The sequence below is a fragment of the Anabaena sp. FACHB-83 genome (genome assembly GCF_014697485.1).
Classification (GTDB): domain Bacteria; phylum Cyanobacteriota; class Cyanobacteriia; order Cyanobacteriales; family Nostocaceae; genus Nostoc_B.
In genome coordinates this window covers 115343-173013 of the sequence record NZ_JACJRY010000002.1, presented here as the reverse complement: position 1 = coordinate 173013, position 57671 = coordinate 115343, and the positions used below count along the sequence as shown (strand labels likewise).

50 protein-coding genes and 1 pseudogene (2 of these 51 running past the window's edge) are annotated in these 57671 nt (G+C 41.4%); 25 read left to right on the top strand and 26 right to left on the bottom strand.

Annotated features, from left to right (window positions below):
* On the top strand, positions 1 to 1145 hold the 3' portion of the coding sequence (gene ilvB, locus H6G79_RS02940) for a biosynthetic-type acetolactate synthase large subunit (RefSeq protein WP_190592160.1). The gene continues 751 nt to the left of window position 1, outside the view; 1145 of the gene's 1896 nt are visible here — the last part of the coding sequence; the start codon falls outside the window, past its left edge; it ends in the stop codon at positions 1143 to 1145.
* A gap of 240 nt (positions 1146 to 1385) precedes the next feature.
* Here ilvB and H6G79_RS02935 read toward each other — a convergent pair whose 3' ends face one another.
* The 3 genes from H6G79_RS02935 to lepA form a co-directional block, all read right to left on the bottom strand.
* Complete coding sequence (locus tag H6G79_RS02935; protein ID WP_190592161.1) at positions 1386 to 2423, bottom strand: cyanophycinase; 1038 nt, start codon at positions 2421 to 2423, stop codon at positions 1386 to 1388.
* A gap of 163 nt (positions 2424 to 2586) precedes the next feature.
* Positions 2587 to 3774, bottom strand: coding sequence for a glycosyltransferase family 4 protein (locus H6G79_RS02930; protein WP_190592162.1), 1188 nt, complete (start codon positions 3772 to 3774; stop codon positions 2587 to 2589).
* A gap of 720 nt (positions 3775 to 4494) precedes the next feature.
* Positions 4495 to 6306: a translation elongation factor 4 gene (gene lepA, locus H6G79_RS02925; RefSeq protein ID WP_190592163.1), complete on the bottom strand. Its 1812-nt coding sequence runs from the start codon at positions 6304 to 6306 to the stop codon at positions 4495 to 4497.
* Between the two features lie 577 nt (positions 6307 to 6883).
* On the opposite strand from lepA, the gene H6G79_RS02920 reads away from it, so the two are divergent.
* Both H6G79_RS02920 and H6G79_RS02915 read left to right on the top strand, forming a co-directional pair.
* Positions 6884 to 7120, top strand: a complete 237-nt coding sequence (locus H6G79_RS02920; protein WP_015113554.1) for a hypothetical protein — start codon at positions 6884 to 6886, stop codon at positions 7118 to 7120.
* A 145-nt stretch (positions 7121 to 7265) separates the two neighbouring features.
* Entirely contained in the window at positions 7266 to 9020 is a 1755-nt protein-coding gene (locus tag H6G79_RS02915; protein ID WP_190592164.1) for an ATP-binding protein, read from the top strand.
* Between the two features lie 172 nt (positions 9021 to 9192).
* Here H6G79_RS02915 and H6G79_RS02910 read toward each other — a convergent pair whose 3' ends face one another.
* Positions 9193 to 10497 (bottom strand): glutamate-5-semialdehyde dehydrogenase, encoded by a 1305-nt coding sequence (locus tag H6G79_RS02910; RefSeq protein ID WP_190592165.1) that lies wholly within the window; start codon positions 10495 to 10497, stop codon positions 9193 to 9195.
* A gap of 174 nt (positions 10498 to 10671) precedes the next feature.
* Positions 10672 to 11595 (bottom strand): nucleoside hydrolase, encoded by a 924-nt coding sequence (locus H6G79_RS02905; RefSeq protein ID WP_190592166.1) that lies wholly within the window; start codon positions 11593 to 11595, stop codon positions 10672 to 10674.
* A 16-nt stretch (positions 11596 to 11611) separates the two neighbouring features.
* Here H6G79_RS02905 and H6G79_RS02900 point away from each other — a divergent pair, with 16 nt between their 5' ends.
* Positions 11612 to 12043: a nucleoside deaminase gene (locus tag H6G79_RS02900; protein WP_190592167.1), complete on the top strand. Its 432-nt coding sequence runs from the start codon at positions 11612 to 11614 to the stop codon at positions 12041 to 12043.
* A 51-nt stretch (positions 12044 to 12094) separates the two neighbouring features.
* Here the strand turns inward: H6G79_RS02900 and rbsK are convergent, their stop codons facing one another.
* From rbsK to H6G79_RS02875, 5 genes and pseudogenes are all read right to left on the bottom strand, one after another.
* Positions 12095 to 13030, bottom strand: coding sequence for a ribokinase (gene rbsK / locus H6G79_RS02895; protein WP_190592168.1), 936 nt, complete (start codon positions 13028 to 13030; stop codon positions 12095 to 12097).
* A gap of 110 nt (positions 13031 to 13140) precedes the next feature.
* Positions 13141 to 13797: a hypothetical protein gene (locus H6G79_RS02890; RefSeq protein WP_190592169.1), complete on the bottom strand. Its 657-nt coding sequence runs from the start codon at positions 13795 to 13797 to the stop codon at positions 13141 to 13143.
* A 167-nt stretch (positions 13798 to 13964) separates the two neighbouring features.
* Positions 13965 to 14906 carry a M48 family peptidase gene (locus H6G79_RS02885; protein ID WP_190592170.1) on the bottom strand — a complete coding sequence of 314 codons (942 nt, stop codon included), beginning with the start codon at positions 14904 to 14906 and terminating at the stop codon, positions 13965 to 13967.
* 124 nt (positions 14907 to 15030) lie between these two features.
* Entirely contained in the window at positions 15031 to 16191 is a 1161-nt protein-coding gene (locus H6G79_RS02880; protein ID WP_190592200.1) for a universal stress protein, read from the bottom strand.
* Between the two features lie 50 nt (positions 16192 to 16241).
* Positions 16242 to 16538: pseudogene (locus H6G79_RS02875) on the bottom strand (DUF4351 domain-containing protein); the annotation flags it as partial.
* A 581-nt stretch (positions 16539 to 17119) separates the two neighbouring features.
* Between H6G79_RS02875 and H6G79_RS02870 the strand changes: the two are divergent.
* From H6G79_RS02870 to H6G79_RS02845, 6 genes are all read left to right on the top strand, one after another.
* Positions 17120 to 19204, top strand: coding sequence for a response regulator (locus H6G79_RS02870; RefSeq protein ID WP_190592172.1), 2085 nt, complete (start codon positions 17120 to 17122; stop codon positions 19202 to 19204).
* A 104-nt stretch (positions 19205 to 19308) separates the two neighbouring features.
* Positions 19309 to 20457, top strand: a complete 1149-nt coding sequence (locus tag H6G79_RS02865; protein ID WP_190592173.1) for a glycoside hydrolase family 10 protein — start codon at positions 19309 to 19311, stop codon at positions 20455 to 20457.
* Positions 20458 to 20469: 12 nt separating this feature from the next.
* Positions 20470 to 20889 (top strand): DUF2358 domain-containing protein, encoded by a 420-nt coding sequence (locus H6G79_RS02860; RefSeq protein ID WP_190592174.1) that lies wholly within the window; start codon positions 20470 to 20472, stop codon positions 20887 to 20889.
* Positions 20890 to 21071: 182 nt separating this feature from the next.
* A complete protein-coding gene (locus H6G79_RS02855) occupies positions 21072 to 21983 on the top strand; it encodes a M48 family metallopeptidase (RefSeq protein ID WP_190592175.1) in 912 nt (303 codons plus the stop codon).
* A 1052-nt stretch (positions 21984 to 23035) separates the two neighbouring features.
* Positions 23036 to 23992, top strand: coding sequence for a GTPase Era (gene era, locus H6G79_RS02850; RefSeq protein ID WP_190592176.1), 957 nt, complete (start codon positions 23036 to 23038; stop codon positions 23990 to 23992).
* Between the two features lie 71 nt (positions 23993 to 24063).
* The gene (locus tag H6G79_RS02845; RefSeq protein WP_190592177.1) at positions 24064 to 24741 is read left to right on the top strand and encodes a response regulator transcription factor; all 678 of its coding nucleotides are present in this window, start codon (positions 24064 to 24066) and stop codon (positions 24739 to 24741) included.
* Positions 24742 to 24824: 83 nt separating this feature from the next.
* Here the strand turns inward: H6G79_RS02845 and H6G79_RS02840 are convergent, their stop codons facing one another.
* From H6G79_RS02840 to H6G79_RS02830, 3 genes are all read right to left on the bottom strand, one after another.
* On the bottom strand, positions 24825 to 26708 hold the full coding sequence (locus H6G79_RS02840) for an ATP-binding protein (protein WP_190592178.1): 1884 nt from the start codon (positions 26706 to 26708) through the stop codon (positions 24825 to 24827).
* Positions 26709 to 26888: 180 nt separating this feature from the next.
* Positions 26889 to 27701 (bottom strand): isopentenyl phosphate kinase, encoded by an 813-nt coding sequence (locus H6G79_RS02835; RefSeq protein WP_190592179.1) that lies wholly within the window; start codon positions 27699 to 27701, stop codon positions 26889 to 26891.
* 192 nt (positions 27702 to 27893) lie between these two features.
* A complete protein-coding gene (locus tag H6G79_RS02830; protein WP_190592180.1) occupies positions 27894 to 28154 on the bottom strand; it encodes a hypothetical protein in 261 nt (86 codons plus the stop codon).
* Between the two features lie 456 nt (positions 28155 to 28610).
* On the opposite strand from H6G79_RS02830, the gene H6G79_RS02825 reads away from it, so the two are divergent.
* Positions 28611 to 29192, top strand: a complete 582-nt coding sequence (locus tag H6G79_RS02825; protein ID WP_242048179.1) for a hypothetical protein — start codon at positions 28611 to 28613, stop codon at positions 29190 to 29192.
* Here the strand turns inward: H6G79_RS02825 and H6G79_RS02820 are convergent.
* Complete coding sequence (locus tag H6G79_RS02820; protein ID WP_190592181.1) at positions 29189 to 30223, bottom strand: L-histidine N(alpha)-methyltransferase; 1035 nt, start codon at positions 30221 to 30223, stop codon at positions 29189 to 29191. The two genes, H6G79_RS02825 and H6G79_RS02820, sit on opposite strands and share 4 nt — an antisense overlap.
* A gap of 234 nt (positions 30224 to 30457) precedes the next feature.
* Here H6G79_RS02820 and H6G79_RS02815 point away from each other — a divergent pair, with 234 nt between their 5' ends.
* Both H6G79_RS02815 and H6G79_RS02810 read left to right on the top strand, forming a co-directional pair.
* Positions 30458 to 31501: a nitrilase-related carbon-nitrogen hydrolase gene (locus tag H6G79_RS02815; RefSeq protein WP_190592182.1), complete on the top strand. Its 1044-nt coding sequence runs from the start codon at positions 30458 to 30460 to the stop codon at positions 31499 to 31501.
* A 46-nt stretch (positions 31502 to 31547) separates the two neighbouring features.
* Positions 31548 to 33047, top strand: coding sequence for an aldehyde dehydrogenase family protein (locus H6G79_RS02810; protein ID WP_242048178.1), 1500 nt, complete (start codon positions 31548 to 31550; stop codon positions 33045 to 33047).
* Positions 33048 to 33157: 110 nt separating this feature from the next.
* On the opposite strand, the gene H6G79_RS02805 is transcribed toward H6G79_RS02810, so the two are convergent.
* A complete protein-coding gene (locus H6G79_RS02805; protein WP_190592183.1) occupies positions 33158 to 33838 on the bottom strand; it encodes a Uma2 family endonuclease in 681 nt (226 codons plus the stop codon).
* 265 nt (positions 33839 to 34103) lie between these two features.
* Between H6G79_RS02805 and H6G79_RS02800 the strand changes: the two genes are divergently transcribed.
* The 3 genes from H6G79_RS02800 to H6G79_RS02790 all read left to right on the top strand — a co-directional run bounded on the left by H6G79_RS02800 (position 34104) and on the right by H6G79_RS02790 (position 38113).
* A complete protein-coding gene (locus tag H6G79_RS02800; RefSeq protein WP_190592184.1) occupies positions 34104 to 35816 on the top strand; it encodes a diflavin flavoprotein in 1713 nt (570 codons plus the stop codon).
* Positions 35817 to 36333: 517 nt separating this feature from the next.
* Entirely contained in the window at positions 36334 to 37236 is a 903-nt protein-coding gene (locus H6G79_RS02795; RefSeq protein WP_190592185.1) for an ABC transporter permease, read from the top strand.
* A gap of 67 nt (positions 37237 to 37303) precedes the next feature.
* Positions 37304 to 38113, top strand: a complete 810-nt coding sequence (locus H6G79_RS02790; RefSeq protein WP_190592186.1) for a DUF3598 family protein — start codon at positions 37304 to 37306, stop codon at positions 38111 to 38113.
* 25 nt (positions 38114 to 38138) lie between these two features.
* Here the strand turns inward: H6G79_RS02790 and H6G79_RS02785 are convergent, their stop codons facing one another.
* The 4 genes from H6G79_RS02785 to aat all read right to left on the bottom strand — a co-directional run bounded on the left by H6G79_RS02785 (position 38139) and on the right by aat (position 40094).
* Positions 38139 to 38294: a hypothetical protein gene (locus H6G79_RS02785; protein WP_190592187.1), complete on the bottom strand. Its 156-nt coding sequence runs from the start codon at positions 38292 to 38294 to the stop codon at positions 38139 to 38141.
* Between the two features lie 38 nt (positions 38295 to 38332).
* Entirely contained in the window at positions 38333 to 38617 is a 285-nt protein-coding gene (locus H6G79_RS02780; protein ID WP_190592188.1) for a hypothetical protein, read from the bottom strand.
* 306 nt (positions 38618 to 38923) lie between these two features.
* Complete coding sequence (locus H6G79_RS02775; RefSeq protein ID WP_190592189.1) at positions 38924 to 39469, bottom strand: hypothetical protein; 546 nt, start codon at positions 39467 to 39469, stop codon at positions 38924 to 38926.
* 49 nt (positions 39470 to 39518) lie between these two features.
* Positions 39519 to 40094: a leucyl/phenylalanyl-tRNA--protein transferase gene (gene aat / locus H6G79_RS02770; protein ID WP_190592190.1), complete on the bottom strand. Its 576-nt coding sequence runs from the start codon at positions 40092 to 40094 to the stop codon at positions 39519 to 39521.
* 107 nt (positions 40095 to 40201) lie between these two features.
* Between aat and H6G79_RS02765 the strand changes: the two genes are divergently transcribed.
* Positions 40202 to 40531, top strand: coding sequence for a hypothetical protein (locus H6G79_RS02765; RefSeq protein WP_190592191.1), 330 nt, complete (start codon positions 40202 to 40204; stop codon positions 40529 to 40531).
* Between the two features lie 122 nt (positions 40532 to 40653).
* Here H6G79_RS02765 and rpsN read toward each other — a convergent pair whose 3' ends face one another.
* The 4 genes from rpsN to rseP form a co-directional block, all read right to left on the bottom strand.
* Complete coding sequence (gene rpsN, locus H6G79_RS02760) at positions 40654 to 40956, bottom strand: 30S ribosomal protein S14 (protein WP_190592192.1); 303 nt, start codon at positions 40954 to 40956, stop codon at positions 40654 to 40656.
* A 201-nt stretch (positions 40957 to 41157) separates the two neighbouring features.
* Positions 41158 to 41778 carry a Uma2 family endonuclease gene (locus H6G79_RS02755; RefSeq protein WP_190592193.1) on the bottom strand — a complete coding sequence of 207 codons (621 nt, stop codon included), beginning with the start codon at positions 41776 to 41778 and terminating at the stop codon, positions 41158 to 41160.
* 50 nt (positions 41779 to 41828) lie between these two features.
* Positions 41829 to 42479 carry an endonuclease III gene (gene nth, locus H6G79_RS02750; RefSeq protein WP_190592194.1) on the bottom strand — a complete coding sequence of 217 codons (651 nt, stop codon included), beginning with the start codon at positions 42477 to 42479 and terminating at the stop codon, positions 41829 to 41831.
* Between the two features lie 317 nt (positions 42480 to 42796).
* Positions 42797 to 43870 carry an RIP metalloprotease RseP gene (rseP, locus tag H6G79_RS02745; RefSeq protein WP_190592195.1) on the bottom strand — a complete coding sequence of 358 codons (1074 nt, stop codon included), beginning with the start codon at positions 43868 to 43870 and terminating at the stop codon, positions 42797 to 42799.
* A gap of 630 nt (positions 43871 to 44500) precedes the next feature.
* On the opposite strand from rseP, the gene kdpA reads away from it, so the two are divergent.
* The 4 genes from kdpA (at position 44501) to kdpC (ending at position 49537) form a co-directional block, all read left to right on the top strand.
* Positions 44501 to 46186: a potassium-transporting ATPase subunit KdpA gene (gene kdpA, locus H6G79_RS02740; RefSeq protein ID WP_190592196.1), complete on the top strand. Its 1686-nt coding sequence runs from the start codon at positions 44501 to 44503 to the stop codon at positions 46184 to 46186.
* A gap of 217 nt (positions 46187 to 46403) precedes the next feature.
* Positions 46404 to 48509 carry a potassium-transporting ATPase subunit KdpB gene (gene kdpB, locus H6G79_RS02735; protein WP_190591878.1) on the top strand — a complete coding sequence of 702 codons (2106 nt, stop codon included), beginning with the start codon at positions 46404 to 46406 and terminating at the stop codon, positions 48507 to 48509.
* A 167-nt stretch (positions 48510 to 48676) separates the two neighbouring features.
* On the top strand, positions 48677 to 48904 hold the full coding sequence (locus H6G79_RS02730) for a potassium-transporting ATPase subunit F (protein ID WP_190591877.1): 228 nt from the start codon (positions 48677 to 48679) through the stop codon (positions 48902 to 48904).
* A 30-nt stretch (positions 48905 to 48934) separates the two neighbouring features.
* Positions 48935 to 49537 (top strand): K(+)-transporting ATPase subunit C, encoded by a 603-nt coding sequence (kdpC, locus tag H6G79_RS02725; RefSeq protein WP_190591876.1) that lies wholly within the window; start codon positions 48935 to 48937, stop codon positions 49535 to 49537.
* 206 nt (positions 49538 to 49743) lie between these two features.
* Here the strand turns inward: kdpC and H6G79_RS02720 are convergent, their stop codons facing one another.
* Entirely contained in the window at positions 49744 to 50862 is a 1119-nt protein-coding gene (locus tag H6G79_RS02720; RefSeq protein ID WP_190591875.1) for an ABC transporter permease, read from the bottom strand.
* A gap of 317 nt (positions 50863 to 51179) precedes the next feature.
* Here H6G79_RS02720 and H6G79_RS02715 point away from each other — a divergent pair, with 317 nt between their 5' ends.
* On the top strand, positions 51180 to 52793 hold the full coding sequence (locus H6G79_RS02715; protein ID WP_190591874.1) for an adenylate/guanylate cyclase domain-containing protein: 1614 nt from the start codon (positions 51180 to 51182) through the stop codon (positions 52791 to 52793).
* Between the two features lie 241 nt (positions 52794 to 53034).
* On the opposite strand, the gene H6G79_RS02710 is transcribed toward H6G79_RS02715, so the two are convergent.
* Positions 53035 to 53439: a four-helix bundle copper-binding protein gene (locus tag H6G79_RS02710; RefSeq protein ID WP_190591873.1), complete on the bottom strand. Its 405-nt coding sequence runs from the start codon at positions 53437 to 53439 to the stop codon at positions 53035 to 53037.
* Positions 53440 to 54281: 842 nt separating this feature from the next.
* Between H6G79_RS02710 and H6G79_RS02705 the strand changes: the two genes are divergently transcribed.
* Complete coding sequence (locus tag H6G79_RS02705) at positions 54282 to 54917, top strand: restriction endonuclease subunit R (RefSeq protein ID WP_190591872.1); 636 nt, start codon at positions 54282 to 54284, stop codon at positions 54915 to 54917.
* A 2-nt stretch (positions 54918 to 54919) separates the two neighbouring features.
* On the opposite strand, the gene H6G79_RS02700 is transcribed toward H6G79_RS02705, so the two are convergent.
* A complete protein-coding gene (locus tag H6G79_RS02700; RefSeq protein WP_190591871.1) occupies positions 54920 to 56473 on the bottom strand; it encodes an NAD(P)/FAD-dependent oxidoreductase in 1554 nt (517 codons plus the stop codon).
* Positions 56474 to 56501: 28 nt separating this feature from the next.
* Here H6G79_RS02700 and H6G79_RS02695 point away from each other — a divergent pair, with 28 nt between their 5' ends.
* Both H6G79_RS02695 and H6G79_RS02690 read left to right on the top strand, forming a co-directional pair.
* The gene (locus tag H6G79_RS02695; RefSeq protein ID WP_190591870.1) at positions 56502 to 57284 is read left to right on the top strand and encodes an ABC transporter ATP-binding protein; all 783 of its coding nucleotides are present in this window, start codon (positions 56502 to 56504) and stop codon (positions 57282 to 57284) included.
* A 16-nt stretch (positions 57285 to 57300) separates the two neighbouring features.
* Positions 57301 to 57671 carry the start of an MlaD family protein gene (locus H6G79_RS02690; RefSeq protein ID WP_190591869.1) on the top strand. 1066 nt of this gene lie beyond the right edge of the window, so 371 of the gene's 1437 nt are visible here — the first part of the coding sequence; the start codon lies at positions 57301 to 57303; its stop codon lies off the right edge, out of view.

Below are 57671 nucleotides of genomic sequence, written 5' to 3'. Positions count from 1 at the left end.
CTAACGCCCATGAAGAAGTTAAACAGTTAGCTGAGTTATTCAATATTCCTGTCACTACCACATTGATGGGAATTGGGGCATTTGATGAACATCATCCTCTGTCTGTGGGGATGTTGGGAATGCACGGCACAGCCTACGCTAACTTTGCTGTGAGTGATTGTGATTTGCTGATTTGCGTGGGTGCGAGATTTGATGACCGCGTAACAGGAAAATTAGATGAATTTGCTTCCCGCGCTAAGGTCATTCACATCGACATCGACCCAGCAGAAGTCGGGAAAAACCGCATTCCCGAAGTACCCATTGTTGGTGATGTCCGCAATGTACTGCTTGATTTGTTGCGGCGCTGCAAGCAATCTGGGGTTAAACCCACACCCAACCAAAACCAAGAATGGTTGAATTTAATTAACCGTTGGCGGGAAGAATACCCCTTGGTAGTTCCCCAACACCCCGACAGCATCTCTCCCCAAGAAGCCATTGTCGAAGTTAGTCACCAAGCACCCCACGCCTTCTATACCACAGATGTGGGTCAGCATCAAATGTGGGCGGCGCAGTTCCTCAAGAATGGGCCACGCCGTTGGATTTCCAGCGCGGGTTTAGGAACGATGGGTTTTGGCTTACCTGCGGCTATTGGTGCGAAAGTCGCCTTCCCCAACGAAGAAGTGATTTGTATCAGTGGTGATGCGAGTTTCCAAATGTGTTTACAAGAATTGGGAACAGCAGCACAATATGGAATTAATGTCAAGACTGTAATCGTCAACAATGGTTGGCAGGGAATGGTGCGCCAGTGGCAACAAGCCTTCCACGGCGAACGTTACTCTTGTTCCAACATGGAAGTCGGGATGCCAGATATTGAGTTGTTAGCGAAAGCTTACGGTATCAAAGGCATTGTAGTTAAAGAACGGGAGCAATTAAAAGATGCGATCGCCGAAATGTTGGCACATAACGGCCCTGTCATCTTAAATGTTCACGTCACCAGAGACGAAAACTGCTATCCAATGGTAGCCCCTGGTAAGAGCAACGCTCAAATGGTCGGTTTACCCAAGCAACCACCAACCAGTTCTGTAGAACCTGTTTGTTGTAGTCACTGCGGTAGCATGAATGCACCGAACCATAACTTCTGTGCTGAGTGTGGGACGAAGTTGTAAGTTAAATAACTTGGGGTGTAGGGGTGTAAGGGTGTAAGGGTGTAAGGAAAGCAGAAGGCAGGAAGAAGGTATTCCTGGTGAAAAAATTTCACAGTCATAGATGAAAGATATCCTTCCCCTACACCCCCATACCCTTAAACCCCTACACCCTCTTTCAAGTCAATTAGAAAGGTTCTCAGACCCTCTACAAAGTACTTCTTTCTCTCACACCCCCTTACACCCTCACACCCACACACCCACTCAATAGGGATCTGAATTAAACCTCCCTCGCTTCACACTTCTAAAGTAATAACCCCGATTTGGTGGGTTTCTCAGGTCGAATGTATCGCCACTGGGAACCCGCCAAATTTTATAGTCATGGTAAGTCAGTGGTGTTCGGGGTTTACATATCTCCGGCGGGTGGTCGCCCAAGACAAAGTAGGCGGCGTTTCTCCCCATCACCTTGGCTAGACCATATTTATCGATGACAAGGGATGTCTCCTCACTAATAGCTATTCCTAAAACGCGGTTAGCTTTGCCATCCTGAATTTGTCGTGCAATAAAAGCCATAATGCGACCCATACGTTTGCGGCTATCAAAGTGGGTATCGATGATGGTTCCGCGCAAATGACCCCATTGAAAAAAATCGTATGTAAAGGTGATATTTCGATAAGGGTCTTCGAGTATTTCTCTGGTTTCTATGCTGTCTTCGCAAGCACAAGAATCGTAGATATACTCACTGTGAATCATTGCACCTGCACTCGTCCCGCCAATTGCACCGCCTCTGGCGTAGACTTCTCGCACAGCGTTTTCTAGTTTGGTGTTTTTCCAACTGCGGATATATTGACATTGGTCTCCCCCAGCAAAGAAAACTACGCCAGCTTTTCTAACTTTGGTGACGATATCTTCGCGGTTGGCATCATTGCGGTTACTGATGATGAGTGTTTTGACTGAGTTCACACCTCTCATACCGTAAATCAGGTGATTGTAATCTTCACTGCCATAGGCGCGGAGAACTACCACATCAACTTTATTGGCGCTGCTACTAGTATCTCCACGAACTTGGTCAATCATCCATTGAATAGCCTTCTCAACATCAGGGCCACCGCCGCCTAAATTTAGTACGGGGCCAGCTAGACGAGGAAGGTGGGAAAGGGGCGGAACAACATCAACAGTGTTGTCAATGAAGTGGCGTTTCAGGTATGCTGTAAGACGGGTTATTAAACTGGCACCCATCCTTAACAACACAGTTCCCAAATTCTTCCAGAACTTTGCTATATCTGGGAATGCCTTCGTCATACTAACTTTATAGAGCAAACTGCATTTACTGTTTACTCTCGCATCAGAAGGCTTGAAATTCCCAGCGTACAGGTCTTGTAATGTTTTTTAACGTCAAATAGTCCAGAGTAATCATTTTTTCTCTGGTTTAGGGGCAGTATGCTCAGTTTTACGCTGTGTTTAATTACCAGATAACTTGCGATCGCTCTTGCACCACTCGCTGATAAACTGACTCTGTTTGCTGGGCTAGTTTTGACCAGCTAAAGCGGCGTTCTAAATCTTCGTAAGCGTTATCTACCAGCCATTGCCGATATCCGGGGTTTTTCAAAACCTCCAAAATTCCCCATGCTAAGGAATCAGGATCATTTACCCCAGTGACGATACCTGTTTTGGTATGCTGAACAACTTCCGGGAAACCACCCGTGTCAGAAACTACTACGGGTACGCGCGATGCAAAGCTTTCTAAAGCCACAATCCCAAAGGGTTCATAAAAACTAGGGAATACAGCACAGTCGGCAATGGTTTGAAATTTATCTAAGTATTCATCAGATAAGAAACCAGTAAAGTAGCATTTCTCCCAAATACCTAAATCTGTGGCTTGGCGTTTAAGATGATCGGTATTACCGCCACCAATAATCACAAATTTGACGTAACCACCCATCTCTGCAAGAACTTTGGGTGCAGCATTTAATAATACTGGTACACCTTTTTCATAAGTCATCCGCCCGACATAGTAAACAATTTTTTCACCATCTGCGGCAAATTGGCGGCGAAAATCTTGCGCGTGAAAATCTTGGTGATGCTGTTTTTTCTCTGGACGGATACCGTTATAAATCACATCGATTTTATCCCAAGGGCTGCTGAGGGCGCGTTCTACCTCTCGGCGCATATAGTCCGTACAAACGATAACGCGCCAAGCATCGAAAGCAAGTAAGTTTTCTTTGCCGTGAATATAGCGTTGAATATCGTTATGAATGCCGTTATAGCGTCCATGTTCTGTGGCGTGAATTGTTGCAATTAAAGGGATTTTAAAAGTATGCTTGAGGGCGATCGCAGCATCACCCACTAACCAATCATGGGCATGGATAATATCAAACGGCCCTTCCTCCAAAATTAACTTACCACCGTGATGACCCATGCTTTGGTTAAGATTGACAATCCAGTGAAAAAAGTCATTACTATGTCCCACTGGTACCCGATGCACATTTATGCCTTCCACTACCTCATACATCGGTGCTTGACCAAATTCCACTGTAATTAAGTGAATTTCATGTCCTAACTTAGCTATTTCTGGATACAACTCAGCTACGTGTCTCGCAATACCGCCGACTATTCTTGGTGGAAATTCCCAACTTAATACAAGTATTTTCATGTACTAAAATCTCCAAATTTTTATAAATTTCTCAAAAAACTAGCTGTATCTCAAAAATACAAGGAGAAGAAATCTATTGAGTCGGTATGTTTACCAAAGTTTTCTAATTTTTTAATAATTTTAGGGATAGATCACAGGTTATCAAGGTTGAGCAAATTAGCAAATACCTTATGAAACTTACTAGATTAATTGATAAATGTTCCTGTGGGGATGAAGTATCTTACCCCTTTGTTGAGTTTTATGTAAGGTGTAAGGGTTTAGGGGTGTAATACCAATTCACAGAATTACTGATACAAATCACTTCCTCTGCTTCCGGTCACCGAGCGACTTGTAGCAAGTGTTCGCGCAGCGTCTCCATCAGGAGAAGTCGAGGCGCTGCTTGCCGATATGTATCATTTTTAAAGTGAAATGGTATAAGGGTTTGAAACACTTAAACAACCCAACCAATACACCTTGATACCCTAAACTAAGTTCTTCTTAATTTCCAGACTTAAGTAAAAACCATCAGGACATAAATAAAGGAATGTCAAGAGAATCTTCCCTTAGACATTCCTGTAGTTGCTGTATGCAGTTAATAACAGTCTTGATTTAATAGGACTTATGCAGTGAGACGAAAAATCAACGTTGTGGGGGAGGGTGAAGGTATTCAAACTTCTTACACCCTCAAGCCCTCACACCTTGCACCCATTCTTAACAGACAACCTTTGTGCGTAGTCCTGTTTAATTTTGATCTAACCGTAAAACAGCCATAAAAGCTTCTTGGGGTACATCTACTGTACCTACAGCCTTCATCCGCTTTTTACCTTTGGCTTGCTTCTGCAAAAGTTTCTTTTTCCGGCTGATGTCACCGCCGTAACACTTGGCGAGTACATCTTTGCGTAAGGCAGGGATATGTTCACTGGCGATGACTTTGCTACCAATGGCGGCTTGAATTGGCACTTTAAATTGATGGCGGGGAATTAATTCTTTGAGTTTCTCAGCCATTGACCGCCCGACGTTATAAGCTTTATCGCGGTGGACAATCATTGCCAAAGAATCCACGGGGTCGCCGTTAATCATGATATCTAGCTTTACCAGGGGATTTTCGCGGTAGCCAATGATATGGTATTCCATACTGGCATAACCGCGCGATCGCGATTTCATTTGGTCAAAAAAGTCGGTGACAACTTCCGCCAAGGGTATTTCATAAGTTAAGGTGGTACGCCCTTGGGTGAGATATTTCATGTCTTTGAAAATACCACGGCGATTTTGTGACAACTCCATCAATGTGCCGACAAAACCTTCCGGTGTAATCATTTCTACCTGTACATAGGGTTCTTCGATTTTCTCGCGATCGTTGGGAGCAGGCAAATGGCTAGGATTATCAATATATAATTCCTCGCCCTTAATAGTAGTGACTTTATAAACCACTGAAGGCGCAGTAATAATTAAATCCAAGTCATACTCGCGTTCTAGCCGTTCCTGCACGATTTCCATGTGCAGCAAGCCTAAGAACCCACACCGGAAACCAAAACCCATCGCGCTCGAAGTTTCTGGTTCATAGTGCAGCGCCGCATCATTGAGTCTGAGCTTTTCTAAAGCTTCCCGCAAGTCTTCAAATTGGTCAGCATCGATGGGAAACATCCCACAAAAGACCATTGGATTAGCTTCGGTGTACCCTGGTAAGGGGTCTACGGCTTTGGCATTAGACAAGGTAATGGTATCGCCTACCCGCGCATCGGCTACGGCTTTAATGGCGGCGGCTAAATAACCTACTTCCCCGGCGTGGAGTTCATCAACTTGCTTTTGGGTGGGAGACAATACACCCAACTCGTCGATTTCGTATTCCTTGCCGGATGCCATTAGATAAACGCGATCGCCTTTTTTCACGCGCCCATCCATCACCCGGAAGTAGACAATTACCCCCCGATAGGGATCGTAATAGCTATCAAAAATTAACGCCCGTAAACGTTCATTAACTCTATCAGGTGCGGGTGGAACCCGTTCCACAATCGTCTCTAAAATCTCATTAATGCCAATTCCTTCTTTGGCTGAGGCGAGAATTGCCCCACTGCAATCAAGACCAATAATTTCTTCAATTTCGCTAATTACCCGGTCTGGTTCGGCACCAGGAAGGTCGATTTTGTTGAGAACGGGAATAATTTCCAAGTTATGCTCTAACGCCAAGTAGACATTCGCCAGAGTTTGCGCTTCCACACCTTGAGACGCATCTACAACCAATAGCGCCCCTTCACAAGCCGCCAAACTGCGCGACACCTCATAAGAAAAGTCTACGTGTCCGGGAGTGTCAATTAAATTTAATACATACTGCTGACCATCTTTAGCAGTGTAATTCATCCGGGCAGCTTGCAGCTTAATGGTAATGCCGCGCTCCCGTTCTAAATCCATATTGTCGAGAAACTGCTCCTTCATCTGTCGTTCATCAACAGTGCCGGTAGCTTGCAACAGGCGATCGGCCAGGGTTGATTTCCCGTGATCAATGTGAGCAATAATACAGAAATTGCGAATGCGAACTGCCGGAACGTCAGTCATATACTATCTTTGCTGAAGCAGCAACCAAGGTTATAAAGAGCGATTTACTTAATGTATTTTAATGCTTTCTTTGCCAAGACGCTGCTATTTAGGAGAGGGAGTGGGGAATGGGGAGTAGGGAGTTGGGGAGCAGGGGGGCGAGGGAGACAAGGGGGACAAGGTAGATAAGTCTGTAACATGGCGAATGACAATAACTAATGACCAATGACAAATGACTATTGACCCTTAAGTATTTTGCAAATCTATATAAAGTCTCTATAATTAAGTCTATTTTTCCTTGCAGGTATTGAACAATCAGCAGCGTACAATAAAGATATATAAGTACATAGTGTAGGGATCGTGGGCAGTTACACCTCGTAAATGCTCGGATCTACTGATTTACTGACAAAACTTCTAGAGCATTGAAAAAGTGAGTTCTATGAAAATGGCCACTTAAAAATCTCAAGCTGTTATTTTTGGTAGGAGTTCGGGGAACTATGTATCTATACCTTTAAGATTTGTCAGTAAACTAACCCGAAACTTGAGTAGAACTACTTTACAAAGCTTTGGAAAAAACAAATTCAGAGTATATAAACCTATGAATATGAAAGAGAGAGCTACCGAAGGGGAGCAAAGACAAGGCGATAAGGTAGAAATTGCTGTCCGCCTAGATTCTGAGTTATTAGAGCAAATTCAGCATCTTACCAATGATCCTAGCAAAGTCATTGAAGTGGCAATTCGCCAATGGTTACGGGGTGAGATTCCTAGAGATGATGAACTGACGCGGACTCCTTATCGCACACCTGTACCACCTAGAGGTGAGTGGAATGATTGACAGCCACAAACAAGCTTTTCATAGACAAGAACACAAAGGTCAATCATCGTGTTCACAACAGCCAAAACACCCAATGTAAGTCTGCAAAAGCATTAGCTGAAGCAAACCTGTATTGAGTTGCCACTTGTCTACCCAACTCGATTAAATGACTATTACTGCCAACTCCCAATTGCCAAACTTATTTTCTCAAAATCTGGAAGACATAGCTAATCAAACAAATGGCTCGTCACCAGCTCTCGGTGCTGAGTTGGTGTATATGCAGGATGGGTCAGGCCGCTACCTGACATTTTATTGGCAGCGTAGTGAAGTTCTGGGATTAAACCCTGAGCAAGTAGTCAGCAGCCATGAAGAGGAAATTTTTGCTCCTGCGGATAAGGTAGCTTATTTGGAACGATTGCACCGAATTTTAACAAGTTTGGTGCCAGAAAAGTTTCAATGTTGGTTTCGCTACCAGCAAGAGTTGTATGAGTTGGAATTAGTAATTTGTCCAATCATACCGCCACTGGGAACTGCCGCCACGACAGTTGTCGTGATGGGGCGGTTATTACAGGCGACAGTAAATCAACAAGAACACAGTACCACACCCAAAGCGCCTACACCAATCGAGTTGGCTTTACGTTCGCAACAACATCAAAAACTAGTAACTAAAATTACTAGAAATATTCGGCGAACTTTGGACTTAGACATTATTTGGCAACAAACGGTAGACAGTTTGGGTAAAGCTCTCAAGCTAGAACGTTGCATTATCTGTCCTTATCAGCCCTCTAGCTCTAAAGTGCGTGTCATAGCAGAGTACCATCAGCCAGAACGCAGTTCGATGCTTGGCTTAGAAATAGATGTCGCTTCTGAGCCAGCATTTGCCCAAGCATTAGCCACTTTAGAACCTGTGGTGATGGAGGTATCACAATACGCACTTTGTCCAAATCAGAAAGTTTTAGTGGTTGCCACCTGCTATCAAGACCAAGCCAATGGTTTGATTGCAGTGGCTGTGCGGGATGAATGCTATCCTCTCACAAATGCTGAACTGGAATTAGCGAAAGAAGTAGCCGATCAGTTAGGAACTGCGATCGCTCATGCTACTTTATATAAAGAATTAGAAGCAGCCAGACAAAAAGCTGAAGAAGCCTCACGCCTCAAAAGTGAATTTTTAGCCAACGTTTCCCACGAAATTCGTACTCCCCTCAATGGAATGATTGGCTTTTTAAAGCTGATTCTAGAGGGGATGGCAGATGACCCAGAAGAACAGCATCAGTTTCTTTTAGAAGCCCATCAATCATCCATTCACCTGCTGAACATCATCAACGATATTTTGGATATTGCCAAAATTGAAGCAGGCAAAATGGAATTAGACTGCGCTCCTGTCAAATTAGATGAGCTATTTTGTGGTGTAGAAAGTTTTATGCGTCCCCAAGCAGAAATGAAAAACCTCAGCTTTCGGATGCAAATTCCCACAACCTGCGATGAAATTGTTGTCCAAGGAAATTATCAACGGCTACTCCAAGTCATGCTGAACTTGGTAAACAATGCCATTAAATTTACTCATGAAGGTGGTATAACCATCACATCCGAAATTGTCCAGAAAAAAGTCAAATTCCAAGAACAGCAGTTTCCCGGTATGGTTAGAGTCCGGGTAGCCGATACTGGTATTGGTGTTTCTTTAGACAAGCAAGATAAATTATTTCAATTATTTTCTCAAGTAGATGGTTCCCGCACTCGCCAATATGGCGGTACAGGTTTGGGGTTGGCAATATCCCAAAAGCTAATTGAAGCGATGGGTGGTGAAGTACATTTTTACAGCTTGGGTGAAGGACTAGGTTCAACTGTCACCTTTACCGTACCTTTGTATCATCAACCAGTAATTGTTTCTTCTAGTGAAGGTAATTTAGATTGTGCTTGTTGATACAGGTTACAGGTTACAGGTTACAGGTGATAGGTTACAGTAAAAATACTAGTCCCTTGCCTCTAGTACAGGCCTGCCTAAATAAACAAACCATAAGAAATTCCTAAAAGGCTTGCGGTATCGTTATTATTTCTTTTTCCTTTTGCCTTATTGTACTAATCCCTAGCCCCTCCTACAAATCGCGGTGAATAAACGCCTTGGCATTTGAGCCGGTGTAACTAGCGACAATGTGGCCATTACCAGTCATTTGATATTTATAAGTTACCAAGCCTTCTAAACCAACAGGGCCACGGGGAGGCATTTGTTGAGTACTAATGCCAACTTCTGCGCCAAAACCATAGCGGAAACCATCAGCAAAACGTGTGGAACAATTGTGAAACACACCAGCAGAATTTACCAAGCCAAAGAAAGATTCTGCGGTGGCGATATCTTCAGTAATAATTGCATCGGTGTGGCGAGAACCGTATTGGTTAATATGAGCGATCGCATCTTCTAAAGAGTCTACAATTTTAACTGACAAAATTAAATCGCTATATTCTGTTTCCCAATCAACTTCGGTAGCTGGGGCAATATTTGGTAATATTTCTAAGGTGCGTTGATCACCTTTTAATTCGACATGATTGGCGGCTAAAGCTGCGGCAACTTTGGGTAAAAATTCTCCGGCAATTGCTTGATGTACTAATAAAGTTTCAATGGCATTACAAGCAGCCGCATATTGAATTTTCGCATCCACAGTAATTTCTACAGCTTTGTTAATATCAGCCGCTTGATCAATATAAGCATGACAAATACCATCAGCATGACCAAGGACAGGAATGCGGGTATTTTCTTGCACAAACCGCACAAAAGAATTAGAACCTCTAGGAATAATTAAATCTACATATTTATCTAATTTTAAAAGTCCTACAGTTTCTTCTCTTGTGGTGAGTAACTGCACTGCATCAGGACTGACAGCAGTTTGAGATAATCCTTGTTTAATTGCTTTGACGATGGCTTCACAAGAACGTACAGCTTCTTTACCACATTTGAGAATGACACCATTACCTGATTTAATCGCCAAAGAAACAATTTGAATGGCGGCTTCGGGACGGGCTTCAAAAATAATGCCTAACACACCCAAAGGACAAGAGATGCGCTTGAGGACTAAGCCAGTATCGAGTTCGCGGTGAATTTGGACTTTACCTATTGGATCAGCTAGTTTACCAACATCTCGGACTCCAGCGATCGCATCTCTTAATTTATGTTCATCTAACTGCAACCGTTTATACAGGGGTTTAGCAATTCCTTCCGCCGCCGCAGCTTGACAGTCCGCCAGATTTGCCTGCAATATTTCTTCTCTGGCTGATTCTAACCCTTGGGCGATCGCAGCGATCGCTTGATTTTTTGCCTCTGTGGACAGAATTGCTAACTTACTTGCAGCCGCGCGAGTTTTTTCGGCAATGCTAACTAGGGATGGTGCAACTTCAACAATGGTCATGAGAAAAAATAACTCTTAATTATGGTAGAAACATATACAGCAGAATCCAGAAGTCAGAAGAGTCTTGCTGCCTAAGTTTGAAAACTAGATTGTGTACTTCATCCACTAAAAATCTGCTGTATTTTCCATCCTATAGCAATCTGATTTCCACTGTTGCCTGTTACCTGTTACCTTTCATCTTGCCCATTGCTGCAAGATATAAGCATAAAAAGCCTCTTTATCAACTGTATCCATTGCATAAATTTTCCGCCCACCGGGAACAACCTTAGTCCGTCCTTGACTTAAGCCAGTGGTAATAATTTCCGTTTCCCACTGTCGCAGTTGATAAAATTCTGGGTGTCCTAAATAAGCCGTCGCCAACACATCCCAAAAATAATAATCTTGGGGAATTACCAGTGCATAACATTGTCCGGCTAAATCAGAGATGGGATAGTGACGTTGTTTGCCCATTTTGTACACAATATCTGATGTCACTGGGACATTGTTAGTTAAATCTAACGGACACATAATAATTTCAATTTGGGTTTGCCAAACTCGCGCGGCGGAAACTGCATCCCAGTAAACATTCCATTCCGCCGAACCATCTTGTCCGGCTTCTAAACTTTTTTCCACATTTCCACCAACATTCAACGCGCCACCCATCCAGACAATTTTTTGAATCTTGGCTTCAATATCTGGTGCTTTATCTAACGCTACTGCAACTGTCGTTAATGGCCCTGTTACCATCAGCGTTACTGGTTGGGGTGCTTCTCGTAACACCCGCACCATAAAATCCTGTCCAGTTTCAGCAACCAAAGGTGTATTAATAGTATCCTGCTGGTTGAGAATGGGGAGATGGTCAACAATAAACGAATCACGTCGATAAAGCTGGGGGAAAGGATTTATCCCGCGTACTGTGCTTTCAGCAACTGGGATGTGAGAAAATCCCATCAAATCAATGATTTTGCGTGTCGCACTAACGGCAGGTTGGACATAACAATCAGCAGGAGTGACGACAACACCAAGCAATTCTATATGATCCATCGTCAACAGCAGCATAGTTGCTAGATAATCATCTACACCACCATCGTGATCCATTAATACCAGTTGTTTTGACATAAAGGAGAATAAGAGAATGGATGAATTTATGCAAGCTGCGATCGCAGAAGCTAGACAAGGTAGACAAGAAGGTGGAATTCCCATCGGTTCCGTTCTCGTCAAGGATGGCGAGATTCTTGGTAGAGGACACAATAAGCGCGTCCAAGATGGCGATCCTGTTACCCATGCCGAAATTGATTGTCTCCGTAACGCTGGCAGAATTGGCAGTTACAGAGGTACCACCCTATATTCAACCTTAATGCCGTGTTATTTGTGTGCCGGGGCAGTTGTGCAGTTTGGTATCAAAAAAGTCATCGCCGGCGAATCTCGCACATTTCCTGGCGCGAAAGAATTTATGGTATCTCACGGCGTAGAAGTAATTGATTTAAATTTAGATGAATGCGAACAAATGATGAGTGACTTTATTCAAACCAACCCCGAACTCTGGAATGAAGACATAGGAAAGTAGTCAATAGTAATCTCCCTTGTCCCCCTTGTCCCCCTTATCTTCCCCCACTCCCTACTCCCCACTCCCCACTTCCCTATATTTAAGAAACGCATCAAAAGTCAACTTATCAGGTAACGAAGTTTGTGCGCCGGATTTTGTCGCGGCTAAAGCACCTGCGGCTGCACCCCAAATCACGGCTTGATGTAAAGACATTCCCGCGTAAAGTGCAGCAGCTAAACCACCATTAAAAGCATCACCAGCCGCCACAGTATCTACAACATCAACTCTAAAAGCTGGTACAAAAAATGTTTCTTCGGCGGTGGCGCAAACTACACCTTTTGCACCTAATTTGACGATCGCAGATTTTACACCTCTTTGCAATAACACTGTCGCGGCTTTGGTGGCTGACTCTTGGCTATCTACTTTAAAACCAACTAATTGTCCGGCTTCTACTTCATTGGGGGTGATAATATCCACCAACGGGTAAAGTTCGGCGGGTAAAGAAGATTGTGCCGGCGCAGGATCAAGAATCACGGTAATCTTTGCATTACGTCCAGCTTGAGCAGCAGCCACAACTGCATTCAAGGGAATTTCTAATTGTAAAAGTAGTGCTTTGGCTGTTGGTAATAAAGGCAATAACCTCTCTACATCTGCCTGATTTACTTCTCCATTTGCACCAGGAACCACCACAATTTGATTTTGTCCAGCATCATCAACAATAATTATGGCAACACCAGAACTGACAGTTTCATCTCGGAAAATATTCTCAGTTTGTACGCCAGCAGTTTGCAAATTATCCAGCAATTCTGCACCAAAACCTTTGGTTCCCACACGTCCTACCATCTGAGTGGGAATTCCCAAACGCGCTAAGGCTACGGCTTGATTTGCCCCTTTACCGCCTGGGACTTGAAAAAAGTTTTTTCCCAATAAAGTTTCGCCGCTAGTTGGTAAATGAGCGGCGGTGGCGACTAAATCTAGATTGATACTGCCGAAAACAATAATACTCATAGTGAGTGGAATGGTGGGTGAAAAAATGAAAATATACTCGCCTTAAAACCCTATCCCTTTATGGGTAGAGCAGAAATTGAGAAATCAACTTTCATCACCTTAATTGAACCTTATTGATTGGCAGTGTGGATGAGTTGCCCTTGTTTATATGCTTGTCGGAGTGCGATCGCTTCTGCCACAATATGCTGGGCGCTTAATCCTTCTTCATCCATCATTCTTTGCAAAGTCATCCCAGTTTGTTCTGACGGTTCATGAATTGGGGGAATTTGGCAGTATCTCCCGCCGTTTTTTGTCCGTCGCCAAATACTAGGTTTTTCATTTTTATACTCAGCAGTTTTGGCTGGACGCTGCTTTTTAATTAAAGAACGCACATTTTCTTGATTAATAATGCTTAAATCTAGTAGCCGATTGATAACTTGCTCGTATTTTTTGCTGTTTTCTGCCAATTGATAAATAGTTCTCGGCTCAACTTGCGCGACATCTTGCGGCGAAAACTTCGCAAACGCTGCTGCTATTTTCAGATATCGCTTTTCTTCGCCTTGCCAACCATGTTCTAAAAGTAGCTGTTTGTAATCTCGCAAAGAAAGCTGTTTTTTTTGTTCCGCCAACCAAAAAGCATGATGCAAAATTACCTGAGTGACATCAGTTAGCCGTTGAAAAGCAATATGTTCGCGCTTAAAGCTTTTTGGGCGATTAGCTTGATGTTCATGATATTGCTCAAACTTCGGGGTTTGGCTTGCAACTATACCCTGTAATGGTGTCATCATAGTATTGATATCGTTTAAACTTCGCGTCGGCAAAGTATCGCTCAGAGGTCTATCACTAGAACAATTGTACTATCAAAATCTCAATAAAAAACCCCAAACATACTTAAATTTGGAGTCAAAGTGTGAAATCTTGATTGGGTAAGGTTTTTGAGCCGAAAGTTCTTTTATCAACTTTGATTGAGTGTTAACTTTTTTAACCATTCATCTGCTTCTGTGTAGAACTTAAACTTTCGTTCATCAGTGCGAAATTGGCTGGTGTGAACCATACGTTTACCATTTACCCACTTTGTGCCGTGGTATTTATGCAGTAATTCGTGGTATAAAACAAACTCAGGCACAAACTTAGGGATATAAGCATTATCCAGAGTTGTGCTAATCACTACCCTATCTCTAGCTGGCTCATAATGTCCAAACTTACGATAGGTTTTGATTTGGCTCCATACAAGCCTGGGTTTAACAAGATTCGCTGCAAAATATTCAAAATTAAGCTGATCAAACAATTCATTTAAATTATAAAAATTACCTTGAGGATTTTCGGCAATTACCTCTGCAATTAAATCTAACTCTAAGAGAACAGCAATATATTCTTCAGAACTCGCAAACCCTCTAATTAATCGAGTACTTTCTGGATTTTTACCAAAGAGAGTGCATTTCACTAATGCTTGTAAAACTTCTTCCTCAGCATTAATAAAACCTTCGTTCATCTTAAGTGCAACAACCTTACTAGACCTTTTACCTTGATATAATCCCGCTAAATTAGTAAATTCAACCATAATTTCTACAGCACTTTGTTGTTCTGTAGAGAGAATTTGTGCAATTATTTGTCGTACACGATAAGTACTGTTTAGGTGAATTTGTAGATTTTGTTCCTCAGAGAGAAACTTCAACCAAGCATAGATTTTACGAGATGAATTAGTCAGGTTTGCGGGTGTGATTTGTTTGGTAGTGCAGATATTTTCAATTGTGGAGACTGTTTGATTGATAGTTTGGGTTAATTGTTGAATTTTATTTGTATAGGAATTAGGCTGAGATGCTAAATTAAAAATATTTTGTAGAATATAGTTTTGTTGTATTTTAATATTTTTAATGCTAATATTCTCGCGTTTCAAAGCCTGCTGAAATCCGAATTTATCTGCGTACCCTCCGGGAAGCCGCTATCGCGTCTACATCTGCGTTCATCCTTTTCAATCTGCGGTTAATTATTTTTTGGTATACCTCACCAAGGGAATATATTTAACTTTTAACCGCAGATTGTTTATCACTAGCGATAATATGAATATCAATATTTTTCAATAAGCGAACTAACTTTTGAGTTAATGAACCTTTCAACAAAATTTGCCAGCGCGATCGCTGACTTTCTCCGATGACAATTTGGGTAATGCGGTATTTCTCTGCAACTTCGGCGATCGCTTGAGCAATGTTACCATTGGTAACGCGAAGAAAAGTACCTGTAAATTCTTGACACAGCTTTTCACAGTTGTGAATGTGTAAACTTTCTTCTTTATTTAAAAAACGCTCAGGATCAGCAACAAACACAACATACAGTGGTGCATTCATATAATTAGCCAGTCTTGCACCACGGCGCAATAATTGTAATGAATTTGGGTAAGTAGATACACAGACTAAAACCCTCTCATGGATGTTACAAAATTGCCCATTAGGACTAGAGGCGATCGCATCTTCTTCGATGTTGTCGGCTACCTCTCGCAAAGCCAATTCTCGTAAAGCAATTAAATTCCGGCGTTGAAAAAAGTTATCTAAAGATTGTTGGATTTTTGACTGCTCGTAAATTTTCCCTTCCAATAATCGCTCTTGCAGAGTTTCTGGTGTCACATCGACTACCACTACTTCGTCTGCTGCTTCTAAAATCCTATCGGGGACTCGTTCTCGTACCACCACACCCGTAATTCTTGCTACCAAATCATTGAGACTTTCTAAATGCTGCACATTCATCGTAGAGTAAACATCAATACCCGCAGCTAAAATCACTTCCACATCTTGGTAGCGTTTCTCCCGTGGGGAACCAGGGACATTTGTATGAGCCAGTTCATCAACTAAAACCAATTGGGATTTAGACGTATAAGAGCTAGTTCCTAAACATCGCTGTAAAATCGCCTCGGTATCCATTTCCGTCAGCGTCAACCCACCTCTAGCAATTTGCTGACGCGGAATAATTTCTAATCCTGCGGCTTTTTCTGCTGTTTCTTTGCGTCCGTGGGTTTCTAACAGTCCAATAACTACATCTATTCCTTCTTGTTTGAGTGCATTTCCTTCCTCTAACATTCGATAAGTTTTACCCACGCCGGGAGCCATCCCAATAAAGATTTTATGTTTGCCTCGACGCGCTGGGTAAGAAGAATTGATAGCTACACCTGAATTAGTTTGGTCTAACATAAGAATGCTATGTGAAGATGCGATCGCCATTGTTACAGCAAACGCCCATCCTAATTTTGAACTGTTTCTAACCAAACTTGCAAATCAGCCAAACTAGTAAAATCAAGCAACGCTTCGCCCAGATTTTCTAATTCTTCTAAACACAGAGTTGCAATAGATTCACACACATCTGGAGGTAATTCTCCCACCCGGTTTTGTAGTAGCCGGAGAATAAGCGAACGCTCTCCCTCAATTCTGCCTTCTTCTCGTCCCTCTTCCTTAATTTCTCGGTAAACTCTCGTTTCCTGAAGCGTTATTCCTAACATTTGTTCTACCTCTGTTCGGCTTAACTGTTCAAACTTGTATAGGAATCATATTTGATTTTTGAAAAAAACTAAGAGATAATACGGAGAGAAGCTAAAAGTATAATAGAAAACTATAATGAACCAGCACTTATAACAGGCGATCGCGGAACTAGAAGAATTTATTCCTATAGTCGTTGTGAAATCACTAATTTTATAAGCTACCACCTTTTTCTTGGCAACACGACAAAACAACGAAGGTCTATTCATACTGACTGGCCTCCGCGACGGCTGTGGGTAGCTTCCGCCTTCACTTGTACACTTTACTGTAGCTGATACTATTGGCAAAAGTGTTACAAACGGATAAACAAAGGCGTGACAACTAAACGCTGCAACCACAGATTGCAGGTTGGAGCTTGCGTAATATTTTAAAATACAAAGATGTATTACAGTCGCCAAAAGTATATTCTACGTCCTACCCCAAAAACATCGATTTGGGTTACAGGGGAAGAATTAACATTCACAAATGACTATTGACCGTTGACAAATGACAAATGACAGAAACTGTGTCGTGTCATAATAATTCAAGCAATCCCCTTTGAAGAGATTGAAACCCCGACCTGAACTGAATTACAGCACGATAAGTCATGCAGCCTGAACCCAAAGTCAACATCCTTTTGGTAGATGACAAATTAGAAAATTTGTTGGCGCTAGAAGCAATTTTAGAAAGACTGGGAGAAAATTTAGTTAAAGCAACCTCTGGTTCTGAGGCTTTGCGGTGTCTGCTGCATCAAGATTTTGCTGTCATTTTGCTGGATGTACAAATGCCGGGAATGGATGGCTTTGAAACTGCTAATCTAATTCGTAGTCGAGACAGGTCGTGTCAAACTCCTATTATTTTTCTCACCGCCTTTAGCACGAGTGACCAAATGTTATTTAAAGGTTATGCAATAGGGGCGGTTGATTATTTGCTTAAGCCTATAGATACGAATATATTAATATCGAAAGTTACAGTATTTGTTGAGCTATTTAAGAAAACTCAAGCCATTAAAGAACATGCAGAGCAACTAGCAGTTGTGAATGCAGAATTACGGCAAAGTGAAGAACGTTTTCGTTCTCTGAGTACTTGTTCGCCGGTGGGGATTTTTGAAACAGATACAGCAGGAAAATGTAAATATACTAATCCTCACTATCAGGCAATTTGTGGTTTAAATGCTGCCGAAAGTTTAGAAAAACAATGGTTGGAATTTGTGCATCCCGATGACCGCGAAAGAGCGATCGCTACTTGGTCAAAATACTTAGATATTGGTTCCCAAAACTACTCGCAAGATTTTCAATTTCTCACAGCTAATCATAGTCAGCGTTGGGTACAGGTGCGCTCATCCCGGATGGTTTCGGCGCAAGGAAAATTATTGGGCTATGTTGGTACGCTCGAAGATATCACCGAACGCAAGCAAGCTGAAGAAGTCCGCGCTCAAATCATCCGAGAACAAACCGCCAGACAAGAAGCAGAAGCCGCCAACCGGATGAAGGATGAGTTTCTGGCTGTGCTTTCTCACGAACTCCGCACACCTTTAACTTCTATGCTGGGCTGGTCAAAAATATTACGTTCTAAAAAACTGGATGATAAAGCAACTACTAAAGCTTTAGAAGCCATTGAACGTAATGCGACATCTCAGGTGCAATTAATTGAAGATATTTTAGATGTATCGCGGATTATTCGTGGTCAGCTAAAACTGAATTTATGTGTAGTTAACTTAGTGGCTGTCATTGAAGCCGCCCTAGAAGCTGTCCGCCCCTTAGCTGATGCTAAACATATTCAAATCAGCACAATTCTTGATTCTGCTATTGGTTCAGTTTGTGGTGATCCAGTACGTTTACAACAAATAATCTGGAATCTATTAAATAATGCCATTAAGTTTACACCACAACATGGTAAAGTTACTGTCAATCTCGAACTCATCCAAGTAACTGAAGCAGAGCCGAAAGAGCTAGTTCCAGCAGGAGAAATCGTCCTGACATCTAGCGTATCTCCCATTCAATTTGTCAGTTCATCTTATGCTCAAATTCAGGTAATTGATACAGGAATTGGGATTGAACCAGACTTTCTCCCCCAAGTATTTGAAAGGTTCCGCCAAGCAGACAGCACCACCACACGATCGCACAATGGTTTAGGATTAGGACTAGCGATCGTCCGTCACTTGGTAGAACTACACCACGGCATCATTATCGCCGACAGCCCAGGTAAAGGAAAAGGCGCAACTTTCACTTTAAGACTTCCCTTAATGCCAAGTCCCAGTCTTGATGGTAAAGCGGACAACTCGATTGCTTGTACAACAGGTAATACACCCTTGGTAGGCTTGAAAGTGTTGGTTGTTGGTGATGAAACTGATAGCCGCAACTTTTTAGCTTTTATGTTTGAAGAGTATGGCGCAAATGCAACCGCCGTCGCATCAATTGAGACTGCACTGGTAATTATTGAAGAGACAAAACCAGATATCTTGATTAGTGACCTCAGTCTCTCAAACCAAGAAAGTTATAACTTAATCCAACAAGTCCGGGCTTTAGCACCAGAAAAGGGTGGTGATATTCCAGCGATCGCTTTAACTGCATTTTCCCACGAAGAAGACAGCTTAAAAATTCTCGCTGCCGGCTTTCAGCATTACTTGACTAAACCTGTTGACCCTGAAAATTTAATTAATCTAGTTACTAGTGCAACAAGGCAAAAGTAAAATGTCAATCTTTACTCCAACAACCAGATTTCATTCGTGGTTGGAAACTGGCGCTTAATCGTAAGTCATTACCCGGACATGATATCAGACTCCTCCTGAAACCTATGAACTCAAAAGAAATTCGCGGTGTCTGGCTGACAACTACCGATAGTAAAGTTTTCCGGTCACAACAACGCATTGCAGCAGCGATGGACTTGTTAGCGGAGACAGGATTTAATGTTGTGTTCCCTGTGGTTTGGAATAAGGGTGTGACTATGTACCCCAGCCAAACTATGCGGCAAAATTTTGGAGTGGAAATTGACCCAATGTCGGTTGGTCGTGACCCGTTAGCGGAGGTAATAGCCGAGGCGCGACGAGTGGGGTTAAAAGTTATCCCTTGGTTTGAATATGGGTTTGCGAGTTCTTACAACTTGAATGGTGGAATGCTGTTACAAAAAAAGCCAGAATGGACGGCGCGTGACAATCAAGGTAATTTGTTGCAGAAAAATGGCTTTGAGTGGATGAATGCTTTTCATCCCCAGGTGCAAGATTTTCTGTTGAATTTGGTTTTGGAAGTGGTGAAAAATTATGATGTGGACGGGATTCAGGGAGACGATCGCTTTCCGGCTTTACCATCAGAAGGAGGGTATGATGCTTTAACAGTTGCCTGTTATCAGCAGCAATTTGGCCGTCGTCCACCCAATAACCACCAAGATAAACAATGGTTACAGTGGCGTGCTGATATTTTGACCGATTTTTTGGCACGTTTATATGGCGAAGTCAAAAGAATTAATCCTAACTTGTTGGTATCGATGTCACCTAATATTTATGATTGGGGATTGCGCGAATATCTCCAAGACTCAGCCACATGGTTGAAGTTGGGCATAGTGGATATGATTCACCCGCAGATATATCGCCGCGATTTTAATAGTTATAAAGCGATCGCTAACCGACTAGCAAGTTGTCAGTTTAGCGATGCAACTCTCCCTAAGTTAGCACCGGGAATTTTGATCAAGTTGGGGAGTTATTCTATCAGCCCAGAATATCTTGTGCAGGCGATCGCTTACAACCGCCGACTCGGAATTTCTGGGGAAGTCTGCTTTTTTTACGAAGGTTTGCGCGAAAATAACAATGCTCTTGCTCAAGTTTTGCGAAATGGCCCCTACTCTCAACCTGCGGCGTTTCCGACTTTGGCTGATTTACAACAACCCAGCAACAGCAATTCTTTGTCATTCTGGCAGAGAATCAAGAGATTCTTAAAAAATCTTTTTTAAAGGATAAAGCGCGTGGCAGATAAATTACAGATAGAACAGGTCATTCAAACTCTCAAACAAGATTTACCCACACTTTTTGAGCAAGATATTACATATAATATTTATACACAGGATATTTATTTTAAAGACCCAGTAAATAAATTTAAATATAAATTCAACTATCGAATTATTTTTTGGACATTACGATTTCACGCCCAATTATTTTTTACTCACATCGCTTTTGATTTACATGAAGTGTATCAATCAGCAGAAGATACTATTTTAGCGAAATGGACAGTGCGTGGTGTTTTGCGTGTGCCTTGGCAAGCTAAGATATTTTTTAATGGTTATTCAACTTACAAATTCAATTCAGATCATTTAATCTATGAACATATTGATACTTGGGATAGAAAGCCAGGAGAGATTTTAAAGCAATTTATTCAGAAAGGGTAACACTTATAGCATTTCTGATGCTAGTGAAGTATAAGCAAGAATAATTAACCGCAGATGGACGCAGCGAAAAGTTGAGCCAGTGCGTTGGGCGGGTTCCCCGACTCCCTCACTGGCGTTGCGTGGGCGGCTCTGCCGACTTGAGCAAACTTTTCAAGACAGATGGACGCAGATAAAACAATATTATGACAAAAAAAATATTGACTGGACTGAATATAGTCAGATTTCAGCATCCCTTTGATCAAAAAGCTTTGGCAGCTTTAAATAAAATGCCTGGTTTACCTTTAGTATTAAAGAAGGTAAATGAATATGGAATTGACCGTTTACTGAGAATGCAAATTATCGGGGGAGAATTTCGCGTGACATCGCAAAATTTTCCCAAATTATCTGATGCGTTTACAGAAAGCTGTCAAATTCTTGACTTGACTCCCCAGCCAGAACTTTATTTATTTCGGGGTACGGGACATATTCAAACCAATGCTGTTGGTGTAGACAAGCCAATGGTGAGTGCAAATTTAGAAGCACTGGAATGGTATACACACGCTGAATTACTATTTGCATTTGGATGTGAAATTGCCCGGATTAAGGGTAAATATATTGCTTATCAACAAATGGCAAATGTGATGCCACTGTTAAAAAATATTGTTAATAGTACAACTTTTGGTTTGGGAAGTTTAGCGGCTGGGGGGATAGAAGTCGCTTTATGTAATTGGATTTTGATGTCAAAATTCACATGCGATCGCGCGGGTTTATTGGCGTGTCAAGATATTAATATCGCCATCACCGCACTCATGAAGTTGGCTGGTTTACCATCGGAATATATAAATGCCGATACCATTGCGGAGTTTCAAGCGCAAGCACGGGAATTTTCACTCATTAGTCTGGATAACTTGGATCAAGTTACTAAAATATTCAGCTTTATGGAGTACAAATTTCCCTGGTCGGTGATGCGAGCTTCCGAATTGTTAAAATGGGTTGATTCAGGAGAATATGAAAAGTTGCTACAGTCAGAAGATGTAGAGCAACCAGCCGATTCAGAAGACAATACAGATACAGAGAAAGATGCTGAAGATTGGCAGTTTATGTCTTCTTGGTAGATTCTCATTTCTCAAGGTATCGCAGTCCTAAATCAATTACAAACAAATCTACTCCCTACTCCCTAATTCAATTTAGAGAAAGAAGCTGATAATTTAGTATCTGGGACTAAACATCAACTTCTGCTTCATCAAGAGGTCGTCCGACAAAATTATCTAACTATAATTTAATTTAATTTAATTTAACTTAGATTAGTAAGTGGACACAATTATTTAGAAGACGCATTTCGACTGCGCTCAATGCTCGATCATCTGGCTAGAAGAGGGTTGAGTTTCGACTTCGCTCAACTCCCGCGAAGCGATGCACTGAGCCTGTCGAAGTGTGGATACTGAGCGCAGTCGAAGTATCGAAACCCGGTCATCTCAAATTAGGTTTAATTTAGTCTTTCTACTTTACAGAAAAAATTAATTTTCATCACAGTTTAACTGACGTTATATTGAGTTAGTGTCAAATTGTCAAATATCAAATTTGATGTAGATTAATGATATGTGATGGCTTTTTTTACTGTCGTTAACAAAAGTCAATATTATGCGATCGCTTGTTACATAGCTCATGAATTTTTCAGTTTTGATGAAAAATCTCTGTTGCATCTAGCTCTGAATATCTATACTACATATAGGACTCATATTTGATTTCTGAAAAAAATCAGTACACCTACAAAATGCTCTTTTCTACTCCCTACTCCCCACTCCCTACTCCCAGCCTTTACGAGTAAATTAATTTGTGAAATTAGGCGAGTTTAAGCGAGAAATTATTTCTCAGTCATAGTAATTACATCATAATTTGGTGGTATTCTCCAGCTAGAATCCAAGAATATTGTCATCAAAATGACTGGCTCTCTTGCAGATAACACAAGTGGATGGAAGAGAGATAACATAATGTTGGTTGGATTTAATATCTATTTTTTGAGATATTTCCACTCAAATATCTCTAGTAGTAGATTAAACTGAAACAATGGCAAACCCCGAAAATTCCAGGGTGAATATATGTTTGTTGTGCGTTTGAACCCAGAACTAACTTATCTCATCTATAAAATATGAAGGTGGAGTAAAAGGTGACTAGTATTGAAAATCACGTCTTCTCTTTTTCAGGAGAAGTATTAATTCCTCAAGCTCCTCCTGAGTATAAATCGGGGTTTATCGGCATTATTGGTCGTCCAAATGTCGGTAAATCTACTCTAATGAATCAATTAGTTGGTCAAAAAATTGCAATAACCTCACCAGTAGCCCAGACTACGCGGAATCGTTTGCGAGGAATTTTGACCACCGAAGCAGCACAATTAATTTTCGTCGATACACCGGGAATTCATAAACCCCATCACCAATTGGGGGAAGTGTTAGTACAAAATGCCAAAATTGCCATTGAATCAGTAGATGTGGTGCTGTTTGTAGTTGATAGTACAGCTGCTTGTGGTGCTGGCGATCGCTACATTGCGGAGTTATTAACCCACAGTCACACCCCTGTAATTTTGGGACTGAACAAAATTGATCAGCAACCAACGGATTCCCAGTTTATCGATGAAAGTTACCAACAACTAGGTGATGCTAACCAATGGCCGTTAGCGAAATTCTCCGCCAAGACTGGTACAGGATTACCAGAACTACAAGAATTACTGACGGAAAATTTAGCAACAGGCCCCTTATACTATCCGCCTGACTTGGTGACAGACCAACCAGAACGGTTTATTATGGGCGAGTTAATTCGGGAACAGATTTTACTGTTAACCCGTGAAGAAGTGCCGCATTCTGTGGCGATCGCCATTGATAAAGTAGAAGAAACACCATCAATTACCCGCGTCCTCGCTACCATCCACGTCGAACGCGATTCCCAAAAAGGTATTTTAATTGGTAAAGGTGGTTCTATGCTCAAAGCCATTGGTAGCGCCGCCCGCGAACAAATCCAAAAACTCATCTCCGGCAAAGTATACCTGGAACTTTTCGTCAAAGTCCAGCCAAAGTGGCGACAGTCTCGGTTAAATTTGGCAGAGTTTGGCTATCGCGTGGAAGAATAGAGAAGTTAGTCAATGGTCAATAGTCAATAGCTATTGGACTATTGGCTATTGACCATTGACTAGATAAAAAAATGTCTACCAATCCTAGCTACTCCTTCAATCTGCCGAATGATCAACCTGTATTGCGCGTTTTGATTGTGGAAGATGATCCGATGATGCAACTAGGACTAGAACAATCACTAATGGCGCAACCCCAGTTGGAAATTGTTGGACAAGCAGAAGATGGTTATTTAGGGGTACAAGCAGCCTTAAAATTAAAACCAGATTTGGTAGTCATGGATATTGGTTTACCGCGCCTGGATGGGATTGCAGCGACACAGCAAATTAAAGCGGCGTTACCAGAAACTCATGTCGTGATGCTGACATCCCACACCACCGAAACAGAAGTAATTGCGGCATTATCCAGTGGTGCAGATGCTTATTGTATCAAAGGTGCGAGTGTAGAAAGACTGTTAAAAGCGATCGCAGCCGCCGTTGATGGCGCGACTTATTTAGATCCGCAAATCGCCAGACGTGTCATTGATAACCTCAAACCTCCCACAACCCAAGGAAACACCGCCAATCTTTCCACCAGAGAGTTAGAAGTTTTAAAACTGATGGTAGAAGGTTTAAGCAACCCCGAAATTGCGGAAAAACTTTATCTGAGTCCCAATACCGTTAAAACCCATGTCCGTGGGATTATGAACAAACTAGCAGTTGATGATCGTGTTCAAGCTGCTGTAGTGGCACTGCGATCGGGTTTAGTATAGTTAATCATATTTGATGGTTGCCAAAAATTTACTCGATTGAATGTCATTTTTCACTCTTATTTACCATTACACCCAGATTTCATTCAATCCTCACCTTGTTTTAACGGAATCATAATTATAAATTCTGTACCTTTACCCGGAGATGAAATACACTCCAGGGTTCCATGATGATTTTCGGTGATAATTTGATAACTAATTGACATTCCCATTCCTGTACCTTTACCAATGGGTTTTGTAGTAAAAAATGGGTCAAAAATCCGTTTTTGAATATCTTCCGGTATACCCAAACCATTATCAGCAATTTTAATAGCAATCTGAGTTTCATTCTCAACTGCTGTATCAATCCGAATTCTACTAGGAGTAGCTTGCATTTCCTTTAGTGTGCGTTGTGCGTCTCGTTCTTCGATAGCATCGATCGCATTAGTCAAAATATTCATAAATACCTGATTGAGTTGACCAGCATAGCACTCAACCAGAGGTAATTTACCATAGTCTTTAATAACTTTAATACCTGGATAATTAGGTTTAGCCTTGAGCCGATTTTCTAAGATTAATAATGTACTATCAATACCTTCGTGCAGATTCACCGCTTTATATTCAGCTTCATCCAGGCGAGAAAAATTACGGAGAGACAGTACAATTTGGCGAATGCGATCGGCTCCTATTTTCAGAGAAGATAATAGCTTGGGTAAATCTGACATTAAAAAATCTAAGTCTATAGAATCGATTTCTTCTCGAATTACCTCCACAGGATAAGGATAGTTTTCCTGATAAAGATTAACTAGCTTGAATAAATCATGAACATAATTAATCGCAGGATTAATATTGCCATAAATAAAGTTAACCGGATTATTGATTTCGTGAGCTACACCCGCTACTAGTTGTCCTAAAGAAGACATTTTTTCACTTTGAATGATTTGGGATTGAGTGCGTTTTAATTCTTTTAGTGTTTGTTCTAGTTGTTGAGTTTGTTGTCTGAGTGCTGCTTCGGCAATTTTGCGATCGCGTGATTCAACCACCAGCCGCACAAAGTCAGTAATTGAGCCAATAAAGCTTTGTTCTTCTAATGTCCACTGGCGTGGGGTGATTAAATGTTCACAACAAACTACACCAATTACTTCCCCTCTCGACCATATCCGCGCATCCAACATCGCAGTAATTCCCAATGGAGTTGTATAAGTTGCCGAAAATTCAGCAGTGCGAGCATCAGTATGCACATCAGTAACTGCGATTATTTGTTCTTCTTTGAGAGCTTGAAAATATTGCGGGAAGTCGTAAACAGATAATTCCAAACCGTGACTGTGGCGATTATATTCTTGTTCATATAAATCCACACATTGAATTTCCGAACGGTTCTCTGTGTATAACCAAACACTAACACGCCCAACCTCAAGACCTAAACTAGCTACTTCAGTTACATATTGAATCGCAATTTGAAAATCATCATGTTGTAGTTTTTCACTCTGCACAAGCTGTTGTAGCGCATTACTATGTCTGCGAAAGCGTTTCTCTGTTTGTTGGCGTTCATTAATTTCTTGTTCTAATTTATTGATTGTCTGAAGTAGCAAAGTAGTTTCAATTTGATCTTGGGGAACAACTAGCCGAATTGAACCTACTAAAAATGAATTACCAGCTTCGTCAGATAATAAGCTTTTTTTAGTAGATATGATTTGGGTTTTACCTTGGTAATCTGTGATTAATTCCTCATTTTCATCAGTCACACCTGTGGTAAAAACCAGTTCATCTCTCGCCCAAAAAACATCGGCTTGGGTTTTGCAGAAAAAATCATAGTCAGATTTACCAATTAGTTTTGTTCGCTCATATCCAATGAACTGACAAAACGCATCATTAACAAACACCCAATTGTGTTGTCTGTCCTTCACAAAAATGGGGTCAGTAATGCTGTTCAGAACACTCCACAGCAAAGTCTGAGAAGATTGTTGCGGTACAAAGTGAGAAAACGCCATCTTGCTGAATCCTGCAAGTTACTGGCTTTCTTTTTGGCAGATCATCCCAAATTCAGAATGATTCCCACAAAAGATGGCCAAAGTTTTCCCTTAGTATGCCCAATATATCTTTAAATGCAATACCCCTCATGCGAATATCTTGCACTTAATGAATTAGCTCTCCCTTTTATCCCTAAATTCTTACCTGCATTCACCAGAGCGGATCACTGTTCCTAAAGTCGCCTGTCCTAACACAGCCTTGACTAAATTTCCGGGAATATTGCCATCAATTATCCAACAATCAATTCCCCAATCAGAAATAGCCAAAAATTCTTCTACCTTCTGAATCATCCCGCCAGTTACATCTATTGACGCACTCTTGCCGATAGCAGCTTTAATTTGAGCATAATTGGCTGGTGTAATCTCAGGTATTACTTGCCCATTGTCGTCATACACACCAGGATAATTCCCCGCATTGATGAGTTTGACTTGGTAGTTATCTTGAATATGAAAGTATTTGGCTAACTCTGCTAATAAAGTTTCAGTAGAAAGAATAGTACCGCCAATGACTTGATCTAAAACAACATCACCGAAAACCAACGGTATTAAGCCAGCTTGTAAACTATTTTCAATTACCGAAAAGTTTGTTTTCACTAGCTGTTTATTCTGAGTCACTACCATCGTGAGAGGTGGTAAGCTCACTACTGGTAAACCTGCTTGTAAAAAATAATGGGCCAGTAATTTATTTAAATCTAAAACGTCTTGATGAACTAGACAAAACCCTAGTTTATCAGCATCACAGACAACACCATTGATAGTATTATATTTATGTGCTGACTGATGCCCAAAAGAACCAGCACCATTGCCAATAATCAGTTTCACACTAGGATTTTGCTGCCTGACTAGACTAATTTCCGTAACTAGTTTTTGCATAGTTTCTAGTCGAGCAGTGTATGGTTGGTTCTTATCAGTGATTAAAGAACCTCCTAATTTGACTAATACTAGCTCTAGCATGAAATCTCAAGATGTGGTAATCACTAGCAAAAAGCTTACCACAAGGAATTTCAAATCATCGAGTGTTCGCTGTCTTAAAAAACAACTAATAAGCAACAGTTATCTTGCTGTTGCTTATTTATGATGAACATATTTTTTGCAGAATTCATAAGTTAAAGATTAGAATTCTGACATATATATATTGGTTATTTATCAATCGTAGAAATTATCTACTCTGATATCCCGTAAGATTTCCGAAACCTGCCATCCTGAATTGGCGATGGATAAAACTACCGGGTTATCCCGCACCGGAATATAGTTAGGTTCTCTAGTTTCTACTATATTGACTACTGGTTTTTCCTCAACGGTAGCTTCTTGGCTTTCAAAATCATCTATTGAAAGATTTTCTTCTTCTATCTGTTTTATCTTTTTCAGGATTAATTTTTCAGATTTTTTGATGAGTCGTATATCCATGATGATTTGTTAAGCCTTAAAGTGTGACAAAGAAATAATCAACAGAAAGTAGATTCTGAGAGAGTTCAAGAACTTCTTCCAGAATCTTGCGTGAAATCCGCAAAAAAGTTTTATGAACTTGGGTGTTGAAAAAATTACCTAAGAAAATCTAGGATACATCAAAATTGATTTAAAATTCCCAGGCTCAACAGAAAAATTTCTGAAATCGTAGATGCAAACTTCAAACCACTGTCAATACTCTCTATCCAGCACAATCAAGTTTCTCTAATCAACTCGATAGATTTTTTCTATGTTTGTAGGAAACTCTCTGCTGCTTAGATGGGCTATTTGCGATCGCATTGTAGGATGGGGGGAGCGATCTCCACATAATTGCAGACATCAATTATCATCAGGGATGTTATATTTGTAGGCTATAAAATAAAAATATACTCCACTGATTTTTTTCCCAAATCAAATATGAGTACAACTAGCAGCCTTTACGCAGAAATTTGGCAAAACAATCAATGGGAACCAATTCCTGAACCGAAGTGGTCAAAAGGTAAAAGAATACCAGTATGTTACATGAATCCCGGTACACCATACGAGTTATACGCTGCTCTTGTTGGTTATCATCATCACTCTCTGAGTTATTATCACTGGCATACTGAAAAAATAGTTCCAGTTTCAGAACCGCGTGGTTTACCAGAAGATATGAATCCTAGTTATCAAGACTATTTTGAAAATAAAGGTCTTGGAATGGGACATCACTTTACTTGGTTCATGGTTCAAGAAATTATTGATTATGATTGGGATAGAATATTCCCAGAATGTAAAGGCTATGTAAATCATCAGTATGCCTATTTATTTTCTGCTTCGGCTCCTTTTCCTGATGATTTACCAGACGATGAGCCTGTTTATAAAATGAAAAAAGACAACACAACTGAAGTTTCATGGGTACAGAGTTATAGAGAATATGTCGGTTGTGTTGATTGGTTTATTCAAGAATTACTAAATTTAGGAAATTCCACAGAAATTAGAATTCTTTTTTGGCTTCATTAGATATTAGCAACCTGACAAATTGCCATAATATGTGATGAATATTTGTTAGTAGTGTAATGAACAAGTTCTAATCCCGCACTTTCTAGTTCTTGGGTAAGTTTAGGCATTTCATATTTATGATGTCTCCAAATTGTAATTTCTTTACCCTTGGGGATTTCAATAGATTTATCTATTCCTTGGAAGCTGAAATCTATAGTGTAATTATGCTGGAATTTGATATTAGCGACGACACTATCTGTTGCTAAGTCATACTTTCTAATTAGTTGACAATCTTGAGATTTAATACCAATTGTATTTTTGATTGTGCGATATATGGCTTCGGCGTGATACTTACAGCCACCTCTGGCTATGCCATCCCATTGAGAGTTAGAACCAATTTCATTGGTAAAGATGAGCAAATCATTTTCATCCATACTATTTCTAAAGTTATGCAGCACCTGATTTCTATTGTGATGGTTGCCCATTGTCACACCCAAATGCAGAATGATTTTGGGTTTGCCTGAGAAATTTGCAGGTATACAGCTATTTTCAATGTCAATTTGTTGGTTGCTATAATCCAGTTTAGGAAACCAACTTGTAAAATTTCTCTTGGATACAGTCAGCAATCCTTCACTAATATCTAAAGCAATATATTTATTAATTTTATTCAATTGATTGAGTCGGAAAACAAATTCTTTGGCTGGGTATGAATTTCCTGCACCCACGTCGATAATATTGACTTGGCTAAATTTTGATATATTTTCATAAATATATGCAAAACTGTTCCTTAATAGGTCAATTTCTACACTTGATTTGCGATACCATTTAGGGCTAATAAATTTCTGATAAAAATCATGCCAAATTTTTGCCCCTTGACCTTTATAAGAATATTTCAGGGGGATTTCCCATCGAGTTTCTAAGGCGTGAATAATTTCTAAAATTTCTGCTGGAGAAAAAACAGTGTAAAACTCAGAACTTGGCTTTGCTATACAAGGGTGCGAAATGGAATTATCTGCGGAAAATTGCGAGTTTTGATGAAAGTTTTTTGCCATTATTCCTAGTTCTGAGGTGGGTTAAGTAGAGAAAGTACATAATTGACCACTTGGCCAGTCTTGTATTTTCTCATACCTTGCTCTCAAACAAGGTCAGGACTTACACATAAAGATTGTGGGAGTGAAAGGGTGTATCTTGCTGTCATATTAAATTATGCTTGATGGCGCGATCGCTAGGCATAGTTAGCATATCCTTGTAAATTAATAGTGAGGCGTTTCTAAACAGCAAACAGCATGGCAGATATTCCCAATTCCATCGCATCATACCGAGCCTTAGCATTGCAAGTCACTTGTCATGCTGTCAATCAAGCACGCGATCGCCACTCAGCCCAAGAAATCATTCATAATACTATCAACCGCTTGGCACAACAAATTGCCGCCAGCATTGCTTTTATTGGGTTTGACTGTCGCTTAATTGTCCTCCCAGAATATTTCCTCACCGGTTTCCCGATGGGTGAATCTCTGGCTGTGTGGCGAGAAAAAGCTTGTATAGAAATGCACGGTGCAGAATATGAAGCCCTCAGTAAAATTGCCCAAAAGCATCAAATCTTTTTAGCTGGAAACGCCTACGAACTCGACCCCAACTTTCCCCATTTATACTTTCAAACTTGCTTTGTTATTGACCCTTCTGGCACGATTGTTTTGCGGTATCGACGGCTAAATTCTTTGTTCGCACCAACACCCCATGATGTTTGGGATCAATATCTTGATTGCTATGGTTTAGAAGGGGTTTTTCCTGTAGCGAAAACTGCTATTGGCAATTTAGCTGCTTTAGCTTCCGAAGAAATTTTGTATCCAGAAGTGGCGCGGTGTTTAGCTATGCGTGGTGCCGAGATTTTTCTGCATTCCACCTCAGAAGTGTATAACAAAAACCTCACACCCAAAGACGCGGCGAAAATTTCTCGTGCTGTGGAAAATATGGCTTATGTTGTTTCTAGCAATACCGCAGGTCTAGCTAATAGTACTATTCCTATTTCTTCTGTTGATGGTGGCTCAAAAATAGTAGATTATCGCGGGATTGTATTAGCAGAAACAGGTGCAGGGGAAAGTATGGCCGCCTTTGCCGAGATAGACTTAGCCGCTTTAAGACGCGATCGCCATCGTCCAGGGTTAAATAATTTACTTTCTCGTCAGCGATTTGAAATCTACGCCCAAAGCTACAGCGAGGCACAATTTTACCCAGCAAACACTATGCTAAATCAAGAAGTAGACCGCAAACACTTCATCCAAACACAGCAACAAACAATAGAACGCCTATCTCAGCTAGGAGTGATTTGAAAGTATGAAATCTGAAGTATAAAGTCTGAAAAATGACCAATGACAAATGAAAAAACCAATCGAAGTCCGTAACCCACGCACCGGCAAATATGATTATGTAATTATCCCACCGCCGCCAAAACTGCTGGCACAGCAATGCAACCGGGCGCGAAGGGCGCAAGTGCGTTGGCAACAACTAGGGGTAGACGGGAGAGTTGCAGCTTTAAAAGAATGGAAGCAAGCAATATTAACTAGACGCGACAAACTCACAGATGCTTTGGTCAATGATACGGGTAGATTGTCTATCTCGGTAATGGAAATTGACTCGTTTCTATCTAGCATTGATCGCTGGTGTGGGTTAGCGCCAGACTTATTACAAGATTCAGCCAAAAATACATCTATCCCCTTTATCGCCCTACAACAAACATCAACCCCTTACCCTGTAGTTGGGGTGATTAGTCCGTGGAATTTTCCACTATTACTATCTACCATCGATACTATTCCGGCACTGCTGGCGGGTTGTGCGGTAGTTGTTAAACCCAGTGAAATTGCACCGCGTTTCATCGCCCCACTCACAGATGCAATTAATGAAGTATCGGCGCTACGTGATGTTTTAAGCTTTGTAGAAGGTGCGGGAGAAACCGGCGCGGCTTTAATTGAAAATGTAGATTTAATCTGCTTTACAGGTAGTGTCGCCACTGGACGCAAAGTTGCAGCCGCCGCAGCTAACAAATTTATCCCCGCTTTTTTAGAATTGGGAGGGAAAGATCCGGCGATCGTTTTAGAATCTGCCAATTTAGAATTAGCCACATCAGCAATTTTATGGGGTTCTGTCGTCAATACCGGACAGTCATGTTTATCAATTGAGCGAATTTACGTTGCTGAATCTATCTTTGACAAGTTTTATCATCAGTTAGTAGCTAAAGCCCATCGCCTACAACTAGCTTATCCCGCCATTGAAAGTGGCGAACTTGGCCCGATTATTGCCGAAACACAAGCGGGTATCATTAACGAACATATCTCCGATGCCGTGGAAAAAGGTGCTGTGATTCATTGCGGCGGCAAAGTTGAGGAGTTGGGCGGCGGTTGGTGGTGTCGTCCCACGGTGTTAACTCAAGTTAACCATACAATGAAAGTTATGACGGAAGAGACATTTGGCCCGATCATGCCCGTCATGGCTTTTGCCAAAGTAGAAGAAGCAGTTAATTTAGCTAATGATTCAATTTATGGACTAAGTGCGGCGGTGTTTGCAGAAACGGAAACTGAAGCATTAACAGTTGCCCAACACATAGATGCAGGTGCTATCAGTATTAATGATGCCGCCCTCACCGCTATTATGCACGAAGGTGAGAAAAACGCCTTTAAATTCTCCGGCTTGGGCGGTTCGCGTATGGGTGCATCTGCCCTCAAACGGTTTTTGCGGAAAAAAGCTTTTTTAATTAAAACTAATTCTCACCAAGATCCTTGGTGGTTCGACATAACAGGAGGACGAAACTTTACCCCAGTCGGGGAACCCGCCCACCCAAGTGTCTCCAGAAGGCAAGAGGACGACACGATAAGCTATTAAGCACTTAGTTTGCAGTTTAGACCGCAGGGGGGCAGAGGGGCAGAGGAGAGAGTTTAAGTCATTTATGTACAATTTCAATAGCGCAGCTTAAATGCTGATTAGCTTATGACTCATATTGTATCGGGATCAATATTTAACTCCCGCAGTTTTGCTGCAAGACGTTCCGTTTGTTGTTGCGCTTGTTGTGCAGTTTCTTCCAGTGTGGGTACTAGTTGATGATCTGGGGTGAAATAACGCAATAATCCCTCATACACGCCCAGATACAATCCTAATTGTTGACTCCACAAATGACCATATTCATTTGCTTGCAGAGGTTGATATTCGCCATCTAATAAATGAAACCCCGCAAATTCTAAGGTGTTAGGGTCAAACCAAAAATAATCCGGTGTGCGGAAGGTGTCTTGATAAATTGTTTTCTTTAAATTTTTGTCTGTCTTTGCTGTGGAGTCAGATAAAATTTCAACGATGACATTGGGATATTTGCCGTGTTCTTCCCATACCACCCAACTTTTTCTGGTTTTACGTTCACATCCCAATACTACAAAAAAGTCTGGGCCTCGGAAAAATTCTGACTTTAGTTGATAGGGACTGTAGTAAATAGTCAAGTTTCCCGCCGCATAGAAATCTTTTCTCTCGCGCCACAGCCATTCTAGGCAAGTTAACAGTAGGATGATTTGTCTGAGGTGTAAATCGCTTTCCAAGGGTGGTTCATCGCTGTATATATCACTAGGAGGAAATATAACATCCTGGCAGATGCCTGTTTGCGGATTTTTTTCTGGAGCGATGGTCATAGGATGGATACGGCAGCGAGTATGGCTTTATTGTAACAGCGTTGTATTTGGCGATCGCTCTCTCCCATCCCAATGACAGGAAAGATGCGCTCAATATCTGCAATTAATTTTGTTATCCTCTTTATAAGAAATACTGAAAATTTAATCCACTAAATTAAGCTTTAATTTAAATGGGTACTCTTTGGCTGCAATTGTGGACTCGTATGTAGCAATTGCTGTTTCAGCCATAATAAATACTTAAAAATAAACAAGTTATTCAAAAATTATGCCAGATACTAAACCGCGTGATGTTCAAGTACTACCAATTGCTACCGATACAACTGTTATGCGATCGCGCAGTTGGGCAAGGTTAAGATTTGAAATCGAATATGCCTTAGCTAAAGGGACTACGGCTAACTCTTATTTAATTCAAGCTGACAAAATCGCTTTAATTGACCCGCCTGGGGAAACCTTCACGCACATTTATTTGGATGCGTTGCAACAGCGTATTGATGTGACAGCAATTGATTATGTAATTCTCGGTCACATCAACCCTAACCGCGCCGCTACTTTAAAGGCTTTACTAGAAATTGCACCCCAAATTACCTTTGTTTGTTCTAATCCTGGGGCGATAAATTTACGTGGTGCTTTAGAAAATCCAGAGTTACCAATTATTGTTATGCGGGGGGAAGAAACCCTAGATTTGGGTAAGGGACATAACCTGCAATTCATTCCTACACCCAACCCCCGCTACGCCGATGAACTCTGCACCTACGACCCCCAAACCGAAATTCTCTACACCGATAAGTTATTTGGGGCGCATATCTGCGGCGACCAAGTATTAGATGAAGGCTGGGAAATTATCAACGAAGACCGCCGTTATTATTATGACTGCCTCATGGCTCCCCACGCGCGGCAGGTGGAAACAGCACTAGAAAAACTCGCAGATTTTCCCGCACGTTTGTATGCGACAGGACACGGGCCTTTAGTACGTTACGGCTTAATTGACCTAACAAAAGCTTATCGCCAATGGAGTCAACAGCAAACCTCGGCTGACTTGACAGTAGCTCTAATTTATGCTTCTGCGTACGGGAATACGGCAACCTTAGCCCAAGCGATCGCTCGTGGCATTACAAAAGCTGGTGTGGCGGTAGAATCAATTAACTGCGAATTTACGGAGCCAGAAGAAATCCGTGCGGCGGTGGAAAAATCTGATGGTTTTGTTATGGGTTCACCCACGTTAGGCGGTCATGCACCCACACCAGTGCAAACAGCTTTAGGGATTGTCCTCTCCACCGGAACTAATAATAAACTGGCGGGTGTGTTTGGTTCCTTTGGTTGGAGTGGTGAAGCCGTCGATTTAATTGAAAGCCGGCTCAAAGATGCTGGTTATCGCTTTGGGTTTGATACCATCCGCGTCAAGTTTAAACCCGATGATGCGACTCTGCAATTGTGCGAAGAAGCCGGAACCGACTTTGCCCAAGCTTTGAAGAAAGCCAAAAAAGTGCGATCGCAAGGTGTCCCCGCGACCAATGTTGAACAAGCCGTAGGACGCATCGTTGGCTCTCTGTGTGTGTTGACAGCCAAACAAGAAGATAGAGCCAGCGCCATGTTAGCCTCATGGGTAGCCCAAGCCAGCTTTAATCCGCCGGGGTTAACTATCGCCGTTGCCAAAGAAAGAGCCGTAGAATCACTAACCCATTCCGGTAACGAATTTGTCCTGAATATTCTTAAAGAAGGCAATCACATCGGCTTGATGAAACATTTCCTCAAACCCTTTGGCCCTGGAGAAGACCGATTTGCAGGTGTCGCCACTGAAGAAGGTGCAAATGGCTCTCCTATTTTGGCTGATGCTTTAGCATATTTGGAATGTAAAGTGCAGCACCGGATGGAATCGGGCGACCATTGGTTAGTTTATGCCACTGTAGAAAACGGTAAGGTGTTGAATCAGGATGGTGTGACGGCGGTGCATCATCGCAAGTCGGCTACGCATTATTAAGTGCTGAGTGCTGAGTGCTGAGTTTTGAGTTTTGAGTGTTGTTCACTGAGCGAAGTCGAAGTGAACAACACTCAGTAATTTTTGGGTGAGAATGATATTGGTATGATTTACGCCAAAAAAGGAAAATTCAGGTTTTAGAGCAGGCTGTAGGTATTCAAAACCCTTACACACCCCTACCGTGTAAACACAAGTCAAAAACTTTCATCCCGCCTAGAACTAAAGTTCCAGGCTAATAGCCAAAGTCCACAAAGCGTGGACTGGAAGACATTTTTGGTTGAGTCATCTTCAGATGACTTGCGCTATGAGACTCGGAATTCATTCCGAGGCGGGACAGATGCACTCAACGAAGATTTCATTTGTGTGTACACGGTAGCCTATACCCTCGCACCCTCACACCCTTACATCCCTAAACCCAGTCTCAACAGACAAAGTTTTTGCGTAAATCCTCATGGGTAAACTTCATCACATCGAGTATAAAGAGTGATTACAAATTACTTTTTAGATGTTGGGGTGGTCTGTGTTCAAATTTCTCACTAAACTCGACTATTTACTCAAAGAAACCTTTTTAGGATTATTGCGTGGCGGCTGGATGAATTGGGCTGCTGTTAGCACTGTGGCGGTATTATTATTTTTGTTCGGCTTGAGTTTGCAAACTTCTTGGCAAGTAGAAAAACTCCTCAATCAATTCGGTAGCCAATTGGAAGTTTCAGTATATTTAGAACCAGGAGTAGAAGCCAAAAGCATTGAACATTTGGTAGTAAAAATGCCGGAAGTGGTTTCGATGCAAAGCATTTCTAAAGAAGAAGCCTGGCCAAAATTAGTGAAGGATTTAGGAATTGCAGATATTGACGGTGCGACTCAGCAGCTAGGGGAAAATCCTTTAGTGGATGAGATGAAAGTTAAAGCACGGAGTTCTCAAGTAGTACCAGTTTTAGCCACAAATTTGGCGAAATTGCGAGGTGTTGATACTGTTGAATATGTGGATGAAGCTGTAAAAAGAATTGCTCAGTTGCATCGAGGGTTGAACTGGTTTACTGTGACAATTACCAGTATTTTGACCTTAACTGCGATCGCTGTTACTACTACCACCATTCGCCTGATTGTACTGGCGCGACGACACGAAATTGAGATTATGCAACTAGTCGGCGCAACTTCCGCCTGGATTTACCTACCGTTTATTTTACAAGGAATTTCCTTTGGTTTAGTTGGCGGTGCGATCGCTTGGAGTTTCATTTCGGTAATCGAACAATTTTTAGGCAAACTCCTAGCTAATCAACCAGAGTTTATTCAATTCCTTGCCAATGGTTTGCAACTTGCACCATCACAAATCTTATTATTACCTTTGATTCTCTTAAGTTTCGGTGCAACGGTAGGATTAATAGGCAGCTTATTTGCAGTACACCGATTTGCTAAGGCTTAGTCTCTTGTCAAAAGTTCTCTATTATATTAATCAAATGACAAATGACCAATGACCAAGGACAAATAACATGACATCTCAATGGGAATATTTATTAAAAAATCTTGGTGAATGGCAAGGTTCATTCACCAGATTTTCACCTCAAGGTGTGCTGTTGAACGATGTTAAAAGCGTAGTTTCTTTAGAAGGGTTGAATGATAATAAAACTATTCACCAAGTTGTCCGCCGTGAAGGACAAGAAGATTTAGTTTTAGAATACAGTTCTTTAGCTAAAACTACACTTTTTTTTGAAAATGGTGCTTTTTCCCAAGGTTCAATACAATTAGCACCATTTACAGAATTTGGTGCAGAACTAAGTTTAATTTATGAAAATCGCCGCGTACGTTTAGTTCAATTATTTGATAAAAACGGTCAACTTGATAAACTAACTTTAATCCGAGAACATTTAGCCGGAACAGCACCAGTAGAAAATCCTCCCTTAACGGTAAATGATTTATTGGGAGAATGGCAAGGTGAGGCGGTTACAATATATCCTGACTGGCGATCGCCTGATACTTTCTCTTCAACGTTAAAATTACATTTAGATGACACTGGACGTTTAGTGCAGAGTTTGACTTTTGGCGAAAGAACCATCACTTCAACAGCCACTATCAAAGGTTCTCTCATTCACTTTGACCAAGACCCACAAAAGCAAGTACAAATTTTATTATTACCTAACGGTGCTTCTGCAACATCGCCCTTGCAAGTAAAATTACGTCAACCCTTATTTTTAGAAGTTGGTTGGCTCATTCAGCCTAACTTACGCCAGCGCATGGTTCGCACCTACAGCGATAAAGGTGAATGGGTTAGTCTTACATTGGTAACTGAAAAAAAGGTGTAAAAGTGGTTGTAAAAGTAAGTCCTGATTAATAATTCCATTGATTAAGAATAATAAATTGATTCTCCAGACAATAGCTTGCGGCTTCTAGATTGGCAATTGCCTTGACAATTGTTTGATAGATCATATTCTTAGATACTACAAAATCTTGATAAACTGCCAAAATGCCTATTGCAAAATACATTCTATTTTGATTCAAAAGAAGAGATAAACTATGAATATCTATTTGTTTCTCTTGAATTTTCGCCAAACCTCTCCTAACCCTGACCTTACTGCTATCCAACCTAATGGTAGATTAGCCAGTTGATTCAAAGAAGGGTCAAGTTCAATAATTCTTCTGAGCGACACAACTTTAGCATCAGAGTCTCTAACTGTCTCATTTGTATGAAATTGCCAAGCACCATCCTCTTCATCATGACTGACATATAATATTGGTTTGCCTTCTATGACTTGAAGAGTCGTAATCACAGCTACATTTGGTGGATCATCAAATAGCCAGTCACTCATAGCTTATATCTGTCTCATCAACAGTTGGTAAGTAGAAATCTAGTAATATAGCAATCCTAAATCATTTGTGAAATTCTCTTTCTTCTCTTTTCGCTCTTTCTTTGTGTCCTACCCTGCGGGAAGCCGCTATCGCGTCTGTGCGTCCTTTGCGGTACCCTACCCTTCGGGAACGCCTGACGGCGAACGGGAAGCCGCTTCGCGTCTACGTTAAAAAGAATATTTTTTACAACTCAGATAGGATTGCTATAACAATAACTCAATTGACAGGAATGCTCCACCTTAAATCAATCTTGTAAATGAATACTATCAATCAAAAGAATAGCCAGCAAAGAAAATTTCACTTGGCTGGTTATCTGCATAAACAATGATGTATCTTGCTGTACCTCTATCAATACTGTCCCAAAATTGATTTCTGCCATTAGGATTTGTGTTACCAAGAAGCACTGACTGAATCATTTCGTGAGTGGGTTTCTCAGTACCAAATAGAGTAATAAGTTCTGCTGGAGGTAGTAAAAAAGCAGTGTTAAAAACTTCGCCAAGTATTTGATAAAATTCTTCTCCTCCTCCTAAAGCCTCTTCAAACTCATCTCTTGAAAGTGGACATGGCCTATCATCAACTCGAAGAATATCAAGAATTGAACGTGTTCCATCAGCCTCTGAAGCTTCTAGTGCTGCTTCAATGGATATATGCTGCGCTCCAGGAGCAGGAGAATTTTCTGTAATCGGAAAATCAAGCAATGGTATTGCAGGATTATATCTACCCGCTTGAAATTCTCTTTGGCGGAGTGTCTGTAATGCTGCATTCAGATCAGGTTGATAATCTGTGTAGTACCAGTAAACTTCTGCACCCATAGAAATTAGTCACTAAATTTAAGAATGAGCCACATCATGCCCTACATTCTTACACCAAAGAACAGCGACGCTGCAACGCTTTCTGAAGTAAAGTTTGATATTCTTCATCGCCAATCCCGTATGCACCGAAGCGTTCTAAATGTGGGTTCATCATTTGAGCGTCAAACAGGACAAATTGTTTTTGGCGCAATCTTTCTACTAACTTAACCATTGCTACTTTTGAGCCTTCGGGAATGCGGTAAAACATCGATTCACCGATGAAAGCACCACCAATGACTATTCCTAAAATACCGCCGGCGAGTTCATCACCTTGCCAAGTTTCAAAACTGTGAGCAAAACCTGTTTTATGCAGTAAAAAGTAAATTTCTTTTAATTCATCTGATATCCAGGTTGTTTCTCGGTTCGCGCAGCCAGCCACAACAGCCGGAAAATCGCGGTTAATCTCTACTGTAAACCGTTCTTGGTTCAAAACACGCTGCAACGACTTAGGATAGCGGAATCGCTGATCTAAAGGAATCAAAGTACGATCGCGGCTACCATACCAACCCAAGCCATGATCGTCATCAGCCATGAGAAAATAACCTTGGGCATATCCTTGAATAATTGCAGCGATATCATATTGCATAGATAGATCAAAATAAAATAAAAAAATTCAGAGGAACGCCATTTGATGCGATCGCCATCCTCTGCGCTCCTCTGGGATATATTTAGCATGACTCTGCATTTACCAAAATGACACAACCAATCCCATCCATTACCTTACCACCAGCTAACAACCCCCTCCTTGAAGGTGAGTGGTTACAAGAGCGTTTGTTGCGGTGGTTAGATGCAGAATTTATCCCTGAAGCAATCAACCAAACGATTGCTCAACGAGCCGCGCAAATTTATGTCCGCCAACGTATGGAAGGAGAAAACGACTTGGGTTCTCTGGTAATTGCCATTGTCACAGAGATGCAAGGGTTTGATTTTTCCAAAAGCTTTTATGGAGAGTTTGCGATCGCTAACGCCGTCAGCGATCTACTCTTAGAAAGTCTGGGTATAGACCATTGCTGCGGTCAATAATTATTGTCATTGTCATTTGTCCTTAGCAATAACCAATGACTAATGACTAATGACCCTTCGGGTTCGCCAGTTGCTCATGGGGGAAACCCCCAAGACCGCACTGACTCACCAATGACCAATGACTACCAACTAGACTTAACAACTCCAGGTAATAAACCTTCGTGCGCCCACTCCCGCAGAACGTTCCGAGACAGTCCAAAGTCACGGTAAACACCTCTAGGACGACCAGTTACCCAACAGCGATTGCGGCGACGGTTGGGCGCACTGTTACGAGGTAGTTGTTGAATTTTACGGTGAGCGTCCAGTTTCTCTTCTAAAGATTCTGCTTGTTTGAACTCTTCCATCAGAGTTTCTCGCTTTTCCGCATACTTTGCGACTAATTTGGCGCGTTTTTTCTCGCGCTCAATCATACTTTTCTTCGCCATACATTCTAAATAAAGACAGCATTTTCCATTCTACAGTGTCCGAATCAATTCTAGGGATAGTTTTGATATTAAAGGGAACAGGGAAAAAGGAATAGGTAACAGTACAAGGGTTTGACGAGGACTGTCATACCATTTCACGTTCAAAATGATACATATCGGCAAGTAGCGCCTCGACTTCGCTCGGCGATCAAATGCAGAGAGCTATGGCGTTATGTTACCTGCTTGAAAAATCTGTTGGGCGGTTAAAATCAGTTCTGGGAAGGTTGGTGACTGAATCAAATCATCCCCTTGAAACTTTTTAACTTGATACTCGCCTTCATCTAACGAGAAAATCAAAATAGTGGCTTGTTTCGGTTTCCCAATAAATTCTCTACCACCCAAAGCAGCGTAATCAACAAGCCAGTATTCTTGTATTCCTATTGCTTCGTACTCGCCACGTTTCTTAAAGTAATCATCCCGCCAATTCGTACTAACGACCTCAACAATTAAAGGCGCTGAGGCTCCGTAGACCACAGTAGATTGCTTTTGCCAAAGAGGTTCATTGATTAAGTTTTGCCGATTCAGCAATAGTATATCTGCTGAGTAAGCAGATTCATTTTCTGGTGGTTTTACTAGTGCTGTTTTCGGTATAAAGTATGGCAGTTGTAAGCGTTCATACTCCACCACTAACTTAGTCACTAAAAAGCCTATAACCTCTTCATGTCCTCCCAATGGCTGCGGCATTTTAATGATGACTCCATCATGCAATTCATAACGCCCATCTTCTGGTTTACATTGAGTAAATTCTGCAAATGTGAGTAGTTTACGTTGGGCTTGAATCATTTTTCCTTCTCTTGAGCATTAAGATATCAGTTTTTCAGTACTTATCCAAATTATTTGTCAGATGTAGGACATAAATCAGCCAACTCACAAGCTGAACAAGCGGGAGAACGGGCTTTACAAATAGCACGACCATGATAAATTAGCCGAATTGACCAATTTTCCCAATCTGGTTGGGGTAATAATTTCATTAAATCCTGTTCAATTTTAATGGGTTCAGCATGTTTAGTTAAACCCAGGCGTTGACTGAGGCGCTTAACGTGAGTATCTACAGTTACACCAGCATTGATCCCATAAGCGTGAGCTAAAACTACATTTGCTGTTTTTCGCGCCACACCAGGTAATTTTAATAATTGCTCCATTTTATCAGGCACAACCGAATCAAATTCCGTCACAATCATCCGACAGGCGGCTTGAATGTTTTTAGCTTTATTACGATAAAACCCTGTAGAACGCACCAAGTTTTCTAATTCTTCTAAATCAGCATTGGCTAAACTGGCTGCATCGGGAAAGCGACCAAATAAAGCTGGTGTCACTTTATTGACGCGCTCATCTGTACATTGTGCGGAAAGAATGGTTGCAACGAGTAATTGTACAGGTGTTGAGTAGTTTAATGAGCAAGTTGCATCTGGATATAAATGCTTGAGGCGTTGGAGAATTTCTAACGCTCGTTGTTTTTTTGAGGGAGATTTACGGGTGGTCATAAAAAAAGGCAAAAGTAAAAAGGCAAAAGTAAAAAAGGCATTGCTGAATATGAGGATTAAAATTAAAAATTCAATCTCTCAAACTCTTATTCTCCGCGCCTCTGGTTACTGAGCGAAGTCGTTCGCGTTAGCGTCTCCGAAGGAGAAGTATGCGTCTCTGCGTGAGATAAAAATTATCCAACTCATCAGCAACACCTAAAAAAATCATTGCCTATTTACTTAAAGATTAGTAAGTAAAAAATAAATTAGCCTGCACAGGCAGGCTTGGTTTGATGAGCCTCAGACTTGAGTCTGAGTGCTTTAATTTTGTGCCATGACTACTGAGTAGTTAACTGGATGGTTTCTTTGACAATTAGGAAAATGCCTAAACCCAAAAGTAGGACTAAGCCAGTTTGCATGACACCTTCTTGAATACGGTTAGGTAAGGGTTTACCGCGTAAACCTTCAATTAATAGAAAAGCTAGTTGTCCACCATCTAATGCTGGGAGGGGCAAGATATTGATAATGGCTAAGTTAATGCTGATAATTGCAGCAAAAGATAACAAGTTTGTGCTGTCATCTGCGGCTAATTTTGCACCAACTTTGACGATATTAACTGGGCCAGAAACTTGTCCAATGGTTTGTTTGAAGTTAGTAATTAATTGTCCAAAACCATTAAGTGTGCCGACAAATAATTGTTGGAAGCGGTTAGCAGCAATGCCAAAAATCTCAAAAGGATTGCTAGGGCGACGAAAAACAGGTTTACCATTTGGCCCTAATTGAATGCCAACCAAGCCTTTACCATCAGCGCCTAGTGTGGGGGTTAATTTTAGGGAAACTTGTTTATCTTTCTGCTGAACTTTGAGGGAAATTTCCTGGTTGGGATGGGTTTGAATTTCTTTGGTCAAGATGGCGGTGGATTTTTCAGAAGCTGGAAGTTCTTGACCGTTTATGGCTAAAACTATGTCACCTTCTCTAATTCCGGCTTGATAGGCAATGGATTGTTCATTGACTGGTTGAACAATTACGCCGGGTTGATAATTAAACTTTTCGGGGATGCCGACAATGCCCAATTGCAGTACTAGAACTAAATAGGCAAAGATTAAATTTGCGATGACTCCCGCACTGATCACGATCGCCCGGTCTAAAATTGGACGGTTACGCAGCAGATTCGGGTCGTTGGGTGGAATGTCACTATCTGGGTCATCATCGGGAAAACCAACAAAGCCACCCAAGGGAAAAGCACGTATAGCATATTCGGTTTCTGTTCCTTGGTATTTCCACAAAATCGGCCCAAACCCCAAGGAAAAGCGGTTAGCATAAATGCCTTGAGACCGCGCTGCTACAAAGTGTCCCAGTTCATGTACCAAAATTAAAACAGCCAAGACTGCGATCGCTGCTAAAACTGACATAAAGCAAATAAGTCAAAATATTCGGATATATTTCCTTATTGTAGTAGTTGAAGAACGGACGCTGAGACTGAATACTGTTATGTGGGAGGAGACAAAAGGCAGGAGGCAGTCACAATGAAACTTGTTTCATTGCCAAGCATGAAAGTGGGACTAGCATTTTTACTCAGCACTCAGCACTCAGCACTCAGCACTTTCAAGTCAAAATTTGAGCGAGTTCTTGCGTTAGTTCTTATTATGTTAATGGCTCTACATTCTCCATAAAATTAAACCCAGTATATTAAACTACTTTTTGACTAGTGCAATTACATAAATACGGCGTATACACTACCTTAATCAGTCACTCAGATTAAATTTTAAATACTCTTGACAGAAACTTTAAAAAGTAACTAAAAAATTGTAGTGAATGAACAGAGTAAATCTAGATAGATGTATTGAGACTCAATAAAATATTGCCAACTTGCTCACAATCTCACCGTCAAATAGTTCACTCTTATAGCAGAATTCAGAGTTTAGAAGTAACGCAGTCTATTTCTCTATCTGGAGGTATAGATTATATACTTCAAGTGAAAATCCGCAATATATCTAAAATAATTAGCTTTCGAGTATTAAGTTAAACTGAGCGCAAAATAAATGGGACAAGGTTTTTTACAAATCGGCTTGACGCTGTGTATTGTCATAGCGATCGCACCTATTTTGGGACGATATATAGCGCGTGTGTTCCTGGGACAAAGAACAATCCTTGATCCCCTGATGAACCCGATAGAACACAGCATTTATCTAGTTGCAGGTGTTAATAGAAAAGATGATATGACGGGCTGGCAGTATATCCGAGCGATTCTGTCTAGCAATCTAGTCATGGGGATTTTAGTTTTTGGGTTGATACATACTCAAAGATTTTTACCTTGGAATCCCAACGGATTTTACGCGCCTCGTTGGCATACATTACTGCACACGGTGATTTCTTTTGTTACCAACACAGACCAGCAGCACTATATCCCCGAAACTACTCTCAGTTACTTCAGCCAAGTCGCGGCATTAGGCTTTTTGATGTTCACTTCGGCCGGTACAGGATTGGCGGTGGGGATCGCTTTTATTCGCGGGTTGACTAGCAAAAAATTGGGTAACTTTTATGTTGACCTGACTCGTGGCATTACCAGGATATTACTACCGATTTCCCTAGTTGGGGCGATCGCCCTTGTTTTCTTGGGTGTACCGCAAACCCTAGATAAACCATTAATTGTGGAAACTCTAGAAGGCAGCACACAATATATCGCCAGAGGCCCTGTTGCTTCCTTTGAGATGATTAAGATGCTGGGTGAGAATGGCGGTGGTTTCTTTGCGGCGAATTCTGCCCATCCCTTTGAAAACCCCAATGGCGCATCTAACTTAATTGAACTCATCGCTATGATTGCCATTCCCGCAGCATTGATATTCACCTACGGGATCTTTGCGAAAAACTTCAAACAAGCTTGGCTGTTGTTTTGGATGGTGTTTACCGCCTTCGTAATTTTAGTGTGGGTGACAGTCAGTGGCGAACTACAAGGAAATCCCCTTGTGAATGCCAACTTAGTAGCAGAACTACCGAATTTAGAAGGTAAAGAAGTCCGAATTGGAGTTGTACAGACAGCATTGTGGGCTGTGACAACCACCGCCACCATGACAGGCGCAGTCAATGGAATGCTAGATTCTTTAATGCCCCAAGGATTATTTGCGACATTATTTAATTTATTTGTGCAGATTATTTGGGGAGGACAGGGTACAGGGATCGCCTACCTGCTGATTTACTTAATTCTCACCGTGTTCTTAACGGGGTTAATGGTGGGACGCACACCAGAATTTTTAGGACGCAAAATCGAAAAGCGCGAAATTGTCCTCGCCAGTGTTGTGCTGTTGATTCACCCCATCGTGATTTTAATTCCCAGTGCGATCGCCTTAGCTTATCCCTTTTCTTTGTCTGGCATTACTAACCCAGGCTTTCATGGAATTTCCCAAGTTGTTTATGAATATGCTTCAGCCGCCGCCAATAACGGTTCTGGCTTAGAAAAACTCGCCGATAATACCCTGTGGTGGAACTTCAGCACCAGTTTGAGTATGTTGGCAGGACGCTACATCCCGATGATTGCCATCTTACTGTTAGCTGATAATATGTCACGCAAACCAACCACACCAGAAACACCAGGAACCCTCAAAACCGATTCCCTACTCTTCACCACAGTGACTGCTGGTATAGTACTGATTTTAGGAGTCTTGACATTTTTCCCCGTTTTAGCCCTAGGCCCCATCGCCGAAGGATTTAAACTAGCATCTGGCAGTTAGGGGTGGGAGTGGAGAGTAGGGAGTGGGGAGTGGGGGTAGACAAGGTAGAAATAGAAAATTACTCCCTTGTCCCCCCTGCCCCCCTTATCCCCCTTGTCCCCCTTATCCCCCTTGCCCCCTTGCCCCCCTGCCCCCTGCCCCCCTGCCCCCTGCCCCCCCGCACCCTGCCCCCCTTGCCCCCCTGCCCCCCCCGCATCCCCTTGCACCACTCAACTATATGAACCAAGTGGCACCTACCCAGAAATCAAAAAACACAAAACTGCGTCCGAGCGATCACCGTCAGGCGCGGAAAAAGGCCAGAATCGATAACAAAGGAATTTATTTGAGAGCCATCAAGGATGCTTTTATCAAGCTCAATCCCATCGCCGCCATTAAAAATCCGGTGATGTTTGTGGTGTGGATTGGTACGCTGATTACTTTGGCTGTAACGATTGATCCCAACTTATTCGGCCCCACCCAACAGCGAAATCCCCAACTGTTTAACGGTATCCTCACCGGAATTTTGTTTTTTACAGTGTGGTTTGCTAATTTTGCTGAAGCTGTCGCCGAAGGACGTGGTAAAGCCCAAGCCGATGCCTTGCGATCGACCCAATCAGAAACCATCGCCAAAAAACTCGCCTCTGATGGTTCAATCTCCGAAGTTCCTTCCACTAGCCTCAGACAAGGTGACAATGTATATATTGTGGCTGGTGATATCATCCCCGCCGATGGGGAAGTAATTATGGGTGTCGCCTCGGTGGATGAATCAGCCATTACCGGCGAATCTGCACCAGTCCTCAAAGAATCAGGTTCAGACGTAGCGAGTTCCGTGACAGGTGGCACACGCATCATCTCTGACGAATTAATCATCCGCGTCACAGCTGATCCCGGTAAAGGTTTTATTGATCGGATGATTACCTTGGTCGAAGGTGCAGAACGCAGCAAAACACCCAACGAAGTTGCTTTAACAGTATTACTGTCCGTATTAAGCTTAATATTCCTGTTTGTTGTGGCTACCTTGCCAGCCTTTGCCTACTACGTTCAAAGTCCAATTAGCATCCCCGTTTTAATTGCTTTATTAGTCGCCTTGATCCCCACAACCATCGGTGGTTTACTCAGCGCCATTGGGATTGCAGGGATGGATCGAGTCGCCCAATATAATGTGATTGCTACCTCTGGACGAGCAGTGGAAGCCTGTGGTGATGTTAATACGTTAGTTTTAGATAAAACCGGCACAATTACCCTGGGTAATCGTTTAGCGGAAGAATTTATTCCGATTAACGGTCATTCTATGCAGGAAGTGGCTTATATTGCCTTAATTGCCAGCATCTTTGACGATACACCAGAAGGCAAATCGATTGTGCGGCTGGCAGAAAGATTAGGCGCAAGACTAGATTTTGATCCCAGTCGCGCCAGTGCCGTAGAATTTTCTGCTAAAACCCGGATGAGTGGTACAAATTTAGCCAATGGACGAGAAGTCCGCAAAGGTGCAGTCGGAGCAATTCAAGGATTTGTGCGATCGCGCAACGGTCGAGATACTCCAGAATTAGATACTGCATACCAGCGAATCTCCCAACAAGGAGGTACACCCCTAGCAGTTTGCTTAGATCAAGAAATTTACGGTGTCATCTATCTCAAAGATATTGTTAAACCCGGTATTCGTGAGCGTTTTGCCCAGATACGCCGGATGGGTGTGTATACTATCATGCTCACCGGAGACAACCATATTACTGCATCTGTAATTGCCCAAGAAGCTGGTGTCGATGATTTTATTGCTGAAGCCACCCCAGAAGATAAAATCAGCGTCATTCAAAAAGAACAAGCCGAAGGCAAATTAGTAGCCATGACAGGCGACGGAAGTAACGACGCTCCCGCCTTAGCACAGGCAAATGTGGGTGTCGCTATGAATACAGGTACACAAGCAGCTAAAGAAGCCGCCAACATGGTAGATTTGGACTCTGATCCCACCAAACTCATCGATATTATCAGTATTGGTAAACAATTGCTGATTACCCGTGGGGCATTAACCACATTTTCAATTGCTAATGATATTGCTAAGTATTTTGCAATTATCCCGGTAATTTTTGCAGCCGCTAATCTGCAAAGTCTCAATATTATGAATTTAACTAGTACTAATTCGGCTGTGCTATCGGCATTAATTTATAATGCGTTGATTATTCCGGCATTAATTCCCTTGGCTTTAAAAGGCGTAAAATTCCGCCCGTTGACAGCGAATCAATTATTAAAACGTAATATTTTAATTTATGGCTTAGGTGGGTTAATTGCACCATTTATTGCCATTAAAATTATAGATTTGTTAATTACCGCAGTCGGCTTGGCATAGAAGGAAGTATGAAGTGTGAAGTATGAAGTATGAAATTTTTCAGGACTTACGCAAAAATTCTCAAAAAGCTTAATTTATATTTACTACTCAGCACTCAGCACTCAGCACTTTGCTATTGACCAATTTTGAATTTTTACCCTGTTAGTGAGGGAAATTAGCAGATAAGTATGAATAAAGAGTTTATGGATTTAAGGCGACAATGGCGTAAACAAAAATTTTTTATCGGCATTCTGATTGTAATTGGAATTAATTTAGGACTTTCTCGTGTAGTTTATGCAGCTAGTAATAACACCTTACAAATTCAATTTACTTGGGCGTATGGTGTTTTATCTGCCATTCTTTTAGGGCTGATTATTTACTTATTTGTGGTGTTTTTTCAGCCAGAACGCTTTTAAAAATTTAATCCTCAACACTTAACAATTGTTATGGTAATTATTCGAGAAGCTATCAGAGCAATGCGTATGACGCTGATATTATGGTTGCTAACAGCATTAATTTATCCTTTAGCAATCTTAATTATCGGTCAAGGTTTATTTCCGTTTCAAGCTAATGGCAGCATCGTGTTAAATATAGATGATAAGCCCATTGGCTCAACTTTAATTGGTCAGATATTTACAGACGATCGCTATTTTCAAGGTCGTCCCAGCGCCGTCAGATATAGTCAAGGCAGAAAGGCAAAACCCAATGGTATATCCGGCGGTAGTAACCTTGCTCCCAGTAACCCGGAGTTGCTCAACCGCGTAACTGAACAAGCTACTCAATATCAAGAACAAAGTATTCAACCAAGTGAAGATTTAATTTATACCTCTGGTTCAGGTATAGATCCACATATTTCCCTCAAAGCCGCCAGAGAACAACTACCAAGAGTAGCTAATGCCCGTGGTATCAAAGAAGATGACATCATACCTTTACTAAATAAGTTTACTGATGGCAGATTTTTATGGATTTTCGGCGAACCAGGAATTAATATTCTCCGCTTGAATTATGCTCTTGATTTGCAAGATATTAATCGCAAGTTAAATCAATGAAACATTGTACTTCTTTACAAAAGGCTTGAGCTTCATATTTCAACACAGTAAGCAGGGTTTTCAGTCTGAGTTACAGTTGTAATAATGTAATTATGTCAGGACTTACGCACCAAAATTGTCTATGAAGATTGGGTGTAAGGGTATATAGCGTAAGGGTTTTAGATACATACACCCCTACACCCTTACACCCTTACACCCTTACACCCTTATCTTTGCAAACTGCGAGGATCAAGGGCATCTCTTAAACCATCACCAAGTAAGTTAAATGCTAATACTGTCAAAATAATCAGCACGGCTGGCGGCCAAATTAACCAAGGTTGAAGTACCAAAATTGAAGCATTGCTGGCGAGGGAAAGCATATTTCCCCAAGAAGGATCAGGCTGTTGAATACCTAAACCAATTAAACTTAAAACTGCTTCAGAACCTATAAAACTCGGAACGGCTAAAGTTGCGGAAATAATTATATAAGTAGCAGTTTGCGGCAGAACATGACGCACAATAATGTAAAGAGGATTACCACCCATTGCCCGTGCAGCCTGGACAAATTCTCGTTCTTTAATCGAAAGTACTTGTCCGCGAACTACCCTTGCTAAACCAGCCCAACTAATTACAGATGTAATAATCACAATTAATAAAAAGCGTTGGGTACTACTTAACCCTGGTGGTAAAACTGCGCCTAATGTCACCAAGAGATAAATACTGGGAAAAGTCATTAATACTTCTGCAAAGCGCATAATGACGCTATCTAGCCAGCCACCAAAATAGCCCGAAATTCCCCCCAACAACAAACCGAGGGGGAAGGTAAAAATTACGCCAATAATGCCGATAAATAAACTAATGCGACCACCATGTAGCAAGCGGCTGAATTGGTCGCGTCCTTGGTCATCAGTGCCGAAAATATTTAATTTAGCGTTATTATCTGCACCAAATAAATGCCAAGTTAAGGGGATACCGGGAAAAATTGTGACTTCATCCCATTTGGGGGGTAGGGGTAAACTTAACTGCAACAGGCGGTATTCTGGCCCAGAGACAAATAAACGCAGAGGAGATGGCTTTGTTGAGTCTACAATTAACTGGCGATCGCCTGTCTTAATATCAGTGTTACCTTGAGTCGTCGGGTAAACATGGGGGCCGATAAATTTACCAGAGGTTTGGGAAACCCAATAAATTTTTGTTGGTGGTAGCAGTGAACCATTTGGTTGTGATACATAAGGGTCATAAGGAGCAACAAAATCAGCCGCAATCACCGCTACATAGAAAATTAACAGCAAAATTGCCCCAAACCGCGCCAAAGGGTTTTTCTTGAGTCTTTGCCACCAATTCATAATTTATTAGTCCTTTGTCATTGGTCATTTGTTGTTTTAGTTTACTATTGACACTATTGTTCGACGCAATATTTGTTCTTGCTCGACAGTTGGATAGCCTACCTGGTAAGAAAGCAAATAGCATATTGCAGTACCAAAATGTGTAAATTTTTACCTCATTTCAACGACAACATCTGTATCTGCGTGGATACTTAATTTAAGGTAGACAGTTGTCGGAATGCCATCAACAGTGCCATAAAGATAAGGTAAAGGATTTATCCTGGTATCCTTTGCGTTAATTATGGTTCCCTTGCTTCCAGGATAAACAAACCATACTCATGACTGAACTTACACTGCGCCTACAACAAGGAGAAACAGAAACAACGATAACAGTGAATCAAAATGAATTCACCATTGGTCGTTTACCAGAATGTGACCTTTACTTACCGTTTGGTGGTATCTCCCGAAAACACGCGCTGTTACGAAAAAAAGCAAATGGTACATGGGCTATTGAAGATTTAGGTAGTAAAAATGGTACGCAAGTCAATCAAAGCTTTGTAACTGCCACACGAGATTTACAAAATGGCGATATTATTTGGTTAGGAAATGTCAGCTTAGTAGTAAAGTTGGTTAATCCAATCATCCCAATCAAGCCTCCACCACCAATTGCTGATCATAACGAACAAAGAACCATATTACGCAACGTCAAACAATTACAACAGCAATGGATAGCGGCCGAAAGTCAGGATGATGATATTACTACTAAAAACAAAAGCATTGCCCGCCTCAAAGACTTAGTAGATATTGCCAAAAATCTCTGTGCAGCAGCATCAATAGAAGAAATTTTTTCCCAAGTCCAACAAGTAGTGTTTCGTTATCTCGAAAGTATTGACCGCTTGGCTTTATTAATTGATGTGAATGGGTGCAATCATCTAGAATTAGTCAATGCTGGGACGAGACATGCTGCGGAAAAAAAATATTTAGCAGCTGATGGTAGTTGGATTAGTCGGAGTATTTGTCAAAAAGTATTTGAAGAAAAAGTCGCAATTCAAACTGCTGATACACACAAAGATGAAAGATTTGCCGGCGAACATAGTATTTTAGTCAAAGGTATTCGCAGTGCAATGGCTGTACCTTTGTGGGATGAAAATAAAGTGGTTGGTGTTCTTTATGCTGATGCCCATCTTTCTTCTTATCATTGGGAAAGCGATGGCGCAGAAGAACTCAGCTTTTTTTCGGCTTTGGCAAATTTGGTGGCTTCGAGTGTGCAGCGTTGGCTATTAGTAGAAAAACTCAAAACCGAAGAAGTAATTCGTCACCGCTTAGAACGTTATCATTCTCCCGCCGTTGTCCAGCAGTTAATTTCTGTGGGTGGTTTACCAGATGGACGTTTACCGACAACAGAAAGTGAAATTAGTATTGTCTTTGCAGATTTAGTTGGGTTTACAGCACTTTCAGAAAGATTAACACCAAAAGCGATCGCCCAACTATTAAATAATTTATTTGAAGAAATGCTGCAAGAAGTATTCGCCTACGGTGGCACTTTAGATAAATATATTGGCGATTGTATCATGGCATTTTTTGGCGCTCCCGAACCACTGCTAGACCATGCAGACCGCGCCACCGCCGCCGCCAAAGGAATGCTAACTCGTTTGCAAAGATTGAACGCCAAAGGTTTTTGGGAAGAACCTCTACAATTACGCATTGCAATTAACAGTGGTAAAGCCGTTGTCGGAGATGTTGGCAGTTCCCAAAGAGTAGATTACACCGCCCTAGGCGCTACCATTAACTTAGCCGCCCGAATGGAAGCTGTTTGTCCCCCTGGTGAATGTGTAATTAGTGAAGCCACCTATCAAATGTTGACAGATGCTTCAGATTTTAAAGAAATGGGCGACCATCGGTTTAAAGGTATTGATAGATTAGTCAAGGTTTATCAAACAAAAATGAGTTAAGTCACATCTTGCATCCAGCGACTGAAGTAACCGGATAATTGAAATGTGCTAGGGTGTGAGAAATGATTCCAGAATTTAACTCAAGTAGATAATTCCTAATACCCCAAATGATTGACATTAAATAAAACAATGGCGATATCGTGACTGATATCGCCATTGTTTTGAATTTGGATTTTGATCACTGTAATGCGCTTATTGGTTTTTGTGAGAGACGTTGTGTAGAATGTCTCTACAAATTTCATTAACGAAATGAAAGCACATCTTCTGTAACTAAACTAGCTCTGCGAAAATAAGAAGCAGAATTTAAAGCCATTGCTTTGCAGTGTTCTGCACATTTACGGCAAATGGCAGCGCAGAATCTCATTGTAGGGTCTTCACTCATTTGTTCACAAGTTATTGCTGTGCGATCGCACATTTCCGCACACAAGCTACAAGCATTACCCATAAACTCGGAACCGTCGTTAATCATATTGACGCACATCATACACATTTCTGCACAGTCCCGCATCATCGACATCATAGTCATGTCTATGTATTGACCGCCCCGATTTTTGCAGTATTTGAGAGTATCAATACAAGTAGTGTGACATTCAATGCAGCTTTCTTTGGTAGCTTCTACGGTTGTAATTATAGATTCAGTCATCATAAGAGCAACTTCCTAAAATCTTAAATGCTGTGAGATAGTTCTTAATTAGTACGGTAAATGTTTATTTTTGGGATTTCAATAGGTTGCCAAATTCCCAGAACTCGAAGATCACTAAATCTATGAACTTGCTGTAAATTTAGCTGTTAAGTGAGATGTGTGCATCACCGAATCAGCCAAAATCCTGATGAATTAAGGCTGGAAAATATTTCACTTTTTTATCAAGTCTGAATTATGAGAACCGATTTCCCACTCCAATGCGGGACATTTACGGTTGCTGTGTCTGTATATAAGTAGCAAAATCTCAGACTTTAGTTACCTGAGACCAGAGGAATTTTTTACAATTTCTCTCACTACAATCTTTATTTATCAATGGTTTTAGGCATTGTAAGCAATGAGAGTATGTTTCTATGAAATATGCCATGAGTATATATACTCTAACTCGTTAAAAGTCAATATTTCCTGACTTTATTGCAAAATGTTGCGGATATGAGGCTCGACAGACAGGGTAGACAAGGGGACAAGGGAGAGAGATGTTTATAAATCATTTAGGATTCCTACAGCAGTTCTAAATATAATTTAGAGACAGCTTATTTTGGGTAAATGAGGTACAAACATAAAACCCAACGTTATGTAGAGACGTTATATGTAACGTCTCTACAGTATTTCATGAATATGCAAACGGCTATAATTACTACTAATATCTAATATCCATCTATAGGACTGATATTTGATTTCTGAAAAAAAATCAGTACATTCAGATCAGGCTTCTTTCCTACTCCCGACTCCCCATTCCCTATTCCCTACCTACACAAATAAATTCAGAAATCAAACCGGATTCCTATATGACATTACTTAATGCTCGTAATTTATCTTTAGAAGAAGTTCATCGGCTGTTTGGCTTTCAAAAACAGTATAATGACTCATTTTCTAACTTATTATCTTTAGAACCCATAAGCGAAGAAGAACAGCAAGAATTAAAGCAAATTCAAAATGATTTTGATAGATATCTTACTTCAGGCAAAGTTTCAGAAGGACAGGTAAAATTTCTAGCAGTCGCACCTTTACTGAGGTTGGCTGGCTTTTATCGCTATCCAATTGAAATCCTGTTAGAAGAAAACATTGCTGATATTGAGATAGAAGATGAAGACAAAATAATTAAAGGTAGATTTGATATTTTGGCGATTAGTAAAGCTAAACAGACAAAACCTCAAGCATATTTCTGGCTGCTATTAGTTGAATCTAAAAATAGTCAAGTTGATATATTTACTGGATTACCTCAATTACTAACTTACGCATATAAAAGTTTAGATAATCAGAAATCAGCTTGGGGTTTAACTACTAATGGTAGGAGTTATCAATTTGTTTATCTAGAACAAGGAAACCCACCAGTTTATCAACTGTTACCGTTGTTAAATTTTATGGAATCTATGCGGGCAATAGAACTATTGCAGGTTCTGAAAGCAATTTGTCAGGTATGAAGTTAAATTTGCCAATTTTTTAATAACTCTGCTGTTTGCGATCGCTCTACCAAGCTATTTGCACATAAAATACCAGAAGCGGCAACTGCTGGCACACCAATTCCGGGCATAGTGCTATCACCAACACGATATAAACCAGAAATTGGCGTGTGTGTACTAGGAAACATCCCCTTACCCGCAGCGATCGCCGGGCCATAGGTTCCCTGATATCTTCGTAAATAATGGGTATGAGTTAATGGTGTCCCGATCAGTTCTAACACTACACGTTCTCGAATATCGGGGATAATTCGCTCTAAGGCGCGATATAAAGTTTGGGCTTTCTCTTGTTTCTTGGCTTCATAACCCTGATTTCGTTCCCAACCAGCAAAGGGTTCTAGGGTGTAAGCATGAACTACATGATGTCCTTCTGGTGCGAGGGTTGCATCCCACACACTAGGAATAGAAATCATGCAAGTATTACCAGGGGTGGTGATATCTTGATCAGAGTCGTGAACTACAACGTGATGTCCTGTTAAATTTTCTAAGCCATCGCCACGAATACCCAAATGTAAATGAATGAAACTATCAACGGCGGGTGTATTCAAGGCAGTTTGACGATAAGCTGTGGGTAAATCTTCAGGACGCAATAGTTGATTGTAAGTATCCCAAATTGTGGCGTTGGAAATCACAATCGGTGCTGACAGAATTTCGCCATTTTTTAGCCGTACACCCACAGCTTTCTCCGACTCAATCAAAATTTGCTCAACGTGACAGCCTAAGCGTAACTTACCACCCCAGCGTTCTAACCCACGCACCAAAGCATTGACAATTGCGGCGCTTCCTCCAACTGGGTACTCTACACCACGCCCCCGTTCACCCAACATAAAAGCGACTTCTGGGGCAATTGTGCCATGTGCCTTTAAACCAGAAAGTAGAAAACATTCTACATCGATGAGTCTGCGTACCCAAGGGTCTTTGACAGTGGCATCCATGACAGTGCCGGCTGAAGACTGTACCAAAGGCAAGTACGGTAACATTTTACCCAGCGATCGCACATAATTCAGTAACACAAAAATTACCTGCCAATCAGCCCGTAAAGCCAAAGTCGGTATATCTTTCATCCCCTCATACAAACCTAACAAGCGGGTGACAAAATTCTGCAACTCTGCTGCACCTTGGGGTGTAATTGTTTGTAACTCCTGATGCAATCTTTGAAAATTGCTGTAAATTGCAATACTCGCTTCAGGAAAATGGTAGTGTCCTAAAGGATCATAAGGTATAACTTGAAGGGATTCCCCTAGAACATCCAGAATTTGTTTTACCGGGTTCAAACTATGGGTTCCTGAGAGTCCACAATAAAAAGAGGGGCCAGAATCAAATTCAAATCCTCGTCGTTTAAAGCTATGGGCTGCACCACCGGCAATTGTATGGCTTTCACAGACAATTACCCGCTTGCCATACCGCGCAAGCAACGCCGCAGCACATAACCCACCAATACCGCTACCGATGACTATGACATCATTTTTAGAGTGCTGAGTACTGAGTGCTGAGTGCTGAGTTAAGAGTGATGAGTTCATCTTCCTATTGACCCTTGACTAATGACTAATGACTGAACCACTAATTGAACTGAAAGGCGTGTCTAAGTCCTTTGGTAACAATAAGGTTTTAGATAATGTGGACTTGACAATTTACCGAGGCGAAGCACTGGGAATTATCGGCCCCTCCGGGACTGGGAAATCAACCATTTTGCGAGTGATAGCCGGACTAACTAACCCGGATGAGGGGGAAATTTATGTCCAAGGAGTCCGGCGCGAAGGGTTGATAGAAGATGGTGCTGACCCCATTGGTATTGGGATGGTATTTCAGCAAGCAGCGTTATTTGATTCTTTGAATGTAGATGAGAATGTCGGATTTTTACTGTATCAAAATTCCAAGTTACCGCGATCGCAAATTCAAGAACTAGTCAAAGAAAAATTAGACATGGTAGGTTTACCAGGAATAGGTCATCTCTACCCTTCGGAACTTTCTGGTGGGATGCGGAAACGAGTCAGTTTTGCCCGTGCAATTATGTCCAACCCCGAAAACCCCAAAGAAGGGCCAGAAGTTTTACTTTACGATGAACCCACAGCCGGACTAGACCCCATTGCTTCAACAGTCATTGAAGACTTGATTCGTGATTTACAAAGTATGCACGGAGTTTGCAGTACTTATGCCATTGTTACCCACCAAGATAGTACGATTCGCCGGACAGCTGATAGACTAGTGTTTCTCTACCAAGGTAGAGTGCAGTGGCAGGGTAAAGTGAGTGAGATGGATAGCACCGACCACCCATTAATTAGACAATTTATGAGTGGGAGTGTGCAAGGGCCGATACAAGTTGTTGGTTAGGTGGTTGGAGGAACAAATGCGAGAATTTATCACAAACCGTTTCACATCTAGACGAACGCTAAGAGAAGGTTCAGTCGGGTTATTGCTCTTGCTGGGGCTGGGTTCCTTTGGGGCGATCGTTCTGTGGTTGAATGGAGTGAGTGCAGGACGTAGCTCGTATAAGTTCATTGTCGAATTTGCCAACGCTGGCGGAATGCAAAAAGGCGCATCCGTCCGTTATCGTGGCGTGAAAGTCGGCAAAATTTCCGACATCCGCCCCAAACCAAACGCAATTGATGTAGAAATAGAAATTGTTCCCGCAGACTTGATTATTCCCAGTGATGTTAAAGTTGATGCTAACCAAAGTGGCTTGATTAGTGAAAGTATTGTCGATATTACACCCAGAAC

Coding starts and splice junctions, on each gene's coding strand:
- H6G79_RS02855 (WP_190592175.1), top strand. CDS start 21,072: ATGACAAAAAAAATATTGACTGGACTGAATATAGTCAGATTTCAGCAT.
- H6G79_RS02720 (WP_190591875.1), bottom strand. CDS start 50,862: ATGAATTGGTGGCAAAGACTCAAGAAAAACCCTTTGGCGCGGTTTGGG.
- H6G79_RS02905 (WP_190592166.1), bottom strand. CDS start 11,595: ATGTCAAAACAACTGGTATTAATGGATCACGATGGTGGTGTAGATGAT.
- H6G79_RS02930 (WP_190592162.1), bottom strand. CDS start 3,774: ATGAAAATACTTGTATTAAGTTGGGAATTTCCACCAAGAATAGTCGGC.
- H6G79_RS02755 (WP_190592193.1), bottom strand. CDS start 41,778: ATGATTCAAGCCCAACGTAAACTACTCACATTTGCAGAATTTACTCAA.
- rpsN (WP_190592192.1), bottom strand. CDS start 40,956: ATGGCGAAGAAAAGTATGATTGAGCGCGAGAAAAAACGCGCCAAATTA.
- lepA (WP_190592163.1), bottom strand. CDS start 6,306: ATGACTGACGTTCCGGCAGTTCGCATTCGCAATTTCTGTATTATTGCT.
- H6G79_RS02840 (WP_190592178.1), bottom strand. CDS start 26,708: ATGGCGTTTTCTCACTTTGTACCGCAACAATCTTCTCAGACTTTGCTG.
- H6G79_RS02830 (WP_190592180.1), bottom strand. CDS start 28,154: ATGGATATACGACTCATCAAAAAATCTGAAAAATTAATCCTGAAAAAG.
- H6G79_RS02920 (WP_015113554.1), top strand. CDS start 6,884: ATGAATATGAAAGAGAGAGCTACCGAAGGGGAGCAAAGACAAGGCGAT.
- H6G79_RS02820 (WP_190592181.1), bottom strand. CDS start 30,223: ATGGCAAAAAACTTTCATCAAAACTCGCAATTTTCCGCAGATAATTCC.
- H6G79_RS02835 (WP_190592179.1), bottom strand. CDS start 27,701: ATGCTAGAGCTAGTATTAGTCAAATTAGGAGGTTCTTTAATCACTGAT.
- H6G79_RS02775 (WP_190592189.1), bottom strand. CDS start 39,469: ATGGGTGCAGAAGTTTACTGGTACTACACAGATTATCAACCTGATCTG.
- H6G79_RS02700 (WP_190591871.1), bottom strand. CDS start 56,473: ATGAACTCATCACTCTTAACTCAGCACTCAGCACTCAGTACTCAGCAC.
- H6G79_RS02705 (WP_190591872.1), top strand. CDS start 54,282: ATGACATTACTTAATGCTCGTAATTTATCTTTAGAAGAAGTTCATCGG.
- H6G79_RS02910 (WP_190592165.1), bottom strand. CDS start 10,497: ATGACCATTGTTGAAGTTGCACCATCCCTAGTTAGCATTGCCGAAAAA.
- kdpB (WP_190591878.1), top strand. CDS start 46,404: ATGAACCAAGTGGCACCTACCCAGAAATCAAAAAACACAAAACTGCGT.
- H6G79_RS02710 (WP_190591873.1), bottom strand. CDS start 53,439: ATGATGACTGAATCTATAATTACAACCGTAGAAGCTACCAAAGAAAGC.
- H6G79_RS02790 (WP_190592186.1), top strand. CDS start 37,304: ATGACATCTCAATGGGAATATTTATTAAAAAATCTTGGTGAATGGCAA.
- H6G79_RS02870 (WP_190592172.1), top strand. CDS start 17,120: ATGCAGCCTGAACCCAAAGTCAACATCCTTTTGGTAGATGACAAATTA.
- rseP (WP_190592195.1), bottom strand. CDS start 43,870: ATGTCAGTTTTAGCAGCGATCGCAGTCTTGGCTGTTTTAATTTTGGTA.
- rbsK (WP_190592168.1), bottom strand. CDS start 13,030: ATGAGTATTATTGTTTTCGGCAGTATCAATCTAGATTTAGTCGCCACC.
- H6G79_RS02810 (WP_242048178.1), top strand. CDS start 31,548: ATGAAAAAACCAATCGAAGTCCGTAACCCACGCACCGGCAAATATGAT.
- H6G79_RS02715 (WP_190591874.1), top strand. CDS start 51,180: ATGACTGAACTTACACTGCGCCTACAACAAGGAGAAACAGAAACAACG.
- H6G79_RS02780 (WP_190592188.1), bottom strand. CDS start 38,617: ATGAGTGACTGGCTATTTGATGATCCACCAAATGTAGCTGTGATTACG.
- nth (WP_190592194.1), bottom strand. CDS start 42,479: ATGACCACCCGTAAATCTCCCTCAAAAAAACAACGAGCGTTAGAAATT.
- H6G79_RS02730 (WP_190591877.1), top strand. CDS start 48,677: ATGAATAAAGAGTTTATGGATTTAAGGCGACAATGGCGTAAACAAAAA.
- H6G79_RS02880 (WP_190592200.1), bottom strand. CDS start 16,191: ATGTTAGACCAAACTAATTCAGGTGTAGCTATCAATTCTTCTTACCCA.
- aat (WP_190592190.1), bottom strand. CDS start 40,094: ATGCAATATGATATCGCTGCAATTATTCAAGGATATGCCCAAGGTTAT.
- H6G79_RS02825 (WP_242048179.1), top strand. CDS start 28,611: ATGAGTACAACTAGCAGCCTTTACGCAGAAATTTGGCAAAACAATCAA.
- H6G79_RS02785 (WP_190592187.1), bottom strand. CDS start 38,294: ATGTATTTTGCAATAGGCATTTTGGCAGTTTATCAAGATTTTGTAGTA.
- H6G79_RS02935 (WP_190592161.1), bottom strand. CDS start 2,423: ATGACGAAGGCATTCCCAGATATAGCAAAGTTCTGGAAGAATTTGGGA.
- kdpA (WP_190592196.1), top strand. CDS start 44,501: ATGGGACAAGGTTTTTTACAAATCGGCTTGACGCTGTGTATTGTCATA.
- H6G79_RS02695 (WP_190591870.1), top strand. CDS start 56,502: ATGACTGAACCACTAATTGAACTGAAAGGCGTGTCTAAGTCCTTTGGT.
- H6G79_RS02800 (WP_190592184.1), top strand. CDS start 34,104: ATGCCAGATACTAAACCGCGTGATGTTCAAGTACTACCAATTGCTACC.
- H6G79_RS02845 (WP_190592177.1), top strand. CDS start 24,064: ATGTCTACCAATCCTAGCTACTCCTTCAATCTGCCGAATGATCAACCT.
- H6G79_RS02865 (WP_190592173.1), top strand. CDS start 19,309: ATGAACTCAAAAGAAATTCGCGGTGTCTGGCTGACAACTACCGATAGT.
- H6G79_RS02805 (WP_190592183.1), bottom strand. CDS start 33,838: ATGACCATCGCTCCAGAAAAAAATCCGCAAACAGGCATCTGCCAGGAT.
- H6G79_RS02890 (WP_190592169.1), bottom strand. CDS start 13,797: ATGATGACACCATTACAGGGTATAGTTGCAAGCCAAACCCCGAAGTTT.
- H6G79_RS02765 (WP_190592191.1), top strand. CDS start 40,202: ATGACACAACCAATCCCATCCATTACCTTACCACCAGCTAACAACCCC.
- H6G79_RS02900 (WP_190592167.1), top strand. CDS start 11,612: ATGGATGAATTTATGCAAGCTGCGATCGCAGAAGCTAGACAAGGTAGA.
- kdpC (WP_190591876.1), top strand. CDS start 48,935: ATGGTAATTATTCGAGAAGCTATCAGAGCAATGCGTATGACGCTGATA.
- H6G79_RS02815 (WP_190592182.1), top strand. CDS start 30,458: ATGGCAGATATTCCCAATTCCATCGCATCATACCGAGCCTTAGCATTG.
- H6G79_RS02915 (WP_190592164.1), top strand. CDS start 7,266: ATGACTATTACTGCCAACTCCCAATTGCCAAACTTATTTTCTCAAAAT.